Genomic DNA, 57,671 nt, shown 5'->3' with positions numbered 1-57,671 from the left:
GTTCAGTGACTCTGGTCGCAACCCTTTCTGCCTGAAATCCGTTCGCCCCGTCTGCCCGGCTCGAACAGGCCTTTCCTCAGACATCGGGGTCGCGGGCACGGCGCCGCCTGAAGTGGACACGATCCACGTACAGCCAGTCGAGCAGCCCCCAGCCGCTAATCAATACCGCCAGACCGATCACCCATCCCGCCCGCGCTTCGGCTGCGTGGACGGCGACGAGCATGCGGCACCACATGATGATCGAAACAACCAGCGCGACAACATATAGAGCGTCGTGCGCGCCGCAGCGCAGTTCCGCGCGGCAGCCCGGACAATCGGCTGCAGCCACAGATGCTGTCGTCTCGCAGTAGCTGCACTTATGGTGTACGCGATTCATGATTCTTCCGCTATCACGCTTTTGAAAATCCGATCGATACTGATGCGGGTGGTTGCTATCGGTCCAGCGGTCAATACGCCCGGCTGCACTTCGTCTGCCCCGCCGGGGACGAGCGTGCTGCGAGTATCGGTCCAGGTGGGGCGTAGTAGGCGCCCCACATAACACCATGTCAGCGCGGCAATGGCTGCGAGCGCATAGGCAATGGTGCGCGCGAAGAACGCGGCCGGTGCGCTGAACTTGTCGTAGCGGTTTTGCGCGTCGGCGAACACGAGAAAGGTCAGGACGGCGCCGAGCAATAACGCCGCCGCTGCCAGCCCGACGGAAATATACGCACCGTTGAGCGTTGCGCCCGGTATCAGACGGTTGCACAGATGACACACGATCAGCACGATCGCCAGCAAGGCGAAGTTCGAGAAGAGATCGAACAGAAAATTGGACATGGTGACGCAATGAAAGCGTAGATGTTTGCAGCATTGCCAGAGCGTCTGCCTACGCAGAGTTGCGGCAAAGCTAATCATGGGTTATCAGTCACGCTGTGATCGGTGACGGGGCGTCGCTGCGCACGAACCGCTCCAGACGATCCCAGGCTTCGAGATAGCGGTATGAAGGGATCGTGCCAAGCTGCTGGTCATGAAAAGCGAGAAGACGTTCAAGCACGCCGTGATCTTCTTCAGTAAGCGTCCATCCCTGAGCCTGCTCCGCTCGCGCCGTGGTGTGCTCCAATACGGCATCAGCATTACGGAAAACATCCAGATCGCGCTGCCCTTGTGCGCCATCGAGCATGAAGTACGCCAGATAAAGGACTCTGATCAGATTCTTCACCACGTCCAGATTGCCGTGCCCACTGTGTATCGCGGCGAGCAATAGATGGTTTGCGAGCGACAACGCGCGAACTTTCACGGCCGGCAGAGGCAGAAGCATTTCCTTCGTCAGCGGCTTGCGGCCGGGTTTGTTTCGGGTCTGGCGAGATGAACGAACCATAAGAGCTATACGATTGTGAATTGGCGATTGACGCGCGGCCCGACAGTCCCGTCGCGAGAGTTTCCCGGCCGGCATCCAGTCTGGTGGAGTCTTTCGCACTCCACAGAAAGAGCGCTGCACTCAGCGTGCCTGACGTTCAGATTGTCTTCCCGCCGGTCCGTGTTGCCAGGCACAGGTCCCGGAAGCGACAGTTACCCGCGTCATACGCCTGCATGGTCTCGCGCAGAGACGCTGACCGACCGCCCTGGCTACTTGGGAGTTCGTCTGCCGCAGGCAACCAGTAGACATCTCGCTTGCCAGCGATCGACTTTTTTACCACCCCTCTCACGATGCATTCTGCCAGCACCCGTTGCATGGTTGGCATCCCTGCGCCGACCAGTCTAGCGAGCTGGTGAAGGCTGTACCGGGTACCGGACGTCATCCGCGCAAGCACGATGCCCTGTGTCAATAATCGCTGGTTCGTTATGGTCATATATTTTTCCCACGGGTAACAAGATGATGGTTACCTGCGAATTTTCAATCCTGCCTGGAGCGAATAGGGTGCGGGTAATCACTGGCAAACCCCGCGATCGGATCGGATAATGCAGGGTGCACCCTGAGGTGCGCAGCGGCTCGATTCTCCGACGATGTATCAGCCCCGCATCTAAGCGCATATTTTCCGCAGGCCTGGGTCGAAGAGCCGTGGAGTGACGCCGCGCCAGCCTGCTCGATCTGACGATTGGTTAGCCACGCCTCCCTGTACGCAGCGAACGCGCCGGCGTCGGGCGCCAGCAGGAGAGCGGCAACAAGAAGCGCCGGGAGCGTACGTCGTGTCAGCATGTCTGTCGTTTGAACGATCGGTGATATGGTTGGACGCGCGGCAGCGGACCCGTGGTTCTTCGTTATCACGGGTTTGAAAACCCGATCCTCTGGCACCGCTGCCGACAGCTGCGACCAGTCCATCAGGCGTTGTCCACCGGGTCGGGAAGCTCCGGCACCGACTGACGCTGCCTGCATGTCACGAGCACCGGTGGGGGGTGGTGTGTGCTTCATACTGCGGGCTGGCGGCGCGCGCGAGCGTTTCGCACCGGTCCTCCGGCTCGGTCACGGTCCGCAGATTGGGACGGTTGCGCCACCTGCTCTGCATGTACGGATGGCCGACGCGTTCGTTCGTGCGGTGCGTACCCGGCTCGGATTTGTGTTCAGGCGGGATCGGCGGTGGCAATTTGGGTTCCATGAGCTGGAGTTGATTTCAACGTTCAGAATCGCGCGGCTCTCGGGGAGTCCACGCTGGCGGGCGCGACAGGCATGGTTTAATCGATCCGCTCAGACATGTGGCTCGTCGTCGCTGTTCGGTCTGCCCGACACTGGCCGGCGGCTGGCCATACACATTTCGCGGAAGCGGCGGTGCTCCGCGTCATAGCCCTGAAGGATTGTTTGGGGAAGGGCATGCCCGAGCATTTGCACACCCGCGCGCAGGATTTCTTCTTCCGTCGGCACGCGGTAGACACTGTGCCTATCGTCGCGGGTCTGCCTGACGATCCCCCGTGCGACGCACCCGGACAGCACCCTTTGCACTTCGGGCAGGCTATAGCCCGTCAGGCGCGCGACCTGCTGCCCGGTATACGGCGTGCCGGGCGTCATGCATTCCATCACCCTGGCCGCTGTGAGGGCTGGTTTCTGTTCTGTGTTCTTCATCTCTGTTGTTCAGTGACGCTGGTCGCAACCCTTTCTGCCTGAAATCCGTTCGCCCCATCTGCCCGGCTCGAACAGGCCGTTCCTCAGGCATCGGGGCCGCGGGCACCGCGCCGTTTGAAGCGGACACGATCCGCATAGAGCCAGTCGAGCAGCCCCCAGCAGCTCATCAATATCGCGAGGCCGATTAGCCATCCCGTCCAGGATTCCGCCGCGTCCAGCGCCGCTGAGCAGGCCGCACTGATCACGATCGCCCCGACCAGCGCCAGGGCATACAGCCTGAACGGTGCGCCGCAGCACAGTTGTGACTGGCAGCCCGGACAGAATCGCGTGGCGCGCACAACGGACGTGCTGCAATGGGGACATTTGAGAGACGTTCGATTCATGGATTTGCGCCTTCTTCAGCGGTTTTCAAGAAAAGCGCCGGGTCTTCTACAGGCGTCAGGCCGCAGCGCCTGCCTGCTCACCGGTTCCATAAGCCGCGTCTTTGGCCGCTCTTCTGACATGGGAGCGCGCGAAGGATACGCATGGCTCGCCGCGTACCGGCTGGTGATGGAACCGCCGCCCCGGCAGCGTGTCGGCGCTGTGGAACGCGTCCGGATTAATCTGACGGATCTGCCAGATCACCTCGTCAAGCGATCCATCACCTCTGGCTACCACATCCCGTAATGCCTGCCGTTCCTTGCGTGTGAGATACATGGGATAGATTCCTTGCAAATGTTCAGGACTGCTCCGGACAGCGCACCGCGACTCCCTAGCGGTGGCAGCCCGAAGAGGCGGACCGCCTTCATCCGACCGTCGACCGCCCTCTGTGCACCGGCCATCTATTCCGTGTCGAGTAGCGAGGTGGCGATCATCAGACCAACCATCGTCCCCGCCACCATGCCACCGATGGCGCCCTCCGTTCCGGCCAGTGCACGACCGACGCCAGCACCCAGCAGCACGCAGACCCAGATCAGGGCGAAATGAAACCGTTCGAATCGCATCGCCCCTTGTTTTTTGTAAGGCCATCTGCAGGTAGTCCCGGAACATGCATTGCACTGCATATTCCGGGGATCGGAAGAGGGGCAATTAGAACTTGTGACGGATACCGACGCGAGCCGTGAACTGGTTCTGGTTCGACGAACCCGTCAGGTTGTTGATCGCGGCGGTTGCGTCGACCGTATCGCCTGCTGCATTCAGCGTTTCGCCCAACGCGTGCTGGTACACGCCCGTCAGGTATACGTCGGTACGCTTGGACAGGAAGTAGTCCACGCCAACCGCGCCCTGGTGGTACTGAGCACGCGATGCGCCGTTGATTTCCGTGCCGCGGGTGTAGTCATAGGCCGCGCCCACCAGCAAAGCCGGAGTCAACTGATACTTGAAGTTGATTTCCGCGTTCTGGAACGTCGCCGACTGACCAGCGTAAGGCGATGCGAACGTCTTGCCCAGATTGCCGAAACGGATGTTCGAATACGTCAAACCGACCGTCGCTGCGCCGAACGTGTACGCGCCACCCAGACCGAACACCTGGTACGTGTTGGCCGACGAGAAGCCAACGTAGACCGGCGACGCCACCGCATAGTTGGCAGCGGCCAACGCTGTAGCCGGCGTGTTCGTGGCGATCGTGCCGCCGTTATTGAACAGGCCACCTGAAGCTGCCGGGGTGCGTGCGTTCAGGTAACCGCCACCGAGAGCAAGGGGACCGTTGTTATAGCCAACGCCCAGCGACCAGATCTGGTTCTCCGTGAAGTTGCCCGCGATGCCGCCGAAGCTATACGTGCCGCCGAACGTCAGGCCGTTGTAGTTCGCGCTCGTGAACTTGACCGTGTTGTTGGTGCGGTACGCATTGTTGAAGTTGTCGATGTCGCCCGGGTGAGCAGCGATGTAGCCGCCCCATTGGTCGCCCGCTTCCAGCGGACCGACGTAGTCGACAACGGAGTCGTACTGACGACCCAGCGTGACCGTCCCGAACTGGCCCGACAGGCCAACGTAAGCCTGACGACCGAACATCAGGCCGCCTTGACCCAGCTTGCCGGTGTTGACGTCGAAACCGTTTTCGAGCACGAACAGCGCTTTCAGACCACCACCGAGGTCTTCCGTACCGCGCAGGCCGAAACGCGAGCCTTGCAACTCGCCGCTCGACAGGTTGTACAGGTGCTTGCCACCCGCGTTGGTATTGATATTGAAACCTTCATCAATAATGCCGTACAGGGTCACGCTGCTCTGCGCATGAGCGACGCCTGCAAACGTGCCCAATGCAGCAAGAGCCAGAAGTGACTTTTTCATAAAAATGATCTCCAGAAACCGTTGATGTAGCTGCCACGCAACGACTGGCAGCTGGTTCGTCGCAGTTTTTCTTCTCCGACGCAGGGCAAACGATATCAAACAATTTCGTTGTACTAACAGCCTTCTTAATTGCGCGGAGCGGCATTGTTACTTTCCTGCAACATATCGTCCCGATCCGTCTGTAATTCATCGTCCCAGTACTGGAGCACATAGCCTTGCCGGTAGAACGATCTCAGGCGAATCCCATTTTCCCTGTCGAGTCTGAGTTTTGTCCTAAGACGCGAGAGTTGTGTGTCAATCGCGCGCGCCGCAATCTTTGCATGCGCACCCCAAACGGTCTCCCGGATGTGCTCACGCGAAATCGGTTTTGACAGATTTCGAAAAAACAGCAGTGCCAGTTGCATTTCCTGCGGCGTCAGGGGAATGACTGATCCATCCAGATGGACCGTCTGCATGCGTGAGTTGAGCGTATACGGTCCCACGCGGTAGCTCTCCGCAGCGTATAGCCGTGCCGGCGAAACACGCCGGATCAACGCTTCGCAACGGGCCATCAATGCCTGAAATTCGATCGGCGCAACGAAATAATCGTCCGCACCGCTCTGCAGCGCCATGGCAACATCGGCAGCACGGCCATTGGTCGAAAGGAACGCCACAGCAACATCGGTAGGGCAGTTTGTTCTGACCCAGCGCAGAATGTCCAGACCGCTCATGCCTCTGGTCGACCACCCGATCAGGACCAGATCCGCGTCCGACTGCCTGATCTGATCCTTCAGGCTATCGATCGTCCCGAAAGCCTCAAAACCGTGACCGAGCGTCGCAAAGGCAATTGAAATGCTTTTTGCGGATTCGGCAGCCTCCAGATATGCCAGTACCTTCATTGATCCCTGCGTGAGCGTAATGAGCGGATGCGTTCAGTCTTCTTCAGCCGGCGTGGCGCGAAGTGAAAACTACTGCTGGATGGATGCGCCCTTCAACTGGTCGCTGACGAACTGGACGCTCGCCTTCTCCACCGCGATGACCTGCAGTTGCTGTCGGATCGTGTCCTTCATCTGGTCGAAGGCCGGGACCTGCGTAGGGCGTTTCGCATCCAGTTTCACGATCACGTAGAGCGTGCTGTTGCCCTGCGTGACCGGAATTGCGGTAAGCGTCACCGCGCCGGCCGGCAGTTGCGTGATGGCCTGCGCCACCGGCAATGGCAATCCCTGCGTGTTACCGTCGGTCACCGGTGTTTTGAAACTCACCCAGGGCATCTCGCCGCCCGTCGCCTTGCTGGCTGCCACGCTGTATGCGCGGGCCAGCGCCTCAAATGGGCTGCCGGCCTTCAACTTCGCAAGCACGGCGCGGGCGGTTGCGTCATCGGCGACCGAAATAATGCGGGGCCTGTATTCTTCCTTGCCCAGCGACGCGACGATCCCGTCGTAGCGGGCCTTCACCTGCGCGTCCGTGACCGCTTCCGGATGAAGGCTATCCTTCACGTACAGCTGCGTCGCCGCATTGACCTTTGCCACGTTTATGGCCGCCTGAACTTCAGGCTTTGTGTCGTACCCGTGCTTTTCCGCGCCCTGCCGCAGCAGCTCGCGCACGATCAGATCTCGTTTGATCTGCTGCCGGACCTGTGGCGTGTCCTGCTGGTGCGAGGCATGCAATGCATCGTCGAACTGGGACAAGGGAATCGGCACGCCGTTGACAATCGCAAGTGTGCCTGCGGGCAATGCGGCACCTTGCGCGGTGCTCGGCGCAGCGGCGTGGGCCTGCATCGTCATGCTCAGGGCGACTGAGGTAAAGGCAGTGACGCACAGCGTGCGGATCATGGTGGTCGTCGTGTTGGACATGAATTTTCCCCGGTTAAAAACTGGTTCAGAAATTGAGGTTGGCTGTGGCCAGTACGAGCGTCGCGCAGGGGCCAAGGCTCGCCGGCTGGGTCAGCGCGCTGCCGACGGTTACTTCGCCCGATAGCATCCGCTGCCGCCACTGCCACTGCGCTTGCAGGCCCGTACCCACGCCTGCAAGCGTCGGGAAACCCGGGACCGCAACGCGACTGACTTTTCCCGCATCGAGAAATACATAGGACACGATACGTCCGTCGTGCCACGCGGGTGCATTGATCCACGCAATCTCGTTGCGTGAATAAAAGCCTCGGTCGCCGACGATCTCGCCGGAACGGAAACCCCGGACGGTATCCATGCCGCCGAGGTAGAGCTGCTCGGAGCCGTACAGCGCAACGTTGGTGAACTGGCCGCCGAGGGTGCCGCGGTACGCGAACGCCGCATGGCCGAATTGCGGCAGCGGCACCGTAAAGTTCGCCGTCGCGTCGAGTTTCGTGAACTGGCTGTGCGCATCGGTGCGTGCGATACCGTCTGCATCGTGGTCTGCTCCGAACGACGGCAAGCCCTGCGACACACCCGCGTCGAGCGTGAAATTGCCCGGTGCGTCATTCAGCACGAACTTGCGCAGCCAGTTGCCGCCCACTCTCAGTACCGCGATGTGCTGCGGATCGAGTTCGATGTCGTTGACGTCGCGATCGGTGCGCCGCCACGACAGCGTTGCGTCGAGATTCGTCAGGCCTGCCTGGGAGCGGTCGAGCGTATAGTTCCAGCCGAAGATGTGGCTGAGCGTGCGGCCGCACTCCAGCGCCGTCGTGCCGATCACTTCCTGGTATTCCGAATCCGACAGCGTGTAGCTGAACGTGTGGCGGCCAAACGGTATTGCAAACGATCCCACAATCGCGTTGCTGTCCTGACTGTCGATGAAGTTCAGGCTGAGTGATTCCTGCAGGCCGATCAGGTTGTCTGCCTCGATGCCGGCGCGATAGCGCGTCACGCCGGTCGCCGTGCTGCCGTAGTTGTCCACGCCGAGCATGGTGTACAGGCGATCGCCTGGCGGGTTGGTGATCGCAACAACCGAATCCCCTGCGCTCTGGCCCGGCAAGATCTGCATGGCGGCCTGATTGCGACGCAGCCGGTTGATCGGCGCGACGCCCTGATCAAGATCGGCGAGATTCAGCGCGTCACCCGGGCCGGCTGGGAACGCGTTTTCATAGCCAGCATCGGTCAGCCATCCGCCGCCCGCCGATGTTTCGCCCGGCTTCAGGCGGTGCACCGGTTGTCCGTTGATCGCGCAGCCGGTGATGTGGCCCACCTGCTCGGTAATCGTGAGCGTGCCGGATTCCAGGTTCTGCGGCCCGAGCAGCGCACGCGTCGTGACATAGCCCGCCGACACGAACGCATCGGTGAGGCGTTTGAGCTGCACGTTCAGGCGGTGCGAGCCGAGTTCGTGACCAGCGAACGGTGCCGTGATTGCGCCGATATTTGCGGGCGGCAGCACGGTGTTGCCAGTTACCTCGATCCGGCTGATCCGGAAGGTCGGGCCGCTCTCCGCGATCTGGTCGACCGGCGTGCCTGGTGGAATGTTGAACGTCTGCGCCTCCGTCGCCGGCACCGTGATGGACGCCGGCGGCTGGGCCAGTTGCCGCTGCCTCACCTGCACACGCTGCTGGTCGATGAGCTGCTGCGCGGGGTCCTGAACCGGACGGACGGCTGGCACCGGTTGCACACCTGCCGGTGGCGTTTGCGCACGCGTCGGCGCACTCGCCATGAAAAGGACCAACCCGAACAGCAGTAACGTGAGCATCGCCAGCAGGGTTTTGAGAAACTCCCGCATCAGCGCCACCACCACGTCGTCAGGCCCAGATGTTCGCCGAGCTGCACCGGTGTGGTCGTGGGCGCGCGCACGGTCGTGATACCGCCCGTCGCGGACACGCCCCGCGCACCGGCGAAATAGCCGCCGTCAATCACGCCGTCGCCGGTCAGCGTCACCAGTCCATCGGCGGTGAAGCCCCCGCCCACGTCGGTCGCAATGATCTCAGCCCAGGTACTACCAAAAAACGCCTTGAAGCCCTGGTCCTGGTTGATCACCGAATAGCCGGTCACGCCCTGCGCGTAGGTAATCGGCGCATTCACGGTGAGATTGCCCCCCGCGTAGACGTTGAGCGTGCCGCCGGCATTCGTGAGGTCGCCCGTCAGGTTGAGATCCAGATTGCCGCTGCCAGCGGGGCTGCTGCTGTTACCAGCAAGCGTGCTGCCATTCGAGTTGTCGTAGCTCGCGCCCGTGATGTTCAGCGTGTTGGTGGCCTCCACGGTCCCGGCGTTCGTGCTCGCACCCGTACCGGTGAGCGTGAACGCGTCGTTCGCTTGCACGGTGGCACCCGCCTGGTTCGCGAGCGCCCCGTCGATCGTCAGATCATTCACAGTGATCGTACCGGCATTCGTGAGGCCCTGGGTGGTTGTCACCGTCACCGCCGTGCCGGGCAGCACCCACGCACCGCTATTGCTGATCGCCTGCGCCGACAGATCGAATGCGCTACCGCCATTGAGTGTGCCGAACGTGGCGGCAGACGGATCGACCGTCTGGTTCGGCAGGTTCACCGTCAGGCTGTTCTGCCCGAGGATCTGGCCATTCGTGTTCGTGAAACTGCCATCGCCACCGTTCACGTTGACCGTGACGTCGCCGACCGGCGCGCCCGGATCGACAATTGGCGCAGCGTGCGCGACTTCATCCGCAAGGAACACCGCTGGCGCGAAATACATCACACCCACCATCACACAGGCCGTCACCCGGCGCCATAGTGCATGACGCGCCGATGCACAGGAACGCGCGACCGTGAAGCACGTCGCTTCACGTGCGGCGATTCGTTGTCCTAACCTGATCAAGCTTACTTCCCGAGATAGACGGCGCATACAGGTCACGTTTTCGTTATTGTTCCGGAACCGCGCTGAGGCGACAATGCCCGCAATCTGATGATCGGGGGAAGAGGGCGCCTGCACTTCATGTCTGAAGCGCACACTACATTACATGGTCATCCCGGCGATGAACAGGTGAAAGCTGGCTAGCGACCAAAAATTAACGATTTTTATCATTTCCGCGCATCGCAAATGAAGGCTATTCGATCAATCAATCCGGATCGTTGCCCGATTTATTTTGCGATAGCAAAACCCTCATTCGCCCTGCTCTGGAACGTATTGCAATATACGGCTTCCGGTTTCTGCCCGATCGCCATCGTGGAAGATCCTTGCACGCGCGTAGGGCAGTTAATGCCAATCTGTTACGTGCGGGCGTCCGCACACTTGAATCCCTTGTTCGGCGCCTTCTCGCAGCGGCCCAGAAAATCGACTTTGTCAACGAGCACGAGAGGTTGGCCAGGGCTGTTAACTTGTCTTCATCCGTGTTAATTTCGGATTCCCGTCATGACACTCATGACACAAGAGAACGATGATTTTTGGTGGCGTATTTTCGGAACTGAGTGACCGTCGCAAGGCACGGGGAAAGCGCTATGGACTCGAACCGCTGCTGTGCGCGGTCGTACTGGCCATGCTGACGGGCGCGAACTCGCTCAGGAAGATCGAGGCGTTTATCGACGAGCGGCTGGGGCAGCTGAATCGCCTGCTCGGTACGAACTGGCGCAAGGCGCCAAGCTGGGTGGGAATCAGACGGTTCCTGCTGGAAATAGACGAGAACGAACTGGAGATCGCGATTCGCGCCCATGCTCACGCAGTGGCATCGCCGCCAGCGGGACGGCAGTTCATCGCAATCGACGGCAAGGCCCTTCGGGCAAGCGCCTCACGTGTGCTGGATATGCCGGCCAGGCAACTGGTGTCGGCCTTCGATCATGATGATCTGATTGTGCTCGGCCACGTTGAGGTGTCGGACAAGTCCAACGAAATCCCGGCCGCACAGGCATTGATTGAATCGATGGGGCTTCCCGGTCTGGACGCGCTGCATTGCCAAAAAAAACGCTGACGCTCGCTTCGGCAAAGGGCGCGGACGTACTCCTGCAGGTCAAGGGAAACCAGCCGGGATTACTGGCCGCATGCGAGGATCTGGCACGTCACCGCGCCCCGATCCAATTCGACGTTCAGCATGACAAGGGCCACGGCCGCATCGAGACACGCACCGTGCACATCTTTGATCTGTTGCCGGGCTGGTTGCCTGACGGCTGGCAGCCGCTTGTGCAGCAGGTAGCCCGTGTCTCGCGCACAGTTGAGCGTCGCAAGGTGGGCGGCTGGCACACAACGGATGAAACGGCATGGTGGATCAGTACGACAGCGCTGGACGCACGGGCGTTCCAGTCAACCATTCGTGGCCACTGGCGTGTCGAAAACCAGAATCACCATGTTCGCGACGTGACGCTGCGAGAAGATCATTGCCGCGCCCGACACAAGCCCGGCGTACTCGCACGCCTGCGTTCCATGACCATGAACTGTCTGCGGACACGCGAGGTTCGTAACGTCGCTGTCGCCCTGCATCGAAACGCACTGAACTTTGAGCGGGCCCGGGGCTTCGCATGTGCAACCCGGAAAACTTAACAGCCCTGGCCCCTACCCTCAGTCGTCCGTGCGCCGATGCCCCTTCTTCTTTGACAGCAACACCGGCCCGAACGAGACGGCGCGGTATGTCACGCTATCCGGCTCGATGTGCCAGAGCCATTTGTAGATACCCACCTTGAGATAGGCTCGCATGTCGTGCTCGTATGCGTTTGGCGACCCGCGCTCGCTGTAGACAGGCACGCCGTCCTTATACAGTTCCGTCACGGCATTTTCGCCTGCCCCGTCCGGAACGTAATGCAGACGCCAGCAGATCGTTCGTCCCCTGTCGCTCGCTGGTGCGCCGAACGCAACACCTCTCGGCACCGACTTCGCATTCGAGCGGATTTCCAGCGCATACTGGTTGCCTTTCAACAGCAGGGCAATCGGCGGAGAACCCACCGGCGTTCCCTGGTGGATCTGCGTGATAATTTCGGGCTGAGCGGTATCGATCTGAAAATCGTTCCGCAGGCGCGTCGACCATTGCAGGATGTAATCCTCACCAATCGCAAAGGTCGCGTCGTTCAACACGACTTCCGCACGCGGGGATCCGTTCGCGATCTGCGCAAAATCATCCGTCCGGCTGAGATGCACATTCAACATCGGCCCACCACCCGACACGACTGGGCCGATCACTACGGACTGCTGCGTCGGCGCCTGGACCGATAGCACGCGAAGACCGTGGCGCCAATCGACCGACATGACTGGCACGTAACCTTCCGGGTGGTCGAATTCGCACGTCGCAGGCGCCGCGCCTGCGACACATGCATACCAAAGCATGAACAGCAGCGGGATACGTCTCATCTTGAGACTATCGAGTTCAGTTTTGCGCGCATCATCATGTATGCAAAATACGCATTCGTCGTCAAATACCGTCGCCACATTCGCCGCGGCTCCTGAATCACCCGAAACAGCCACTCAAGCCCTGCCTGCTGCATCCAGCGTGGTGCGCGGCGCACGTGCCCCGCCACCACGTCGAATGTCCCGCCGACACCCATCACGAATGAAACGCCCAACTGGTCACGCCAACGATCGATGAAGATCTCCTTGTGCGGGGATGTGATCGCGACAAACAGCAGTTTCGCTCCCGACGTGCGGATCTTGTCCACCATCGCCAGCTCGTCGTCCCAGAAATAGCCGTGATGGAAGCCTGCGATGCGGAGACCGGGGTACCGGTTCGCCGCCATGTCCGCCACTTTCGCCACCACGTGTTCGCGCGCACCGAGCAGATAAACCGGAAACCCTCTTCCCGCAGCCATCTCCAGCAACGCGCCGAACAGGTCGACACCAGTCACTCGCTCCGGGATGTCGTACCCGAGCACGCGCGCGCCCCAGACGACACCCATTCCGTCCACATTGACAATATCGCATGCGTTGACCGCATCGGCCAGGCGAACGTCGCGGTGCATGTTGACGATTTTCGCGACGTTGACGACCGAGTGCTGCGTAAACGTATTCGCGTCGATTCGACTCTCGATCAGCGCAACGGTCGCTGCTGCAGTCAACGCGTCGATCCTCGCGGAAAAGAAAGTGATGCTACGAGCGGTCATGAGCCGGACTCCTCTTGTTTTGGAAACGTCTATCTCCTGGATAGCGTTGCCCGATAAAGCGCAAGCACGTTTTCGGCGACCTGTGACGACAGGTATCCGCCCGACGCGAGACGTCGCGGGCCATCGCTCCGTTCGCCGGCCTCGAGCACCCGGAACAGCAATTCGGCAAGCTCTTCCGGATCGCGGCTGCCGGCAATGTGGCACGCGCCTACGCCGGATAACAGCCGCTCGACATCGCCAACGTTGACCGAGACGACCGGTAGGCCGCAGGCCATCGCCTCCTTGACCGACTGCGGCGAACCTTCGCGCTTCGACGTCATCAGCAGCGCATCCGCTTCCTGAAGCAGTCGGCAGACCTCCTGGCGGTCTAGCCCGTCGATATGGCGTTCGAAGACGGGCAACGGATAACGTGCCCTTACGATCGCCAGAACACGCTCAAACAACGGGTAATCCTTCTCCTGCCGCGAAGCGCTTGACGGAAACACGACAATTCGCTCAGGTCTTCCGCCTGGCACCAAGTCGAGTGGCTTGAAGAGCGCATCGTTCACCGCGCACGGAATCGTCACGCAATGCGGATTCACGGTCCGGATCGCGTGACGGATTTCATCGCTGACCGCAATGCACGCATCCGCGAATCGCACCGATACAAGCGTTACAAAGCGCAGTGCCTTGCTACCGAGCACGTCCGAGCCATGCAGTGTGACGACGATCCTTGCTCGCGACAGAACCCGGACGAGCGCAGCGGTCCATGCCGTCAAGCCGAAGTGATAGTGAACAACGTCATAGCGTGTGCCCCAGACGCGCAGCAGAACCTCCGCCGCCGAGCGCAGGTAGGCGAATCGCGAAGCGAACCCTCGGACCGAGATGACGTCGACACGCACATCCGGTAGCAGGCGTAATGCGGCAACCTGCTCGGATACGAAGATGCCCTGACTGGGTTGGGTCGGATTCTCCCCTGCCAGCATGTTCGTGACGACCAGTACTCTCATGCTCTCCTCCGACGCAGGCTGGCCCCCGCCTGCAGACGTTCGTCGACGGACGCGGCGACGCCATCCGGGATGTGTCGTGCCTGTTCGCTTGCCGTCGCCGCAGATACGGATTCGATCCGCTCAAGCCATCTGCATCGCGTACACCAGATGCCGACGATCAACAGGAAAAACGCCGGCGTTTTGGTAATGAGCGAGTTGTTGGTCAACGCGACCGCAAAAAACACCAGCAAGATCACCAGGAACCGTGTGCGCATCGCCGACGCCGCGTCGTAGGTCAGCTTGCGTCCCGTTGCATAGACGAAATACCCAATGGCCACGGTGCAGACGGCACCAAACGCCAGCACATAACCCACCAGAAAATTTTCAATGACGCCGATACCGGCATTGCTCATCATCCGGGTGATATCGATCGTGCTGTTGCCCGCGAGCAAGCGCCACCAGTCGAGCTGTTGAAGCAGATCGACCGATTTGACACGCACGGCCGCGCTATCGTCGTATGCGCCGACCTGCGAGATCCGCGTGCCGACGACGCCTGAAAGCAGGAGCCACGCAACGCCACCCGCGCAGGCCGTCGCCCCGGCCATGAACACCGCGAGGCGCCCGGCCGACGCGAGACCGTAACGCGCGAACGTCACCGCATTGACAAGCAGATAAATCGCAAGTGCGCCGCGAGCGCCGAACGCGATCAGCGCGCCGACCGTCAAGACAAAGATCAGCACCGACGTCAGCCGGCGCACGCATGTCTGCTGGCAGACTGACAATGTCACCAAAATCAGCGCGTTATTCAGCGGATGCCCTTGCAGAGCAGTCGAACGAAAGTACTCGCCGTACCAATCGCCGATTGTGATCAAATTGACATGCGCGACCACTTCCAGCATCGCTAGCACCGATTCGATCACGATGAACAGCGTGATCATCCGCGACAGGCGTCTCGCCACACGCTGTGTCGTGAACGGCAGCACGGCCGCAAGCAGGAACGCCGCAACGATCGTATCGACCGCAAAGCCCAGCGATTGCCCCGCGCTTTGCAGCGACTTCATGACCAGAATCGCGCAGGTCACCCACGCCCCGGCGACTGCGACACGAAACCGCGAACTGTTCACCGCATGCTTGAGCGAATGCGCACCGCAGACGACAACCAGAAACGCGATAACTGTCAACACGGTATACGGATGGACCTTCAGCCCACCTCCGGCCGTCTCCGTCGAATAATTCAGACCGGCCATATTGAACGCCGCGCCGCTTACGAACAATGCGAAAAAGACGGCCAGCACGACGCATTCGCCGGCGATCAGGGACCGTCTCAACCTCATTGCTCGAACCCCGCCACGCGCAGATATTGCGCACCGATCTCGTCGAGCGAGAAATCGCGCGCTCGCATCACCTGACGTGACGGGTCGCACCGGCGCCTCAGCGAATCGACAATCGCGCGCGCCATCGCCGACACGTCGTCGACCGCAACTAGCATACCGAAACGACCGTTTTGCAAAATCTCGGCCGGCCCGTGCATGCATCGCGTCGATACGATCGGAAGACCGAACGACAGCGCTTCGACGATCACGTTGCCGAAACCTTCCACTCGTGACGAACACACGAACAGATCAGCGGTGCGATAGGCATCGAAGACCTGCGCGCTGAATCCCGGCAGCGACACAAAGTCGGCCACGCCTTCGGATTCGGCCAGCGCCTCGAGCCTGGTGCGCTCCCTCCCTTCGCCGAGAATCGTCAGACGGGCGCCGCCAACTTCCCGGTGGACCTGCGCGAATGCGCGAATCAGCGTGTCGAAGCCCTTCTCCCACGCAAGCCGCCCGACCGCGAGGATGTTCGGACACGCCGCAATCTGGCGCGACGCGGTCAACGCTTTGGCCGGCACATAGCAGGGATTGTGGATCACGACGATGTTGCGCCGGCCGATGCACGGCATGCGCGCATCCAGCTCTGCCGCGATTCCGCTCGATACGGCAACGATCGCATCGCTGAACGGATACAGCAGCATCGTGATGGCCCGCGTGACTCGGCCTTTGACGCCGGGCCGACGGAACGCGATCGACGTGTGCTCGCTCACGATGAGTCGCGTCCGCTTTCCACGACTGATTCCGGCGAAAAGCGAAATCAGGTTGGCATACGGCAGCAGCGAAATCAGACTCCGTGCGCGATGACGGGCGAGCAGTCCACGCAGTTCGAACACGCGCCCCAAATGACGCCTGCTGTTCGCGACGATCAATGTCACGCCGGGCGGCAACGCGAAGTCGAGTTTCGGATCGTGAACGAATATCGCCACGCGCAGCCCGCGGCTCGCCATGTATCGCGCCACTTCCACCGCGACCCGCTCGGCGCCGCCTCCGCGCAGCGATGGAATATGGATCAGTACGTCGAGAACCGTATTCATGATCTTCTCGCCATGAGCGAGCGCGTCAGGAGCGACCGGCAGGCGCCTACGTCCAGCAGATACATCCCGGCCGCAAACGCGATGACGGCACCCGCCGCCGCGAGCATCCCCTGCCACGGTTGGGCAATGCCGCCTGGCAGGCCCGCGACGCCGATGACCGACCCGACGACACCGGACGCGAGGCAGACAAGCGCCAGTATGCCGATTCCTCCGGCCAGTTGACCGACATTGACGAACGAACGGGACAACAGCGCACTTAGCAGCAGCGACACGCCATGTGCAATTGCCAGACCGACGAGCATTCCGGCTAGCCCGCCGAGTTTCGCACCGCTGTACAGCGCAACGACTGCCACACAGAGGGTCGCGAAGTTGATCGCCATCAGCATGTGGGTTCTCGAAAACAGGTGATAAGCCTGATCGAAAAAATGCGTTCGGAACGCGCTGATGACGGCGATGGCCAGAAGTGGCAGCACGATCGGCTCCGCCGCCGCGCCCAGCGTCTTGCCCAGCAGCAACGGGAAGGCGACGTCACGAGCACAGAACAGTGCGGTCGACATGGCCAGTACGCCGGCGAGCATGAGGGTTCCCGTTCTGGCATGGAGCCGGCGATAGGCATCGTCGGTGCGCTGTTCCTTCTCGCGCAACAGCCACGGATATGCCGGCGTCACGACGAGCAGGCAGGCGGCAGTAGTGACATTCGTCACGAGGGTCGCTGCCGCCGCGTACGCACCGACTGTCGTCGCCGCTTCGAACTGGGCGAGAATCGGCCGATCGAGACGCGTCAACGCCGTCGTTGCGACGAATACGGGGATCAGCGGCAAACCATAGCGGATCATGTCGATCAGATCGGCTTTGCTGAATCTGCCGCCTATCGATGCTTTGCGCGCATGCCAGGCACCGATGATTGCCGCGGCGACGAACACGACCGCCGATGTCACGAGCACGGTACCGACCGAATGCGTGACCCGGTAGGCAATTGCGCCCGCCAGCGCCGCGCCCGGCGTCAGCAGCACCGCGCCGCACGCATAGCGCAGCCCCGCGCCCGCTGCACGCGCCAGTTCCTGCGCGTAGAGCGCTGCACTCTTGCCGAGTCCCATCGCAATCACAGCGAGCCATTCCGCCTGGATCGGTGCGCCGAACGCGAGCGTTGCCAGTACGACAACGATCACCGCTGTCGCCATACCCGCGCCGGTCAAGTGCGACGTGCTCAGGAAGGCGGCCAAGCCGCTCCGCTCGCGGGATGCCCAGAACTTCACCAGCGCCAGCCGATGCCACTGGAACAGCACACCCTGGAAAGCCTCGACCAGCGCCAGATACACCGCAAGCCGGCCATAGTCGGGCGCATCGAGCGTGTGCGCGTACAGCGCAAGTGACCCGACGCCGCCGATGAGCGAGATCGCATAACCCGCGGCGAGGCCCAATCCCCTCCTAGCCACGAATCAACACCCCTCGCGTATCGACTACGACCTTGGCCTGCATGCGTATCGGATCAATCCGCTTGAACTGCACGTGGTCGACCAGAATGACGATAATGTCGGCGACTGCCAATGCCTGAGCGGCCTCGACGAGTCGCACGTGGCCGTCAAGCGCAGGCGGTAGCGCGTCGATGTTTGGCTCGACGGCGATTACCTGCCCCGGGAATCGATCAGCAAGATGCTGGACAATGCTCACGGCAGGGCTTTCTCGCAAGTCATCGATGTTGGCCTTGAACGCCAGTCCAAAGCATGCGATGACCGGCTCGCGAAAGCGTTGCGCGGCACGAGCCACGCGCTCGATCACGTAACCTGGCTTGCTGTCGTTGACGTTCCGCGCGGTCCGGATCAGTTGCGAGTCGTCCGGCGCGCTGTCGACGATGAACCAAGGATCGACTGCGATGCAATGGCCGCCGACACCCGGCCCCGGTTGCAGGATGTTGACGCGCGGGTGGCGATTCGCAAGGCGGATCAATTCCCACACGTTGATGTCGAGTTTGTCGGAAATGATCGACAGTTCGTTCGCGAACGCGATGTTGACGTCGCGAAACGAGTTTTCGGTCAGTTTGCACATTTCGGCGGTACGGGCGTCCGTCAGAATGCAGTCGCCACGGACGAAAATCCGGTACAGTTCGGCCGCTGCCTCACTGCAGCGAGCCGTCATTCCGCCGATCACGCGATCGTTCTCGACCAGTTCGCGAATCACGTGACCCGGCAATACGCGCTCGGGACAATACGCGATACGGATATCGGAGTTTTCGCCTGCCTGCTGCGGAAATGTCAGATCGGAACGCACCGCTGCCAGCCATTCCGCAACCTTCTCGGTCGTGCCGACGGGCGACGTCGATTCCAGTACGATAAGGTCGCCCGCTTTCAGCATCGGAGCAATCGCGCAGCAGGCCGCCTCGATATACGTGAGATTGGGCTTGTGGCCATCGTGAAACGGCGTGGGCACCGCGATCAGAAATGCATCGGCCTGCTCCGCCTCCGTCGTTGCACGCAGATATCCCTGTGTGACCGCGGCGCGAACCAGCATGTCGAGTTCCGGCTCGACGATATGCACGTCACCGCGATTGATCGTATCGACCGTCGTCCGATTCACCTCGACACCGATCACGGTCTTGCGTCGGGCCGCAAACGCGGCGGCGGTGGGCAGTCCGATGTATCCCAGGCCAACGATGGAAATCACGTCAAATGACATAGTTTCGGTCTCTTTGCTCAATGAATGGTTGCCAGCGCCTGCGTCGGCTGCCCGGTCAACCCGAACGTCGATGCGATGGTGCCGACAATGCGCGTGCACGCGTGCCCGTCGCCATATGGATTGTGCGCATGGGCCAACGCGCGATATTCGTCGTCGTCGCACAGCAGCCGAGCGACGGCCGACCTGATACGTTCGACGTCCGTGCCGACCAGCTTGACGATGCCTGCCGCGACCGCCTCCGGCCGCTCGGTGGTATCACGCATCACCAGCACAGGCTTGCCGAGCGCCGGCGCCTCCTCCTGGATGCCGCCGGAATCTGTCAGGATCAGCCACGCGCTCATCATGAGAAATACGAAGGGCAAATAATCCTGCGGTTCGATCAGTATCACGTTGCCGATCCCACCAAGACGGCTGAACACGGGTTCGCGCACGTCCGGGTTCAAATGGACCGGATAGACGATTTGTACGTCCGGATGCGCGTGTGCAATCTCCCGCAATGCAGTGCAGATGTTTTCGAATCCGCCGCCGAAGTTCTCACGACGATGACCCGTGACGAGAATCATGCGGTTCCGGTTTGACAGGAACGGGAAACGCTCGCGCATCTGCAGCGCGTGACTGCCGTCCGCGCGCAGTTGCTCGCAGACAGTGAGCAGTGCGTCGATGACCGTGTTGCCCGTTACGACGATTTTTTCGTCAGCGACACCCTCGCGCCGCAGGTTCGCGCGCGCGGTATCGGTCGGCGCAAAGTGATAGGCCGCGAGCGCTCCCGTCAGCTTCCGGTTGGCCTCTTCCGGCCACGGGGAGTACAAGCTTCCAGTACGCAATCCGGCTTCAACATGACCGATCGGAATGCGACGGTAGAACGCGGCAAGCGATGCGGCAAACGTGGTCGTGGTATCACCGTGTACCAGAACGAGATCCGGCCGGAAATCGTCGAGTACTGGATCGAGACCCGCCAGGATGTTCCCAGTGAGGTCGCTAAGCGATTGACGCATGCGCATCACATCGAGGTCGTACTCCGGCACGATCTCGAACAGCGCGAGTACCTGATCGAGCATTTGCCGATGCTGCGCGGTCACACACACCCGGCATTCGATTCCGGGCATGTCTTTCAAGGCTCTGACGACCGGCGCCATCTTGATGGCTTCCGGTCGTGTACCGAAGATGACCAGAACCTTTTTTGCGGAAGAACTCAACATTGCACCTGCCTTATTTCAGTGGCTTTCGAGCTGCGTTTCGTGCGCGTCTGCCGCATATGCGTATCCGCCGTAGTTGCCGTAACGCGCCGACCGCAAGCTGGGTTGGAAACCGTTGAAGACTGCGCCGGTCACGCTCGCGCCGACGCGTTCGATGCGTTTCACGCACTCGAGAATTTCTCCGCTGCTGGTCATCCCGGAACGCGTGGCCATCAGGATCGTTCCGGCAAACGGTGCGATCACCGTGGCATCGGAAACCGGCAGCAGCGGCGGCGCGTCGACCAGCACGATGTCGTAGCGTGCCGACGCTTCCTGAACGATCCCCGCGAGGCCGCCCGACGACAGCAATTCGACTGCCTGGCTGATCAACGGCCCGGTTGCAAGGAAATCAACATTCGGTGAAATGCTGCGCGCGAGCGCGTCGTCGAGCGATATCCCGTCGCGCAACATGTTCGACAGGCCGGTTCTCGCGGACACACCGAACTCCTTCGCGAGGTGCCCACGGCGCAAATCGCCGTCGATCAGCAGGACGCGCTTGTTCGACAGGCCGAGCAGTACCGCGACGTTGGCGGAGATGAACGATTTACCGGTGCCCGCCGACGGGCCGGTCATCAGGACCAGATTGTTCTCGGGTCGTTCAAGCAACGTGAACTGAAGTGCCGTGCACAAACTACGCAGCGCCTCGACCGCCGGCTCGTAGGGGCATGTCAGCGCAAGCACTGCAGGACTGCGGTCCTTGCGCCCGCTCGGCTTCGATAGCTGACGCTGTTCCGCGCTCAGCGGAATCGTCGCGATCACGTTGAGCGACGCATCGCGTTCGATGTCCATCGGATCCGTCAGGCCACCGAACAACGCCTCACGCGCAGCCGCGGTGCTCACGCCGGCCAGCACGCCGAATGCCAGCGATATTGCCAACGCCCACACCAGCTTCGGCTGCACAGGTCGATCCGGCACGACCGCACGGTCGATCACGCGAACGTTACCGATCTTACTCGCGGTGGCGAGACGAAGCTGCTGGATGCTGTTCAACAGACCGACGTAGATTTGCGTCTGAACCGAGACGTCCCGCTTGAGCCGAACCAGATCTTGCTGTGCGTCGGGAAGATGCTTTAGAAGACCATTGAACGTGTCGACGTTTGCGCGCGCGGCGGCGATCTGTTGCTCGACGGCAACGACGGCAGGATGCTCCGGTGTATACCCGGTGGACATTTCCCGACGTTTTTGCTCAAGCTGGAACAGGGTAGTCTGGGCATCGACCGACTGCGCGAGCATTGCCTTCGCCTGCTCGTCGAGATCGATGAGATCGTGCTTGCGCTGATAGGCGCTGAGCCGGTCCTCGGCGAGGCTGAGCTGATTCGAGACGTCAGGTAACTGGCCGCTCAGGAATTCGAGCGAACGCTCCGCCGTCGCTGCTTTGCGCCCGGCGTTCTGGCGCACGTAATTTTCCGCGATTTCGTTCAGCACGTTCGACGCGAGATCCGGGTCGTAACTTTCATACGTCACGCCCAGCACGCCGGATTGATCCTTTCCTTTCTCGGAGATCGTCAGATCCTTTTGCAGCTGATCGAGAACCTTGAGCCGCGAATGGCGTTTCAGCAGGAACTCTGCCCCGTTCTTGCTGACGAGCTTCGATACCGTCAGCGAGATGTTGCCCGCGCTCGTCTTGACCTGCAGCGGCTGACCGACAACACCGATAACATCATTGTCGAGATCGTTGCCCGACAGACGGAACCGGCCGTCGCCGAGCGATGTGACGACGAATCTGTCATCCACGAAATCCTTGGGAACGTCGAACGTGTTTACGGTGATTGCCTCACGCCCCCAGGCATAGCCCCCCACCCCGAACAAGCCCGGGGTTGACAGCCCGGCGCTGCGGCGCGCGATCGCGGCGCCAACGATCGGGAAGTAGCGTGGCTTCGCGTCGATGTACATCTTGAGGTTGTCGACCACTGGCTCCGTTACGAGCCGTGAACGGAGAATCTCCATTTCGCCGTCGTCGGTCGATTTAACGTCGAACAGCGAACTCAGTCCGCCGATCAGCCCGCCAGTCGCCGCGCCCATCAGATCGGAGCCGGCGCTTTCCACCTGAACGACGATGTCAACCTTATAGACCGGCTTCGCGACGAATACGTAGAAGACCCCGATCAGTACGCACGCGACCGTCGCGACGCCAATGGTCTTGGCGTTCTTGATCAGAACGTCAAGGATTCCCCGAACGTCGATTTCATCCGCGTCTCGCGGCAATTGTTGATTTGCTTTCAAAACGTTCATGGTCACTGCAGGTTATCGTTGGGGAGCGATCCGGAATCTGAACGACGGTATTTGCTTCCCGTGAGATTCGCGATGCGCATCACCCAGTCCTGGACACCAGGCTCGATGAGCTTCATCGCGTATCCATAACTGTGTTGGGATCTTCGGTACGGATCCGGAATGTCGATGCCGTGGACCTCACCGAGTCGATAGACGCGGCCGCGGGTCATAGGACAAATGCGCTCAATCACGCGTCGCTGCTCCTGCTCCATGACCAGAATGAGGTCCGCCGATCGACACATCTGTTCGTCGAGACGCTTGGCGCGATGGCCGGACATGTTGAGTCCACGTGTCGACAGCATCTCACTCATCACCGGGTCGATCCTCATCCCGCTGACTGCTGCGAGCCCTGCCGAAATGACGACCTTGTCCCTCAATTCTCGGGACAGCAGTCCCTGGGCAGCAGGGCTGCGGCACACATTGCCGGCGCACACGATCAGGATTCGCGCGATCATTTCGTGACGATTGCCGCAGTCAGACCGGCGTTGATCGCGGGCAAGAGGAGATTCAGGACGCGGCTCAACCGAACCAGGCCGTTGCTATCCACGTACACGACATCCTTCGGTTGTAGTTCGAACTGGTTCGCAAGCACCATCGCAACCGGCGACCGCGCGTTGAGATGAAACACACGCGGTGTAGTCGCCTGCGATCCTCGAATCACGTAAAGCTGCGCCGCGTCCGCGCTCATGTTGTTCAGGCTGCCAGCTTGCGACAGCGCTTCGCTCAGCGTCAACCGGCCCGTTTTCATCGGCATGGCTGTCAAGGGCTTATTGACCTCGCCCATTACGTACACGCCGTTTTCATCGCGCGACACGACACGAAGCAAATCCCCGCTCTTGAGCGCGACATCGGTCGGATTCGTCCCGTGCTCGAGCATGTCCGTCAGATCCAGCGGATACGACACGCCGTCCCGCACGAGGACCATCCGGCTCTGGTCCGCCGCCGGCGTAAAGCCGCCTGCGCGATTGATTGCCTCGTACAAGGTCATCGGGATATCGTTGATTGGCACGCCGCCCGGTGACCGGACTTCCCCGTCGATATAAATCTGTTTCGCGCGAAAGGATGCGACACGAACCGTCACCTGCGGTTTTTTGAACACACGGGATAGCGCGCCGGCAATCTGCGCCTGCACCTGCTCCGGCGTGCTTCCGGCGACATGCACGCTACCCGCGTACGGCACGTAAACGTCGCCCGGCGCGTCAATGACGAATCCTTGCGGCGGATCGAACGGTCGCGAATTGGCCTGCTGTTGCGCCCCGAGCGCGGCCGCAAGCTCCGGGTGGTCCCAGACCGTGATCTGCAGCACGTCTCCTGGGCCAAGCGTGTACGGCCCCGCCTTAGCGAAAAGACGCTCGGCCTGGGCGGCACCGCCGGTCGCTGCTACGTCTTGCAACTCACGAATCAATGTCGCGGTGATCTCGTCGATCCGAACCGGCCTAGATGTCGGCTCGGTCGTCGCGTCGCCGCTAGTGACCGGTACCGACGCGGGTGCGGTCATCCTCATTCCTGGCGCAACGGCGCACGCCGACAGATTGATGCAAATCCCGATCGCGAGTGCGCGTAGCCCGGTTCCGCGCCGGCTCAACACGGCAGCATAGGCATGTTGAATCTCCAGATTTCTCATCTTTGTGCTTTGGACAATGTGATACCGGGCAGCCGCTTCGCTGCAACGGTCGATCAGTGGGCTGGCCTCACTCACGATCTCGCTCGATACGGTCAATACGCATTGCTGCCCACAAACCCCTTCACGATCGTCGCGCCGACGATCTTCATATCCAGCCCGAACGACCAGTTCCTCAGGTAATAAAGGTCGTGCTCGACCCGCCCCTGCATCTTCTCAATGCAATCGGTTTCTCCTCGATATCCGTTGACCTGCGCCCATCCCGTGATCCCCGGTTTGATCCGGTATCGCTGGATGTACCCGGCGACGACCTTTCGGTACAGCTCGTCGTGCTCGATCGCGTGCGGGCGCGGGCCAACGACCGACATGTCGCCGAGCAACACGTTGATGAATTGCGGCAGTTCGTCGAGGCTCGTACGACGCAGGAAGCACCCGAGCGGTGTGACGCGCGCATCGTTGCGGGTCGCCTGCATGACGACGCCTGACTGTTCGCCATGCAATCGCATCGTGCGGAACTTGTAGATACGGAACACGCGGCCGTCCGCACCCTTGCGCAGTTGCCGGAAGAACACAGGACCGCGCGACGTTGCCTTGATCGCGAGCGCTATCGCGAGCATCAGCAGCGACAGCGAAATGAGTGCGAGGGCCGCGAAGCAGCGGTCAAAAATCTCTTTGTTTAGCAGCGCATGCGGCGGCAGCGGTGACGCAGTGAGGTTGATCGTCGGCATGCCGATCACGTCCGTCAGCCCGCCGTCGAACAGCGACAGCGCGCTGACGTCGGGCATGAAGCGGATATTCACGAGTTCCTCGCGAAACTCGGACACGAAGCGCAGGATCGTACGCTCATCGGACAACGGCAGCGCGAGCCACAGTTCGCGCATGCCTTGCTGACGGACGTACGCGATGAACGCAGCGTCATCCTCGAATGTCGTGATGCCCGACGCCGACACGCGCGAAGATGCATCCGCGTTGAACACCGCGACGACCCGGAATCCGCTTTCCGGCGATTGCGCGATGTTGCGCAGCATGCGCTGGCAATACAGGCCGCGACCGACCACCACGACCGAGCGGAGGTTCATCCCCGCATGCCGCATCCGGCGTAGGACCACATGCGCGGCAAGCCGCACGCAAATCAGGGCGCCGCCGGCCAGCCCGGTCCAGTATGCAAGCCACAGGCGCGACACGACCCCCGACTTGTGCAAGGTGAACGTCATTACGAGTGCACCGCACTGAACGATCAGCCATGCAAGCGCAAGCTGCCCGGCGAGCCGGAGCATCGAGCGTCCGCGCCACGATTGATACACGCCGAAGACTGGAAACAGCACCAGTGCAAACGCGCAGGAAAACGCAACGAACGACGTGTCGAGACGCACGCTCGCGATGTCGGCGAAGCGGATCTGCGCAGCGGCGATCGCGCCCGCGACGATCAGGCTCAGGTCGGCCGCGCGCGCCGCGGCGCCTTGTGGACTCGGCGCAACGGGTCGATATTCAAAGTGAGGGTTCGTGCTCATCATCTCGCCGCCGTATTCACAATGTCGCCAGAGAAATGTCCGGATGTGTTCTCCCCAGCATCTTCAGCTCCGGGTTGTAACCGGCCAGCACGCTATCAAAATTTAACTTGTTGATTTCGACCTTCTCGCGCTCGGCAAGCGCCCCCGGGGCCTTGTCGGCGACTGAAATCGCCGGCCATGAGCAGCTCCGTGCGTTCTTGGGCTCCGCCTGTGTACAGGTCGATTGTGATCTGGATGCGATTTTTTGGAATTTCTTTCTGATAGCTGTCCGCCATGCACCCCTCTACGGTAGATGAGACCCAAAAGCACGGCGAGCATCAAGTAATACTCCGCGCACACCTATCCCGCGCTCGATCGGCTCGCTAAGTCTCCACTGCGGCAAAGATTCGCTAAGCCCTGTTGTCAGGCGTACTACTCAATATACTTACTGAGGACTGCATTAGACGCGGCAATCCATTCACTCGGCAAATGGAGATTTTTCGAGATAGCTGCTATCAACTGGGAATTATTGTCAACTCAACACACACAGTAGACTCTCACTTGAGAATGTGTCCACATGAAGCAAGCAAAACGTCTTTTTACACGTCAAGACTGAGTTCATCAATCAGACAAATCTTATTTTGTCAAAAATTTTGAAGGAGCATTGTCCAACGGCGGGTGAGCCTGGACGGGCGATTTGCGATGCATTTCCACGGGATGATGAGCCCGGAGTGAAGCGAGACCCGCAAGGGGGGGACTGCCGATTGGCGGCAGGCCATGGGGATGGCTGATCATCCACGGATGATCAGCGACTTGAACGAAACAAGAATCCGCACCATTGAACAGGTACGAGCCATCCTCGACGGAACCGAGACGTTGGAATTTGAGCCTGCAACCAACTGAGGTCGGTCGTCAATAGTGGAGAGCAATGGGTTAAGCCGCAAGTTGCACTTTATAAAATCGCTGCGTGAAGGCAGCGGGCGACAGATAGCCAAGACGCGCCTGCTTGCGTTGCCGGTTGTAAAAGATCTCGATATATTCGGTGATGGCCTGTCGGGCTTCGGCGCGTGTCCTGAACCGATGGTGGTGCACGAGTTCGTTCTTGAGTGAGCCCCAGAAGCTTTCCATCGGGGCGTTGTCGTAGCAATCGCCCTTGCGGCCCATGGACATCGTCATGCCAAACTGCTTTGCCAGATCCCGATAATCGTGGGAGCAGTACTGGGCTGCCACGATCCGAATGAAGAATCAGACCTGCTGGAGGCCGTTTGAGCGCGACGGCGCCGAATAGCGACTGCATCACCAGGGTGCGGGGGTCATCCGTTCGCTCATGGCGTAGCCAACCAGTTCGCCGTTGAACAGATCCTTGATACCGGCAAAGATACAACCAGCCCTCGTCGGTCCACACGTACGTTATATCACTCACCCAGGCCTGGTTCGGCGTGCTCATGTCAAAATTGCGTTCCAGCAAATTCGGTGCGACTGGCAAATCGTGCTTCGAATCTGTCGTATTGCGTATTTCTGAACTTGCGTTTCTGCTTGCAACGAAGTCCCAGTTTGGTACGAATGCGCCTGATGCGATGAATGCCAACGGGCACGCCGTGATCGAGCAGATCTGCCTGCAATCGCTCGCGTCCATACGTCCGCCGGGTTCGTTCGTGAGCCGCTGCAATCTCGACTTCAAGGCGGGCGTTCTCCCTTGCACGCGGCGATTCGGAGCGCCGGCGCCAAGCGTAATAGCCGCTGGCCCCTAGCTCAAACACCCGGCACAGCACGGCGATTGGGTAGTCCTGTCGCATCGCTTCGATCCGGTCGTATTTCACCGCGACTCCTTCGCGAAATAGACCGTCGCGTTCCATCGTGACCGTCGCCAGCTCACGTTTGACACGCGCCAATTCCGCTTCCAGCTCGCTCTGCGGCTTTTGCGTCTCGCCCACCTTCGCCAGAGTCCCTTTGCGCTCCGCAACAACCCAGGCGCCCAGCGTTTTTACCGACAAAGATAATCGGCCCGCCGCTTCCCGCTGCGATAGCCCATCGACAAGAACCAGCTTCACCGCCTGTTCGCGAAACTCCTTCGTGTAGCTGCCCTTCGGTACTCGATTCATCTGATCTCCGTTTCGCTCATTCTACGAAACATTGATCTCCACTTTCTTCAGCCTACCTCACAGTTCGGTCGTGCAGACCGGCGTGAAATCCGCCGGGTGCAAGAACAGGACGCCCCAACAACTGCCCAGCCATTCGTGAAACCTGATGCGGCCGACGCTCGAATCCTGCTCGAAATCGGGGGCGATGTCGCCAAGACGCAGACTCATGGTGTACCCCCGTAAAATGGTGATATAAAAGAACTACCTCGGGTGCCCGATCGCATGCAGGAATTCAGTGCGCACCTGCATGTTCATGGAACTCACCCATACCAAACCGCGTGACGATGTATTCGTTGCGACACCGGCTCTCACGCCTGCGCAGCTTCAGTCGCCTCACCCGAACCAGGCCGTTCCTCAGGCATCGGGGCCGCGAGCACGGCGCCGTTTGAAGCGGACACGATCCGCATAGAGCCAGTCGAGCAGTCCCCAGCTGCCCATCAATATCGCGAGGCCGATTAGCATCGCGGCGAGATAGCCGCCTCGCGTGAGGCCGTCGGGATGCGTGAGTTTGATCAAGATCCGGTACTGCTCGCCCATGCGCTCGACTGCCTTGAACGAAACGACCGACAGGTCCTTCGCGTTGTCGGCGCCCGGCACGTCAAGGAAATCCGCCTGCCGTCCGGTCAGCGTCTTCAGCTCTTTCGCGTATGTCCCGACTCCATCCAGCAATGTGGCCATTGTTGTTGTCCCGTTGTTCTCTCATCGTTAGCGGTCCTGTTGAATCAGCCCGGACAAACTCGGCTCGCCAGGATCCGATCTCGATCACGTGTTTGGGGCAGAAGGTAAACGCTTTCCGCGTCGCCGTGAAGCAGATATGGACCCGATTTTTAATTTTGACAAAATTTAACATCGACTCGGACCCGTCTCATTGCCCAATCTCCGGGGGATGTGATATTTATCCGTCCCTGATTTGTCGTACCTTTGCTGTGTTGATGTCCGGGCGTAACTCAAAACAGTTTTCAGTTTAACTAAACATAGGATCAGGCAATGAGCGAGTTCTTCCAGAACGAGGTGCCCCGTGCAAGAGTGAACATCAAGCTTGACCTGCATACGGACGGCGCCCAGAAGAAGGTCGAGCTGCTGGTGATGGGCGACTACAGCAATGGCCAGGACAACCGCCCGCTCGCCGAACGCGCGAAGGTCGACATCAACAAAAACAATTTCAACGCCGTGCTCGGTGAATACCGGCCAAAGGCCAAGATCGCGGTCGAGAACACGATGGCGAGTGACGGTTCCGAGCTGCCGGTCGATCTCGAATTCACGTCGATGGATGATTTCAGGCCGGAGGTAGTGGCGAGCAAGGTGCCCGAACTGCGCGCGCTGATGGCCGCATGCAACCTGTTGCGTGACCTCAAATCCAACCTGCTCGATAACGCAACGTTTCGCCGCGAGCTCGAAAAGATCCTCCGGGACCCCGCGCCCTCGGAGCGCCTGCGTGCCGATCTGCAGCAGATCGGCCAGTCCACGGCATCAGCCCAATAAGCGCGCAGCCTTCGAGGAGAGACCACCATGGCAAAGAACGAAATGAACCTTCACGAAGTGGCGGCAGCGGACGCGATTGTGCTGGACGCACCGGGCAAGAGTGTCTACGAATCCCTGTGCGAAAAGATCGACCTGACGCCGATAACCACGACGCGCCCGTTCGACGCGCTCCAGAGCGCGGAAGTGCTGTCGGAGTCGTCGCTCGATGAGCGCGTCACGCAGGCGATGAACGTCTTCCTGAAGATGATCAGCGAGTCATCGCAGCAGGTCGACCTTCTGGACAAGAGCCTGCTTGATTCCCATATCGCGGACCTTGACCAGCAGATCAGCGCGCAGCTCGACGCGATAATGCACAACGAGACGTTCCAGAAGATCGAATCGGCCTGGCGCGGCCTGAAGTTCCTGGTCGATCGAACCGACTTCCGCAATAACATCAGGATTGGCGTGCTCGACGTGTCGAAGGAGGCGCTGCGCCAGGACTTCGAGGACACCCCCGAAGTGATCCAGAGCGGCCTGTACCCGCACACGTATATCCAGGAATACGACACGCCGGGGGGGGGGCGAGCCGATCGGCTCCATTTCTCGCACTACGAGTTCGACCGCAGCCCGCGGGACATTGCGCTGCTGCGCAACATCTCGAAGGTATCGGCGGCGGCGCACATGCCGTTCATCGGTTTGGTGTCGCCGAAGTTCTACGGCAAGGAGTCGGCGGAGGAAGTTGCCTCCATCCGCGACATCGGCACAATTACTTCGACCGCGCGGAATACCTCAAATGGAAGAGCTTCCGGGAGTCGGATGACGCCCGCTATATTGGCCTGACGCTGCCGCGCTTTCTCGCGCGTCTGCCGTACGGTCCCGAAACCGTGCCGGGTCCGTGCATTCAACTATACGGAAGGCGTGAAGGGCCCTGACTACGCCTGACGGGCAGACCCGGCTCACGTTGCTTTGGGCTTGGCTCAATCGCGACTGATGGTCCACACCACACGGAAACGGAGAACCGATTATGAAAATGATGGCAGTAAAAGGTAACCGAACCACCACCGGCGGCTATGTGCTCGACGGTGATGAGACGTCGCTGGACAACGGACAGCCGGTCGCCCGTCACATGGATCTCGCCTCCTGCGGACGCTGCGGCAAAAACGGACCGATCCTCGGAACGGCAGGAACCTTCGGCATCGGCAACACGGAAGGCGTGCTCGACGGGGACATCGTCCTGTGCGACTGCCCGAAAGGCACCAACCGCGTGATTGCGCGCTCGACCCTGTATTACGCGCAGTAAGCACTGCCCCGTGTCGTTGCAGCCCTGCGGCACGACCGCATTGGAAAGGACATCAGTACATGAGATCGTATCGGGAACTTCTCGCACAGCGTGCGCAACTGGATGCCGATATCGCGGCAGCCCGCGCATTGGAGCGACGCGCCGCGATTGCACAGATCCGCAGCGCGATGACAGAATATGGCATCACGGTCGCCGCACTCGGGCGCTCTTATGGCCGGCGCAGGACGCGAGTCCCGCTTGCCCCGAAATACCGCAATCCGGCGACTGGCGCGATCTGGTCCGGCCAGGGCAGACCGCCGGGCTGGATTGCCGGCCAGGATCGCGAGCAGTACCGGATTGGGGCGAGCATCGACGCGAGCGGATTCAATGAGCAGAGGTAGCACGACGGGTTACGCCGCGTACGCCAGAAACGTTCCGGCGCGCACGCGTCTCCGTGTGCTGGGCGCGCTATCAGTGCTGCCCGGCGAGGGGTACCGCGCGGCCTGGTTACCGTGCCCTCGTGCTGGCCGCAGTCCACTGCCCCACGCGCGCGTGGGGCGGATGCTGCCTGTCGGGCTCGTATGAGGGCTACAGGGTGCCGGTTGAATTCGCGTGCGCAGCGCAATACCGCTTTGCACTGCCGATCCGGTTGCTGCGCCTGGCGGCGTGGTGTCCCGCCTGTGCACACGGGCGCACACCCCATACGATAGCGTCGATACCGACGGCACCAGAAGCACGCATGGTTCCGACAGCCGCTGGTTCGCGCGAACCTTGGATGGGTTGAGACGGCTACTGCATTGTCGCTGTGTGCGGCGCGATCACGCATGCCTCGATGCTCTCTTCTTCCTGCGCCGGCATCCCGAGGCCGGGCAATACGTCGTCGTAGAGTCCCCGGAAGCGCTCCAGGTCAGACAGCGCGCTCGCCTCGGCGCTCTCGGCAACTTCCCTCAGCGCCCCGATGAGCGTCTCCCGATCCGTCTTTGATTCGTGGCATAGCTCAAGTTTCACGGACGAGCGAGGCGAGCCTCGCAAACACCATCGCGTACTGGTCGCCGATGTGGAGCGTTGCTGGCCATGTTTTCGAGCGGGGCGATGCGAAGCGCGCGCCTGGAGAATCGCGGAGAATCCTGGCTCATGTTCTGGTTCCGATAAACGATAGCTGCGCGTGCGGTTAGCCAATGACGGCTTCGTCATCAGCTCTTGCGGAACGCTTCGAACGGGTTCCAGTCGTGGCGGCCTTTGACTTCCTTCAGGTAGTAGCAGTAGTTTGCACATCGCCCAATGACGTATGCGATTGCACCGTTAACGCCGTAATCGACCCCTCGCGGAATGTCTACTCCGGACATCATCTCAAAAACGGCTTCAAGTACCCCAATCACAACGACCAGGGCCAGCAGTGACAGCCCCGGCTTCCATAGTTTGAGCGCGAGGAAATAGAACGGGCCGAAGAAAAAGGCGAACCAGTTCAGGCCGAGCAGCATTTTCTGGCGAAACGGTAACGCTCCGATCGCGGTCAGGAACTCCTGAGACATGGGTGCCCCGTAGGTGTCGAAAAACTCGAAGCGCTCACGCCACTTCGGTTTGAGACTGGAATAATCCGGCGAAGCGTAAAAATTCAAAACAATACTCCTCAATAAAAAGCCAGCTAGAACCCGCGAATCAGTATAGCTGACAGCTTTTGAGCAAGAGAGGCAGACATGTCCGAAATCATTCCGCTAGTCAGTCCGGTCGATGACCTGACCGAGATCACGCTGCGCGAGCCGACCGTCGATGAAATCGCGAAGGTCAACGACGACGCGACGAAGTTCGACAATGTGCGCGCGATGAAAAACCTGATCGCATCGATGGCGAAGATCGAGGTCGCCACCGTCGGGAAGATGGGCGCGCGCGACTTCAACGCGTGCAACAAATACCTGTCCGGTTTTTTCGTGTAGTCCCCGCCAATCTGCGCGACATCGTGGCCGATGTGACGCACTTCTCTGGCTGGGGACCGCGCGACGCAGGCGCGCTCACGTGGACCGAACTGGCCGAATGGCTTGCGCAGGCGCAGCAGTCGAGGCACGGGTAAGGCGCGGCTGAGGTGCGACGATGGCTAACCCGACGATCCAGTTCACCATCTCGACGGTGGACAAGGCCACCGCGACCATCAACCGGATCAACAGTTCGGTCGCGAAGATGACGCGCCCGTACGCGAACCTCGCGAAAAGTGTTCAACGGTTTTCGAAGGCGTCAGGGCTGACCGAAGTCGGCAAGCGGCTCAATGTCGTCGCGCAGAAGGCCGGCAAGGCCGCATCCAGTCTCACCAAAATGGGCGCACCGCTGCTCGCGCTGGTGGGCGGCGGCACACTCGGGGGACTCACCGAAATGGTGGTCCACTGGGAGCGCATTGGCGCGGAGACCGAACGCACCTCACGGCTGCTCGGCATCACCGCCGCGCAGCTCACGCAGATGCGCAGCACCGCGACGCTGATGGGCGTCTCGGCTGACACGATGACCTCAGGCTTCCAGGGGCTCGCCGACGCCTTGCAGGATGCCCGCTGGGGACGCAACCAGGCGGCGTTGGGCACCCTTCAGGCGCTCGGCATCGTGCTGCACGACACGAAGAGCGGCACCATCGATGTCCAGCGCGTGATGCTCGATCTGGCCGACCGGATGAAGATGTTGCCGCGGCGCGACCTGGCCCGGTCGCTAGGCGTCGATCAGCTTCTGCCGGTCCTGATCCAGGACCGCGCGGGCAGGCAGGCGTATGCGGCCGAAGCGCGCCGGCTGCGCGGGGACTTCACCCCGCAGATGGCCGCTTGTGCGCAGGCGTTCGCGCTCTGGCTTAACAAGATGAGCACCGCAGCGGATGGCCTGAAGGCATCGATCGCTGACGGTCTCACGCCGGTACTTGGCCCGCTCATTGACACCTTTACGGAATGGATCGCAGCGAATTTTGAACTGATATCGCAGCAGGTCGCACAGGTGGTCAAACAGATTGCCGACATGCTCAACGACCTAAATTGGCCCACTTTCAGACAGGGTGTGACTGATGCGGTAACGGGGCTTATCCACTTCGTGGAATGGGTCGGCAAGGTGGTGAATGCGATTGGCGGCTGGAAAGTCGCCGCCGTCGCAATCGCGGCGTAAACGGTCGGCGGCTTCGCGTTGTCGGTGGTCTCAGCCATCGCCAGTATCGGGATGATGATTGCGCGGCTGGTACTGCTGAGAAAATTCTATGTCGATGCCAACATCGCGGCGCGCACGATGAGCGGCGGAGCCGCCCGGCTCGGGTTCCTGGCAAAGGTAGGGGTCGCTGGACTGGCTGCGGAGTCGGGACTCGAAGTGGCGAAGATGCTCGGTCTGCCCGACGTGGACAAGGCAAAGGGTCAGCGGGACCTCGCGAAAGGTAACTGGCTGGCGCGTCCGCCGATCTGTCCGCCGGGGATTTCCTTGGTGCGCTGTGGCACCGGATGCGGGGCACAACGGGACCGCGTGCGCCGAACCCGACAGGGACCGCGCCGCAGGAAACACCGGGCGCGACGACGCCAGCGAACGTGACGGGGTTGAGCGGCCTGAATACGGACCCCGACGGTGGTCTGCCGGTTCACGTGACTAACTTTGCGGATTCGCTGAATCAGGTCGGTGGAGGCATCGGCGGCGCGGGAACAGCTACTGCCAGCGCGGCAGGCGTCGGCGCATCTGTCAGGCAATGGGCAACCCGGCTCGACTTCGCGGGCAAGGAAGCCCGCTACGGCCCGGTAACAGGCCTGCTGTCGGCCCTCGCGCAGCAGAAGTCAGGCGGTTACGCGCAGGCCATCAGCCGGGCCGGTGCACGCGGCCTGTTCCAGTTCATGCCGGCGACCGAGCGCGAGTACGGCATCAATGCGTTCGACCCCGCGCAGGCCGCCGACGCCGCCGCGAAGAAGATGGCCGGGCTGATGGGCCGCTACCACGGCAATCTCACGGCGGCTCTGTCTGCGTACAACTGGGGCGAAGGCAACCTTGAGCGGCGCGGGCTCGCGAACGCACCCGCCGAGACACGCAACTATGCGCCGTCCGTGATGGCGCGCATGACCTCGCTCAATGCGGGCGCAATGGGCACAACGAACGTCGCATCCCTGAATGCGCCGATGCCGCAGAGCGCCGCACAGGCACCGGTCGTGCAGGTGCATACCACGTGCACGTTGCGCGCGATGGCAGCGTCACGGTCAGGACGCAGACACCCAGCGGCCTGAAGATTTCCCGCCCGATGGAAACCGTATGAGCACGGTTCCCACGACTGGTTCGGGCGGGATTAACCGGCCGTTTTTCAGCCAGCTACAGCCCGTGTCGTGGCGCGGTGTGCAGTTCGCCGTGAATGGCGCGACGCTGAGGGCCGGACGCCGTAACGCGGTGCATGAGTATCCGTATCGCGATGACATGTGGGTCGAAGACCTGGGACGCGCGGACCGGCGCATTTCCATAACTGGCTTTCTGGTCCAGGATGCGGCCTATGGTGGCGGTGACGTGATCGCGCAGCGCGCCGCGATGATCGGCGCGTGCGAAACCCCGAACGACTATGACGGCGAACTGGTTCACCCGTCACTCGGCCGCCTGACGGTCTCGCCGATCGACTTCGAGTGCGAGAAACGCTCAGAGCGCGGACGTGTCTTTGAACTGCGCTTTTCGTTTCTCGAAGGCGGCGCGCAGCAGTTCCCGACACTCGTAATCGCTACCTAGGCGCAAACCGGTCTGTCGGCGCTCGCCTCGTTCGCGGCGGCGGCGCAGGACTTTTTTAACGGCATCACGGCACTGACGACCACGCCCGCCATCGTTGGTGAGATTGAACGCACTGCGCAGAACTTCGCGACCGAAGCGCAGGCGATCACGCAGCGGGCGACGAGTCTGGTCGCGATGGTCGCGACGCTGCCCGGTGAGTTTGGGCGCGTTGTCGGCCAGTTCACTGCGGGCGTGATGCAGACTGCGACGACCATCGAGGGGCTGATTGGCGCGGGCGCGCAGGCAAGAGAATCGGTTGCCGCAGGCAGTACCGGCTTACTTGCGGCGGCGTCTGCGTCAAACTGGTCTGGGATGTCAGACGCGGCGTAATCGCTGGTCACCGCCGTGCAATCGCTGCTCGCGTTGCAGAACAGTATCGCCACTCAGGCGCGGGCCACCGCTGCGCTCGCAGCGGCCAACACGCTGACGACACCGCTATACCGGCGCAATGCGGTGATTGCGCTCGCGCGAAGCACGGCAAGCTATGCGCTCACCTCCTATGACGATGCGCAGAACCTGCCCGCCACCGTGTGCGATGCGCTTGATACCGAGATCGTCAATGCGGGCGACGCTGGCGATGATGCGACGTATAACGCGCTGCATGCACTTGAGGTCGCGGTGGTTCAGGACATTACTGCGTGCGGCGCGACGGCAGCGGCGATGCAGACCGTGAATACGCCCGGACCGATGCCGCTTATCGTGCTGGCGCAACGGCTGTATCAGGACGTGAGCCGGTACGACACGCTGCTGCAACAGGCCGCCCCGGTTCACCCGGCATTTGCGCCGGTCAGTTTCAGGGCGTCCGTGGGCTGAGGGTTCAGAATGGGTCAGAACTGACCGGGCAGCAGATGAAAATGCTCGTTGAGCATGTCGGCCAGCCTCCATGCCTGACACGGCCTGCGGCATAAGCCGTCGAAACCGACGCGCCGGAGTTCGCCAGGTGACAGCTCGCGCCAGTTGCTGGTCAGGGCAACAATCAGAACGCTACGGAATGCCGGATTGACCGCTGCGTCCCGGATGAAGCGGAAGTTGCTGCGCCGGCCAAGACGTGTATCCATGAGTAACGCACTGGGCCACCAGTGCCCGAACATCAGTTCCACGGTCTCCATATCCGGTATGGCAATCGCGTGAAACTCATTCAGACGCAGCAGCAGCGCAAGCAATTCGCCGAGGGCGATATCCGCGTGCGCAACGACCACGCTGCGGAATTCGCGCGCGCTCATCATGCGTTTCGAATTCCACAGCGCGAACTGGCATTCGTCGTCGTGAGGCGGCCGATGTGTCATGGCACCACGGGATTTCCTTTAGCCTGTTCGGGCTGAATCGCGCGCCCGGACCCACAGGCCGCGCCGTGGTCATCCCTATGGCCCGGCACAGTTCCGGCAACTGTGTCACATCGATGAACGGGTGCCACGGCTCAATCGTAGTATGTAACGGTCGGTTTTCGTCGATTGAATCCTGGCGCGTTCGGACATAAAACGACTCAGGTGGCGGATGAAAACAGGCCGTGTTGCATTTTGGCAACGCTGTTGCCGGCAACCTAAAAAACCCACGTGGCAACAATCCGGGCATGTAAGATAAGGCTACCGTGGCTGCCCCTCGGCACGGCGTGTGTATTCGGGCCGCAGAGAAATCTGCGGCTTTTTTATGCCTTCGCCAGCGCAGACCCTGCCTCAAGTTGCCCGCCTTAGCTTGGCAGCAAACAGCGGGTTGCCCCTCGGTAAGTAGCCCATCCGCGATATTCAGGATGAGCAGCCGCTACCCCTGTTCATCCAGCACCGACAGACGTGAGCGACGACGTAACACTGACCGCGCATGGTTCGACCATCGGCGGATGGATAAGCGTGCACATCACGCGTGGCACGGAGCGCATTCCGGCTGACTTCGATGTCTCGATGACCGAGCGCTTTCCGAACACCTCCAACGTGATCGTCACCGAGGGCGACCCGTGCACTGTTTCAATCGGTGCGGATGTGGTGATTACCGGCTACGTGGACCGGGTGTCCGAATCGGTCGATGCGACCAATCACACACACGCGATTTCGGGGCGCGGCAAGTGTGAAGACCTGGTGGACTGTTCCGCGCAGTTCGATTCGTTCCAGTTCATGAACACCACCACTGCCGACATTGCTGCGCAGCTCGCGCAACCGTTCGGCATCCACTTGAAGGCGCTCAGCGCCGGCATGCTGCACCCGCAGGTATGCCTGAACGTCGGCGAATCACCGTACGCGGTGATTGACCGGCTCTGCAAGCTCGCGCAGGTGTTGTGCTATGAGGATGCCAACGGCGATCTGGTCATTGGCCCGCTCTCGACGCACGAGGCCGCAGGCGGCTTCCAGATGGGCGTCAATGTCGAGCACGCCAGCTATACCCGCGACCTCTCTCAGCGCTTCAGCGAGTACCGCGTGTTTCTGGTCGGTACCGGCATTTTTACGGATGCTGGGCAGCAGCCATTCGCCGAACACGTCGTCCCTGACTCCACGATGCCACGTTTTCGTCCGAAGGCGTTTATCGCGCAGAACGGCGACGCGGGCGCGGTCGTGTCGAACGCCCACGCACTATGGGAATGCAACCGGCGCATCGGGCGCGGCAATGTGGTCACGGTCACAACAAGTTCATGGCGTGATAGCGACGGCGCGCGCTATGCGCCCAATACACTCGCCGCATTGTCACTGTCGCAACTGAAGGTGAGCGACGGCGCGAAATGGACCATTGGCGAGGTGACGTGGCGGCGCGATATGGGAAGCGGCGCCGCGTGCGAACTTACTCTCATGCCGCCTGAAACCTTCCAGCCTGCACCAATCCTGTATCTCAACTGGCTGCAGGTTTTTTCGACACCTGAAATTGGCTGGCAGCCTTTGTGGGCCTGGCTCTTGCCTCCATGATCAAATTCGCTCGACTCCCGATCCTTTGGGAGTCGAGATGGCGAAAAACCAGCTGCGGCATGGGATTCCAGTGGAACTAACCGACGCGCTGTTCGACGAATTTGTCTTGCCTCTTCTCACACGTGGGCGTCGTGGACCGGTGCCCAGGATTGCCCTTGTGCAAGATATTCAACTACATCTGAAGGTGCTCTATCTGGGCTGCCAATGCAAAGCGCTGCCGATCGACAAGGACCCGGCTGGTCTGCCTGAAATCCACCCCACCAGTCTCTACCGCATCTTCCGGCGCTGAACGGCCGATGGCTGTCTGGACGCCATACTGCCCGGTTCGGTATGCCAACTTCACGAAGATCAACTTCTCGATACGTCTGTCGTTCACCGCGACGGCACGACAACCGCAGCGAAAAAAGGTGGCGACAACCTCGGCTTCCGCGGCCACAAACACATCAAGGGCGACAAGGCTGTGGTTTTCTGCGATCGCAACTGCAACGTGATCGCGCCGTTCGTTTCGGCACCCGGCAACCGCAATGAGTCACCGCTGCTACGCGAGGCGTTGCCCCGGTTCACGCAGACCGCCCGCGCGATTGGCCTGGTGGGCGGCGCCATCGTCAGCCTGGATGGCGTCTACGACTGCCGGGCCAACCGCAAGGCCATCTTCAATCGGGGCATGACGCCCAACATTAACCCCAACCCGCGTGGCCGGAAGACCCCGAAGCGAGGTCGCAAGCCGCTGTTCGATCCAGTCATTTTCGACGAACGCTTCAGCACCATCGAGCGCGTCTTCGCTTGGGAAGACAAGTTCCGGCGCCTGCTGCTCAGGTTCGAGCGCATCAGCGCTGGTGCACTACGCATTCAAGATGCTCGCCTACACGACGATTAACCGGCGGCACTACTGCCGCAACTGACGATATCGTCGATGATCAGGTCTTCCCCCGGCGCTGCGCACCGCGATTGCGCTCGTCCGCACCATGCCGAATTAATTCGGCTACCATCATAAATGATCACGAGTCTCTCCATTTCCGGCCTCGTTCACCCAGTGGCTCCGCCCATCGACTGCACTATTGCCGGACACAATCGAAACCTGCAACCAGTTGCTAGAACAAAGCATGTTATGCCGTCTCATTGTTCAACCAGTATCAGTGCGGCAGCCTCAAACCGGATAAACTGGGGAGCTGATTCCCCCAGCCCGTTGCTCCTGACCTGCGACTCAATGTCCTTGCATTGCTGCGCAAGCAATGTTTGCCCAAATACACCAAGAGCACCATGCAGCGAATGTAGTTGGGCGAGCACGGTCGCCACATCACCACTCTCATACGCAACGTGGATCGCCTTAAGCGAAGCCGTGCATGACTCTGTAAAGATACTACGTAGATGCTGGGGAATTGGCCTGCTCCCAAGCACCGATAGGGGCTCATTCTCGGGTCTGGTCAAACTCGCGCGCGCTGCATCTGCGACATTGGCCAGCACGTCATACAGTTCCCCTAGTGAGAGAGGCTTGAGCAGCACTCGATTCATTCCCGCTTTTGCGCAGCGGGCGTGTTCCTCAATAGTGGCGTAGGCAGTGACCGCCATGATCGGCAGAGACGGCCATCTCGCACGGACCGCTGTCGCCAGTTCAAAGCCGCTCATTTCTGGCATGTTGAGGTCGGTGAGCAGGACATCCCAACGGCCTTCAGTTAGCGCGTCCATTGCATCCTTCCCGCACCCAACGACAAGGGATCTGCAACCAAGCATCGCGAGTTGTTCAGTAAAGAGTTGCTGGTTGACGATGTTGTCCTCGCACACAAGCACACGTAGCTCGTTTGGCACGATCAGTCGTGCACCCTCTGAGTCAGCCGCATGGGCCGCTGCCTGCGGGCTCGCAGTAGTTTCAGGATCTTCGTCCCGTAACACCTTACGTAGTGCCATTTCAAGGCCCTTTAGCGAATAACACGAGACACTCGTGATCCGCCCCGTGCGAACCGGTAGCGCGGGACCGTCGAAATGGCAGTCAATAACGCTTGCAGCGTCTTCGACGAGGTGGTTTTCTTGCGACGGGTCCCATGCGTCATGCTCGCCGCAGATGATAAGCACGCAGGCTGCGCGTAGACTGTCATCCGCGATCCCCGCCGGATGCCTGAAGACGGTAACCTGCAGGCCCCACGCCTCAAGATGCGGGACGGCAAACTCGCGCCATTCGTCCATGGCAGACAGGAAAATCACGGACTCACCGGAAAAAACGGCCGGCTCGCGCGCCGCAATACGCATGGCGCCGGAAGACAACCGTACCGTGAAGCAGCTTCCGGCTCCTGGCTCGCTTGTTACGGAAATCGCCCCCCCCATCGCGGTTGCAAGCCGGTGAGACAGCGCGAGTCCGAGGCCGGATCCGCCGAAGCGCCTGTTAATTGACGCATCGGCCTGAGAGAACGCCCTGAATAGCTTTCGCTGCTGCTCGGGCGACATCCCGATTCCAGTGTCCTCGACCGTGATGAAAACGGTGTCATCTCCGTCCGCGACCGACGCTATCGAGAGCCGTAACGTCACCTTGCCCGCCTGCGTGAACTTGATTGCATTGCTGAGCATGTTGTTTACAATCTGTCCAACGCGAATCGGGTCACCCCACATCGGCGCGGCACTCGCCATGTTGAATACCCCATACAACTGCAAGCCCTTCGTTCGTGCGACCGGTGCGAAGAGCATCAATGCACGCTCGGCGAGGCCAATAACATCGAATTCGATCTGTTCGAAAGACATCTCCCCGGCCTCGATCTTCGAGAAATCCAGAATGTCGCCAATGGTTGCCAGCAACCCATCGGATGATGTGCGGATCGTCTCCAGCCGGCCCATTTGCACGACATTGAGTGGTGAATGGGCAAGCAGTTCCAGATTGCCGAGAATCGCATTGAGCGGCGTACGGATCTCATGGCTCATCGTCGCGAGAAAGGCGGATTTTGCCCGGTTTGCTTCATCGGCAGCTATCCGGGCTTCCTCGCGCTTGCGCTCAATATCCTTGCGCGCGGTGATATCCGAAAAACTGCACAGTAGTGCCTCTGCTTCATGGTATTTTGTTCTGACTGCGTTGATGAGCAGATCGACCTTTCCACTGCCCACGACTTCAAATACCATTTCGCTATCCGCTAGGGTTGCATCGCCAGATGCTTGCTGCCGGTAGGCAGCAAGCATCTGGCGATGCAACGGCGGTGCGGCAACACGAGCCATCGCAGCGTAGCGCTCCATCATCGCGTTTTGCAATAGCACTTCCTCGCTGACCAGCGACACCAGGCTCACGCCAAACGGCGAAGTCATCATAATCGCCCGGTTCAGATTCTCGCTCTCGAATACCCGACGGGATCGCGAGTAGACAGGCACAAACACCTTTCGATTGAACAGCAGCAGCAATATCCAAAGGGTGCCAAGCATGAGCAGCGTGGTGGCGATATAGCGCAAAAGGGTGGGCCACAATGCGATCGCGATGGTGCGCCACGAGTAGGAGTAAACAAGTGCCCAGTCCGTATCCGACACGCGGTCACTGACGGAGAACACCCCGTCCCGGTAGCTGTCGTCGAGCCGAACGAACCCTCGTTGCCATGACTTTGAAGCAAGTGACTCACGCATCAGGGCATCGCCGTCGATCGAAGCTCGCGTCAGGTCCTTGCTCAGGAGAACCCTTCCGGCTCGATCGACGAGCATGATAGTCGCATCGCCTGGCCCCTGCTCAAACCGGGCCATCAGTATGTCTACCGGAAAATCCGCTGCGAAGATGATGAAGGGCTTGTTGTTCTTGAATCCTGGTTCGACCATCTTGAATACCCTTTCGCCGGTCAGAGGATCGACCGCCGCAGGTTGAAGGGCTATATGCCGCGTGGCATCCCATCTGGCAGCAGTGGCGACGTTGGAAAGATCGCCGATGTCAAATGCAAGGTAACGGATGAGACCGGTGACATCATGCGTGCCAGTCGACCTGAATACAGCGTCCCCCCCCCCTTTCGGCGCAGGCACGATTGCGATGAAGCGGTAGTCGGGACTGTACGCATAACCCGTCGCAGGGCGACTGAGCGTGTGTGTGCCCGCGATCGCCGTGTACGCCTGTTGCTCGACCAAGCCGAGGTATTCGGCCGGCGGAGGTGAGGATTGCGGTGCGGACATCTGCCCCATCGCCAGTATTGGGCGGAAATTCGGGTTCGCCTGGACGATCACCCGGCCATTGGCAGCCTCAAACGCTTTCAGCAAAGAACCCGTTGGTGCTGGATGCCCACTCCATAGCAGTTCGGCGTTATTTACGGCGCGGCGAAGTTCCGCCTCTTTGCTATCGATCTCGAGTTGCACCAAGGATTTGTGAACCATGAACACGGAGCGCCGCTCGGCAATGTAATCCTTTACTGTTCCGTACAAGACAAGACTGGTCGCAAACACAATCACGATTGAAAGCGCAATGCCGCCGCCGAACAGCAGTACGCGCTGATAGCGCCCCAGTAGGCTCAGATCACCCGATTCCTGCCCGATCACAGAAACACTCTTGTTGGATTGGGCGGGTGGGCCCGGTACACTTTCTTGCGTCATGTGGGGAATCGCAAAATTTGAAACCATCAATCTACGGAGAGGGGCGATTGGCGTGACCTTTCCTCCTGCGCATACCTCCATGGAACCCAGCTTCCGGTGACTTGCTGCGAGCCCCTGGAGCTAGCGTCATTCTTACGTTTTACGGCACGCTTCACTTATTGAGATGAGGTTCGCGCAGTGCCGGCGTTGCGGTCGCTCCAAGCCTCGATTCGTCAACTAACCCATTCTGCTCGCCCAAAGTTTGGACCCCGGACCAACATTATCGGTTGCACATCCAATGAAGGCCTACTTGACGTGTCCGTATCGCAGTTCAGGGCAACGCGTGTCGGGTCGACAACATCGTTGCCTCTTTTCCCCGGCACTACTATCACTGCGACCAACCGGCCCGCCCGCAGATCGGCGACGTTCCGTCGAGGCGAACTATTGAAATCAGCTCTATCGGCACCTGCGCCGAAAATTTGGCGACCGGTCGAAAAATGGCCCACCACGGTGGAAAGTGGCACGACATGACGCATCGCAGCATTCCATTGAGTGAATCACTCGTTGGCCGACGAACCACCGGTCAGCGAGGTTGCCTGCAAGCGCCCAGATCGAGTGCCAAATTATCAGGTGAATTGCGGCAGCGGGGGAAAAGATCAGACCCAAAAAGGTTACCTGACGCACATATTCAGACCTATCCTAGTATTGTTTTCTTATATTAGGACTGATCTGATTATCGGTTATCCGGAATTGTCATACATTTCTCTCTGTTGCACCGCTACCAGACTGCGGCCTGGCACCCAAGGACTCAAATCCGTAGCCGACATGAAAATCAGACTAATACTAGCAGACGATCACCCTGCGGTGATCGCCGGAATCAGGCACACACTAGCAGGAATCTCTACTGTGGATGTAGTGGGCACCGCACGCAATTCAACCGAGCTCGCCGAGCTTCTATCGCAAGTGCCATGTGATGTCCTCATTACCGACTATGCGATGCCAGGTGGCGAATACGGCGACGGATTGGCGCTCCTGTCGTTTCTGCGGCGCCGATATCCCGAGTTGGAGATCATCGTCTTCACAACGATTGACAATCCGGCCGTGGTGCACGAGATCGCTAAACTCGGAGTTAAGTCGGTACTTAGCAAAGTCGATGACATGAAGCATCTGATTTTTGCCATTCACACCGTCCATTCGGGGGCAGCTTACTTTTCCTCAGGCACAATGACGCAGCACGACCTTCTCCAGATCGGCCGAGCAGACAGCAAACGCGTGCAGGAGTTGTCCAAGCGTGAAGCAGAAGTGGTTCGTCTGTATGCGTCGGGGCAGTCAATCAACGAGATAGCCGGACAATTGCACCGCAGTAAGAAGACCGTTAGCGCACAGAAGATGAGTGCAATGCGCAAGCTCGGTATCCAGCGCGACGCCGATCTGTTTCGCTTCGCCTACGAAGTTGGGCTCACCGTCTCAACTGATGCACGGCCCGATGCATGAGGCTCCTGCCGAAAAAATGGTGTTCCAGGAGGTCGAGGTAAACCTCGACTGAAAAGGAAACATAAGAATGTTGAAGGTACCGAACAAGCGGTACACGCCGGCTCAAATGCTTACGATCCGGCGCCGTCTTGACTATCTAGCAACTGGTTGCAGGTTTCGATTGTGTCCGGCAATAGTGCAGTCGATGGGCGGAGCCACTGGGTGAACGAGGCCGGAAATGGAGAGACTCGTGATCATTTATGATGGTAGCCGAATTAATTCGGCATGGTGCGGACGAGCGCAATCGCGGCGCGCAGCGCCGGGGGAAGACCTGATCATCGACGATATCGTCAGTGGCGGCAGTAGTGCCGCAGGTTGATCATCGTGTAGGCGAGCATCTTGAATGCGTAGTGCACCAGACTGATGCGCTCGAACCTGAGCAGCAGGCGCCGGAACTTGTCTTCCCAAGCGAAGACGCGCTCGATGGTGCTGAAGCGTTCGTCGAAAATGACTGGATCGAACAGCGGCTTGCGACCTCGCTTCGGGGTCTTCCGGCCACGCGGGTTGGGGTTAATGTTGGGCGTCATGCCCCGATTGAAGATGGCCTTGCGGTTGGCCCGGCAGTCGTAGACGCCATCCAGGCTGACGATGGCGCCGCCCACCAGGCCAATCGCGCGGGCGGTCTGCGTGAGCCGGGGCAACGCCTCGCGTAGCAGCGGTGACTCATTGCGGTTGCCGGGTGCCGAAACGAACGGCGCGATCACGTTGCAGTTGCGATCGCAGAAAACCACAGCCTTGTCGCCCTTGATGTGTTTGTGGCCGCGGAAGCCGAGGTTGTCGCCACCTTTTTTCGCTGCGGTTGTCGTGCCGTCGCGGTGAACGACAGACGTATCGAGAAGTTGATCTTCGTGAAGTTGGCATACCGAACCGGGCAGTATGGCGTCCAGACAGCCATCGGCCGTCCAGCGCCGGAAGATGCGGTAGAGAATGGCGGGGTGGATTTCAGGCAGACCAGCCGGGTCCTTGTCGATCGGCAGCGCTTTCCATTGGCAGCCCAGATAGAGCACCTTCAGATGTAGTTGAAGATCTTGCACAAGGGCAATCTGGGCACCGGTCCACGACGCCCACGTGTAAGAAGAGGCAAGACAAATTAGTCGAACAGCGCATCGGTTAGTTCCACTGGAATCCCATGCCGCAGTTGGTTTTTCGCCATCTCGACTCCCAAAGGATCGGGAGTCGAGCGAATTTGATCATGGAGGCAAGAGCCAGGTCCACAAAGGCTGCCAGCCAATTTCAGGTGTCGAAAAAACCTGCAGCCAGTTGCGTGAAATATCAACTTCCGACAGACCATAAGTGCATAGATTATCTGTCGCGACCAGTTACTAGAACTCATAACCGACCTGAGCGCGCACGCCTCCATCGCCACTCAACGCGACAGACACGGCACCGTTAATAAGCCACTTGCCGTTCTGCGAGCGGTATGTTGCTCCCGCAGCCGCAGCACTGCCGCCCTTATAGTTCGCAGCACCCGCTGAGACAATCGTGCGGCCAAGGGTGCCGATGGTGGCAAAGAAAGAGAGCATAAGCGGCGCTTGAAGCGCTGTATCGAAACGCACGTCGATTTTTAAGGTACTGCTTATCGCAAAAACCAGCAGCGCGACAAGCAGGCCGCCGACCACCGGTTCGGGGATGGTGTAAGTTCGCAGTACGCGTACCCGGGCAAGGATCTGCCGCCCGAGCAGAAGAATCAGGGAAGCAGCCATCAGCGTTTCCAGCGTGTCGAGGTTCACGATGCCCTTCTCCGCCTCAGAAGTCGATTAGTTAGCCACGCCCGACGGGGCAGTCCTGGAATGAGCCGACGCAAACCTGAGAAACAGATAACCGGTAACGCCCGATAGCGTTGAGCCCGCGATCACGCCCAACCGGAGGGGCGTGAAATATTCGGGGCCTTCGAAAGCGAGGGAGCCGATGAACAGACTCATGGTGAAGCCGACACCACACAATGCGGCGACGCCAACCAGTTGACGCCAGTTGGAGCCCTCAGGAAGCCTGGCCAGACCGAGCCGAACCAGCACGGCGCTCGCCCCGCAGACGCCGACGAGCTTCCCGACGAAAAGACCTACGGCGATGCCGAGCGGTAGCGGCTCTGCCAGCGCTGTGAGCGTCACGCCAGCGAACGAGACGCCGGCGTTGGCAAAAGCAAAGATCGGCAATACGGCGAAGGCCACCCAGGGGTGGAGGCTATGTTCAAGCTGGTGCAGCGGAGCGTGGCCTTGCGCGTCCGTCGTCTTCAACGGCACCGCGAAAGCGATCGCAACGCCTGCGAGCGTTGCGTGAACGCCGGACTTCAGAACGAATACCCACAGGATCACGCCGACAATAACGTAAGGTGCGATGCGCGTGATTTTCAGAAGGTTCAAGGCAATCAGCACCGCAACCGCCCCGAGCGCGAAAAGAAGCATTGTGATCGAAAGGTCGGCGGTATAAAACAGCGCGATGATGACGATTGCGCCCAGGTCGTCAGCAATCGCCACTGCAGTCAGAAATATTTTCAGCGACACCGGCACGCGGTCGCCGAGCAGCGAAAGAATGCCGAGTGCAAATGCAATGTCAGTGGCCGTGGGAATGGCCCAGCCATTCAGGGCCGCGCCATTTCCACGGTTGATAAGGAAATAGATGAGTGCGGGCACTACCATTCCGCCCACGCCGGCGACGACAGGCAGCACGATCTGTGCGGGAGTCGATAGTTCACCTTCAAGAACCTCACGCTTGACCTCCAGTCCGACCAGGAGGAAAAAAATAGCCATCAAACCGTCGTTGATCCACAGTAGAAGCGGCTTCGCAACGATTAACGATCCAAAGCGCACCTCCACGGGGATCTTCAGCAGATCGTCGTAAGCGTGTCGGAGCGGTGAATTGCTGAAGATCAGCGCGAGTACTGCTGCGGCCATGAGCAGCAATCCGCCCGCCGATTCCATTTTCAGGAAGGTGGAGATTCCGTCGGTCGTCTTGCGAAGCGCGTTGTCGATCACGATGCCCGTCCGTTGTCTGCACATCAACTCTTGAAGGTCTCAGCCGGCGCCAGGGATCGTACCGGCGCAGTCACGAGTATCTGACGCTGGTCGCCGACATGCAGGCGCGGCGGGTCGTGTTCGTCACGCCCGGGCGCGACGCGAAGACGATTAAGGGCTTTGCGGCACATTTGAGCCATTGTTCGCTTTGTCTTGCAGTTTATCTACCCCGCACACGTCAAGGGTCCGTTTCGCCGGGCCCGCGCCCGCCCTTGACGCCTCACGCCACCCACTCGGAATTCGAAAGAGGCAAAATGACATGACGATATGAAAGACATTCCCGCCTCGAATTCTTCCCGGTCCATGTAAATAGTGGAGTTTGCGGCCCGTTAAAACAATTGGACTTTGGTCCAACAGTCGCTTCGCAGCCGCTTCACGCCGCGACCGCGCCATGTTCTGGGCGCCGGACCGATCGCCGTACGCACCTGATTAAAATTTTGATCCTGACCATGTGCTCGCGAGTGAGGGCGCTGGGCATTTCGGGGCCCGACGTCAGCAAGGACGTGATGCTCAAGGAGACCGTCGATGGTGAGTTCACGACGGTACAGGATCGGGCAATGCGCTCTTGCCGGGTTCGACCGGCATTGAGGATGGGTGTCAATGGCCGCGCTCGTGCACTATCATCATGTGAGAGGTTTCGTCAATTGCCACCGTGGTCACGCCCGACAGGTTCAACGACGCGAGCGCGAGTTCCACATACCACGAACAGATGGCAGTCGGCCAACTCGACGGCTTCACGTTGCTGTTCGAAGCGCTGGTGCTGATGCTGGCGCAGCAGATGCCGTTTGCCGCGGGGGCACGCATTGTCAATCTGTCGTGGCGTACCGAGCCGTCCGGCAAGCGCACGTGCGGCACCTGTAGTTGACAGGCAACTGGTGGCTCAGCTTCCGCAATGTTCGGATCAAGACCAATAAGGTGAAGACAATGGTCACGCAACATCACGACGACCCTAAGGCCTCTGTCGAGAATCACGATCCTCTGTCGATCGATCTTGCCTTGCAGGGTGGCGGTGCTCACGGTGCCTTTACGTGGGGCGTGCTTGAGCGGGTGCTCGAAATACCCTGGCTGAAGATTGAAAGCATCACTGGTACCTCTGCCGGAGCGATGAACGCTGTTGTGCTGGTGCATGGATATACGCTGGACGGGACAGAAGGTGCAAAGGCGGCCCTTGAGCAGTTCTGGCGACGGGTGAGCGATGCGGCGCGGTACAGCCCATTCCAGCGGACGCCCGTTGACGTGATGATGGGCAACTGGTCGCTCGATAATTCTCCTGGCTATATCTTCTTCGATCTCGTCAGTCGCCTGTTTTCCCCTTATCAAACCAACCCGACGAACTTCGATCCGCTGCGGACCATTCTGGAGGAGAGCATCGATTTCGAAAGGTTGAAGCAATCGCCGATCAAGCTGTTCGTCACCGCCACCAATGTCCGCACGGGTCTGCCGCGCGTTTTCCGTAATGCGAATATAAGCGTCGAGGCAGTTCTCGCTTCGGCATGCCTGCCATTGGTACATCAGGCAGTCGAGATAGACGGCGACCCCTACTGGGATGGCGGCTTTTCCGGCAATCCGTTGCTAACGCCGATTATTCGCGAAAGCAAGGCGCGCGATATTCTGCTTGTCCAGATCAATCCGATTGAGCGGCCCGGCGTGCCCAAAACGGCGTCGGAGATTCTTAATCGGCTGAACGAGATTTCATTCAATTCAAGCCTCAAGAAGGAGTTGCGTGGCATTGCCATGTTCCAGCGTTTGTTTGTCGACGAAGGTCCGGGGCACGCAGCGTGGGCGGAACAATGGGCTGACGCGCGCGTTCACCGAATCGCAAGCCCACGCATGGTCGAACTCGGCGTGTCATCCAAGCTCAACGCAGAGTGGGAGTTTCTCGGCATGTTGCGAGAAGAAGGGCGCAAATGTATGGATCTCTTCCTAAGGGATCATGCGGCAGATCTTGGCAATCGATCGACTTTTGATCTTGACTCCCTACTCGATACGGTTCTTGAGCAGGTATGAAACGGTCGGATTTGCGGTTGGTCCCCTCGCGTGCGTGGCACCGCTTTGAATCTCGATGAACTGTTTGTGACGCCGTGCAGCGAAACGTGGCGGCTGCCGACCAACGGCCGTCGATCGGGGTACGTAGAGGGGGGCTGACCTGGATGGTAATGGGTTCGCCCTCGGTGCTAGCATGCCTCCCACCATTCAACGTGACAGAGCCCTCGCTGGAGTACGACTATGGGCGCAGTGGCACTCACTCCTCTCGCGCTCGGCCTCGGACTGACCGGCATGCTTGTCAGTCTCGGCCTGCCGATCTGGCTTGCGTATCGCGGCTGGAGCGTGTTGCTGCTCGCGCCGCTTGGCGCGATGCTGGCGGCGGGCATCTCCGGCGAGCCGGTCCTCGCGCATTGGACGCAGACCTTCATGGCTAGCGCGGCGCGTTCTGTCGGGCAGTTCTTTCCGCTGTTCCTGCTTGGCGCACTATTCGGCAAGCTGATGGAGGATAGCGGTTCAGTCCAGGCCATCGCGAGTTTTATGACGCAGCGGCTAGGCGCACGCCGCGCGATGCTGGCAGTAGTGATCGGCGGTGCGCTCGTTACCTACGGTGGCGTCAGTCTATTTGTTGCCTTTTATGTACTGGCGCCGATGGCGCAGGCGCTGTTTCAGGAAGCAAACATTCCGCGCCGGTTGATGCCTCCAGCCATAGCGCTCGGTACGTCGACCTTCACGATGTCGGCGTTGCCGGGTACACCGGCGATCCAGAATGCGATTCCGATACCGTTCTTGGGCACGACGCCGTTCGCCGCACCCGGGCTCGGGGTGATCGCAAGCCTCGTGATGGCCGGATTCGGACTCTGGTGGCTGGACAGACAGGAAGCTCGGGCACGCGCTCTCGGCGAAGGCTTTACAACCCAGGCGGCTGAACACCCCATGCCGGAAATTGGGGCTGCGCACGACGCTGGCCTCGTGGGTGAGCGTGCGACTGTCTCGCAGAGCTTTGATCCGGTGGAGATCGACCATGGCCACGTCTCCCCGATCATACCGTCGTTCGGTATCGCCATTGCTCCGCTGGTGATCGTCGTGGGCGTGAATTTCATCATGAACGTCGTCGTATTGCCGCGGCTCGACGCGTCTTATCTGGCTGAAGTCCGTTGGGGAGCGACGTCGCTCGGAGCTGTCGGTGGGGTGTGGGGCGTTTGCGTTGCACTCGGGGTGGCCATCGTTACACTCGTATTGCTGAAACAGGCGAGGCTCACTGCGCTGCCTGCGTTCGCGCTCGTCCGCGAATGGGTACTTGGCATCGGCAGCGGCCCGCTGGTGTCGCTAGCGGTAGCGACTAACCTGTTGGCTGCACTGACAGGTTCGGCGTCCGGCGGTATGACGATCGCGCTCGATGCGCTCGGCAGCACGTACCTGCAACTGGCTGCCCAGCATCACATTGATCCGGCGTTGCTGCATCGTGTGGCGGTGATTTCTTCCGGTACGCTGGACAGCCTGCCGCACAACGGCGCGGTCGTCACGCTGTTCGCGGTGTGTGGCTCGACACATCGCGAAAGCTATCGCGACATTGTGATGGTGGGTATTGTTGGCGCGCTCCTTGCGCTCGTTATAGTGATCGCAATCGGGTCGGTCGCGGGATCGTTCTAGGTTGAGGTTGTGTGCACCGATATGTGTCAATCTCGATCGGCCGACTTCTCCTCGATCAATTCGCAGGCCGCTTAACTCACCTGATTTCATAAGGGCCATAAAGATCATGCAAGACGCACATGTGCTGTTGCCCGACGCGCTGGTAGTGCTCGCGATCGCGATCGCCTCCCGGGTGGGAGACTTCTGCTCCGAAGCAACGAACCGGCGTCTTGCTTACCTCATCGCGCTCCTGTCGTCGACCGCGGCGGGCGTGTGGTTCGCGATCCAGTCATTCGATTCGCACCAGTACTATTTCTTCTCGCGGATGATCGTGATCGATTCATTCGCCAGCGTGATGAAAGCGGTCGTGTCGCTTGGCTTCGCTGCCTCGCTCGTGTATTCGCGTAGATATCTCGAAGATCGCGACCTGTTTCGCGATCACGTGTTCCTGCTCGGCATGTTCTCGCTGCTCGGCCAGCTGATCATGATCTCGGGCAACCACTTCCTGATGCTGTACCTCGGACTCGAGTTGATGTCGCTGTCGCTGTACGCAATGGTCGCGGTGCGGCGCGACGTCGCGCAATCGAGCGAAGCGGCGATGAAGTACTACGTGCTTGGCGCACTGGCTACGGGTTTCCTGCTGTACGGTATCTCGATGCTCTACGGCGCGACGGGCTCGCTCGAACTCAACGAGGTACTGAAGGCGGTTGCTTCGGGCCGCATCAACGATGCCGTGCTGCTGTTTGGCGTGGTTTTCATCGTCGCAGGCGTTGCATTCAAGATGGGCGCGGCGCCGTTCCATATGTGGGTGCCGGACGTCTATCAGGGTGCGCCGACCGCGATGACGCTCTTCGTCGGCGGCGGTCCGAAGGTCGCGGCGTTCGCGTGGGGCCTGCGCTTCCTCGTGATGGGGCTGCTGCCGCTCGCCGTTGACTGGCAGGAGATGCTCGTGCTTCTCGCGGCGCTATCGATGATCGTCGGCAACATCACGGGTATCGTCCAGCGCAACATCAAGCGGATGCTGGCTTACTCGGCGATTTCGAACATGGGCTTCGTGCTGCTCGGTCTGCTGGCGGGCGTTGTCGACGGCAAGGCCGGTGGCGCGGCCAGCGCGTACGGTTCGGCGATGTTCTACAGCATCGTGTATCTGGTTACGACGACAGGTACATTCGGCGTGATCATGCTGCTCGCACGCCGCGATTTCGAAGCCGAAACGCTCGACGACTTCAAGGGTCTCAACCAGCGCAGCCCGGTCTTCGCGTTCGTGATGATGGCGATGATGTTCTCGCTCGCGGGCATTCCGCCGACGGTCGGCTTCTACGCGAAGCTCGCCGTGCTCGAAGCGACGGTAAACGCAGGTCTGACGTGGCTCGCGGTGCTGGCCGTGATGACGTCGCTGGTCGGCGCGTTCTACTACCTGCGCATCGTCAAGTTGATGTACTTCGACGCGCCGCAGGACACGACGCCGATCTCGGCCGGCGCCTGCAACCGCACGCTGCTTGCGCTGAACGGCGTGGCCGTGCTGGTGCTCGGCATCGTTCCGGGTCCGCTGATGACGGCCTGCCTGCAGGCTATCTCGCACACACTGCCGCTGTAATGTCGGCAGCAGGCTAGTACAACATCCCTCAAATAGGTTTAGTAATTGTCTGGCTGCAAATAAGGCTGCAGGAGCGTGACAACCAGTTGGGCCATTTCGGCGAGCGAACCTGAGCCAGGTAGGGGTTCCCATCGCCCGCTATGGCTTCGAAAGGCCGCACCATAAAGATTGCGGCTGAGTTCACTCAGGCGTGCCACAACGGTCGGCTCCTGATTGTCCAGACGCTTGATCAGCAGATGACGCCCGTAAGCCTGCGTGACGACCTGGTCGTGGCCCAACAATTCGCGCAGCTAACGCTGCAGTTCGCTTGCATGATGTTCGCGGGTAAGGCAGGCATGACAGCTCCGGTTCAGGACGCGCCAGTTTGTAACGGGTAGCCCCGGAAAGTCCATCTGAAGGGACGTGCCGTCTGGTTGCGATCGCGGATGAACTGCTCTGTACGCTCGCGAAGATGCGCCGTGCTGGTGTGGCTGGCGTGACGCAGCACACGGCGCGTATAGAGCCCAAACCACAGTTCGATCTGGTTCACCCAGCTCGCGTGCAAAGGGGTGAAATGGAAATGAAACCGTCCATCGTGCCGCGCATTGAATGCCTGCCACACGGCCTAGGCGCGATGCGTGTTCAGATTATCCCTGATCACATGCACTTGCTTGCCCGGATACGCGGTTGCCACACTGTCCATGAAAGTCACCAGGTCGTCCTGGGTACGCCGGTCGCGGCAGCTTCCCAGTAGCCGTCCGGTATGAACATCCAGCGCGGCAATCAGCGACTGGGTACCGTGACGGATATATTCAAATTCCCGGCGGCACAACCGTCCGGCTGCCGGGGCGCGCCCTGGATGCTTGCGCTCGATGGCCTGGATGCCGGCCTTCTCGTCAATACTCAATACCACCGCATTCTTCGGCGCCTTGCGGTACAGCTTGCAGATCACGTTGACCTTCTCGCGAAAGGCCAGATCCGGACTATGCAGCCACTGTTGCACCCGATGCGGGCGAACGTCGCCAGCCTGCAGGATGCGCTACACATGGCTGCGACTGATCTGTTCGACGATCCCTCGCTCGACTGCACGCGTCACAATCTCATCGAGCGTCGGCGTGGCCCGACCTTGCGCTTCCTGCACTTCACACGCCAGTGCGATCAGCTGCAGCCGCGTCTCCTGCGTGATACGCGACGGACGACCACTGCGCTCTCCCTCCCGAATCCCCTGCGCGCCTTGCCGCGCAATGCGCTGGCGCCACTGGCTGACGGTCTGCACGGACACGCCCAGTTCCTGTGAGATCACCGCACTCGTGTAGCCCTCGTGAGCCATTAACGCGATGCGCGCCCGTGTCACATCGCGCTGTGCGGCCGTCGTGCGTCGGATCAGCGACTGCAGCTCCTGTCTTTCCTTCCTGGCCAGCTTCACTGGCGTTGCGTGGCGTCCTCGACTCATACCGCCAGGATAAACCATGCAATTAATTATTAAAAGTAATTGCGGGATGTTGTACTAGTTTATCGTGCTGTTGGCGCGCGTCGGCGCCAACGTGCCGTTCCTGAATCAGCGGCTCTTCAGTGAAGTGAACCCCGTGCGCTGAGCAGGAAGCCATGCGGGTGGAGTGCTAACGACAATACCGTCCCTAAACAATCATGACCACCACACTCATCAATAAAAATGCGCCGCAAAAAGCGCGTCCGCCCACGCCCCGGACGCGGCATCAAGGTGCGCATTGCCGCTTGGGTGCATGGCCCGACGCTCGCGCGCGACATCACCGTCGTGCTCGCGATCAAGCTGGTGCTCCTGATGGCGCTCAAATACGCTTTCTTCAACCACCCGCAGGCAGAGCACATGTCGATGTCTCCAGCCGCAGTTGCACAGGCGCTGCTCGCCGTGCCGGGGCCCCACCCGTCCCAAGGAGATCAACATGCTCAGCATGTGAAGTCGTCGACCTGTCGCGACTGCAGTTCGCCGTCACGGCGCTAAATCACTTTCTGTTTCTACCGCTGACGCTCGGCCTTTCGTGGCTTCTCGTCATCATGGAAGCGGTCTACGTGATGACTGGCAAGCAGGTCTACAAAGACATGACCCAGTTCTGGGGCAAGCTCTTCGGGATCAACTTCGCGATGGGCGTGGCCACCGGCCTCACGCTCGAATTCCAGTTCGGCACTAACTGGTCGTACTACTCGCACTACGTCGGCGATATCTTCGGCGTGCCGCTCGCCGTCGAAGGGCTGATGGCCTTCTTCCTCGAGTCAACCATCTTCGGCCTGTTCTTCTTCGGGTGGAACCGGCTGTCGAGGGTCCAGCACTTGATCGTCACGTTTCTCGTGGCGCTCGGCTCCAATCTGTCGGCGCTGTGGATTCTCGTCGCCAACGGCTGGATGAACAATCCGGTCGGCACCGAGCTCAACTACGAAGCGATGCGCATGGAGCTCACGAGCTTCTTCCAGGTCGTGTTCAATCCGGTCGCGCAGATGAAGTTCGTGCACACGGTGTCGGCGGGCTATGTGACGGCGTCGATGTTCGTGCTCGGCATCTCGTCGTGGTATTTGCTCAAGAAGCGCGACACCCAGTTCGCGCTGCGCTCGTTCGCGATCGCCGCGGGCTTCGGCCTGGCATCGACGCGGTCCGTGATCGTGCTCGGCGACGAATCCGGCTACAACACCGGTGAAGTGCAGAAGATCCAGGAAGGCGACACGACCGACGCCACGCGCGCGACTTTCGCCAAGTACAAGGACGACCTCGGCTTCGGCCTGATGCTCAAGCAATTCACGGCGAAAGTGACCGACGCGACCCCGGATCAGATCCAAGCGGCGGCGAAGAAGAAGATTGCGCCTGTCGCGCCGGTATTCTTCTCGTTCCGCATCATGGTCGCCTTGGGAATCCTGTTCCTCGCGGCGTTCGTCGCGGCGTTCCGGTTCTGCGCTCGGCGCACGCTCCTGCAGGAAAACAAGCTCTGGTTCCTGCGCTGGGCCGTGTGGGCAATTCCGCTCCCGTGGATCGTCGCCGAATTCGGCTGGGTCGTGGCTGAGCTCGGCCGCCAGCCGTGGGCGATCGCCGGTATCCTGCCGACCCGCCTTTCCGCCGGAGACTTGTATCTGAGCGTCGCCGGCTTCGTGGTGTTCTATAAGGCGCTCTTCATCGTGGAGATCACGCTGATGTTCAAGTACGCGCGCCTCGGCCCGTCGTCGCTGCATACGGGGCGCTATCACCACGAACTCGGCGAGCGGGATCGCGCCGCCCTCTCGGGCCGCAAGACTACCTGACGAGACATGCTCAGACACGCGAACCCGCGACTCTAACCAAGGGAAAGAATCATTATGGATTACGCAACCCTCAAGCTGATCTGGTGGGTGCTGATCGGCGTGCTGCTGATCGGCTTCGCGCTCACCCACGGTTTCGACATGGGCGCCGCGATATTGCTGCCCTTCATCGGCAAGACCGACGAGGAGCGCCGCATCGTCGTGAATACGGTCGGCGCCACCTGGGAAGGCAACCAGGTGTGGCTCGTCACCGCCGGCGGCGCGATGTTCGCCGCCTGGCCGCTCGTCTACGCGGCGTCGTTCTCGGGCTTTTACTTCGCGATGCTGCTCGTGCTGTTTTCGCCGTTCCTCCGGCCAGTCGGCTTCGCCTATCGCAGCAAGCGCGCCGATCCGCGCTGGCGCAGCGCATGGGACTGGGCGGTCTTCGTCGGTGGCTTCGTGCCCGCGCTCGTGTTCGGCAATCTGCTCGAAGGCGTGCCGTTCTCGTTCGATAACGACTTGCGGGTGACGTATCACGGCAGCTTCTTCTCGCTGCTCAATCCGTTCGCGGTGCTGTGCGGGCTCGTGTGCGTCGCGATGCTGGCCGCGCACGGAGCGGCGTTCGTAAAAATGAAGACCGATGGCGTGATCGCGCGGTGTGCGTCGATCGCACTGCGCAGCGCTTAGCTCCCCGCAGTCGTGTTCTTCGTGATCGCCGGCGTGCTGGTGGCGACGCTCATCGGCGGCTATCAGATCACGAATCCGGCGCGGTCGCGAACCCGCTGTTCAAGACCGCCGAAGCTGGTGCTGGCATGTGGCTCGCGAACTACTCGCACTATCCGTGGATGATCGCGGCGCCGGTCGTCGGCATCGTGGGCGGCCTGTTCGCGCTCGTCCTCGCCGGCTCGCGCCCCGAGAAGACCGCGTTCATCTCGACCGGGCCCATGATCGCAGGCGTGATCCTGACCGCGGGCTTCTCGATGTTCCCGTTTATCATGCCGTCGTCGTTCGATCCGAAGAGCAGCCTCACGGTGTGGGATTCGAAGTCGAGCCGTCTGACACTCGGAATCATGCTCGGTGCGCTCATCGTATTCCTGCCGATCGTGCTGCTCTATACCGGCTGGGTGTATCGCGTGATGCGCGGCAAAGTCACGCACAAGGCGATCGAGCAGAACAAGCATACGATGTATTGATGTGGTCCTTCAGAATTGGTCGAGGGTAAGCGTGACAAGGGGTTGCCGGAGGAGCGTATTTTCAGAGCGCCCGGAAACAATATCGATCTGAGTGGCTTTCTGGGTGTTGAGAACCTTGCCAACGAGCACGCCCGCTTTCTTTTGCAGCCGCCTGGACGCCATGACCGACCTACGCCACCCGTTGGCTGTGCTGGCCGACCGCATGCCCTGGGCGCGAGTGGACGACCCAGATGCAACAACTCATTATCGGTCGCAGGCTGACTGGCGTCAGTGCCTTTTAACAGATATACCCAAGAGGGTACTTATATGCGTATTCAGGACAAGGTCATCGTTATTACCGGAGGCGCTTCCTGACTCGGCTTCGCAACCGCGCTACATGCTCGACAAGGGCGCGCGCGTTGCCGTTTTCGATCTGAATGCCGCATACGCAGTCGCGCTGGTCATCGCCATCACCATCGGTGTGGCATGCTCGTCGGCGCTACCTGCTTCTGAATCCTAGATGCTATGTGGGAGGGCAGCGACAGAAAGCCCGACTGGAGTAAAACGGGAGTTGCACACTCGTTTTCTCCGAAGGAGCACGCAAATGGATACGCCTGACACAGCCCT

52 protein-coding genes and 7 pseudogenes are annotated in these 57,671 nt (G+C 60.4%); 23 read left to right on the top strand and 36 right to left on the bottom strand.

Annotated features, from left to right (window positions below):
- Positions 1-76 precede the first annotated feature (76 nt).
- The 12 genes from KHO33_RS35735 to KHO33_RS35680 form a co-directional block, all read right to left on the bottom strand.
- On the bottom strand, positions 77-376 hold the full coding sequence (locus KHO33_RS35735; protein WP_200568424.1) for a hypothetical protein: 300 nt from the start codon (positions 374-376) through the stop codon (positions 77-79).
- Positions 373-816, bottom strand: a complete 444-nt coding sequence (locus KHO33_RS35730) for a hypothetical protein (RefSeq protein ID WP_200568423.1) — start codon at positions 814-816, stop codon at positions 373-375. The genes KHO33_RS35735 and KHO33_RS35730 overlap by 4 nt, the downstream gene beginning before the upstream one ends.
- An 88-nt stretch (positions 817-904) precedes the next feature.
- Positions 905-1,297 (bottom strand): hypothetical protein, encoded by a 393-nt coding sequence (locus KHO33_RS35725; protein WP_200568422.1) that lies wholly within the window; start codon positions 1,295-1,297, stop codon positions 905-907.
- 1,365 nt (positions 1,298-2,662) lie between these two features.
- A complete protein-coding gene (locus KHO33_RS35720) occupies positions 2,663-3,034 on the bottom strand; it encodes a hypothetical protein (protein ID WP_200568421.1) in 372 nt (123 codons plus the stop codon).
- Positions 3,035-3,117: 83 nt separating this feature from the next.
- Positions 3,118-3,417 (bottom strand): hypothetical protein, encoded by a 300-nt coding sequence (locus KHO33_RS35715; RefSeq protein ID WP_200568420.1) that lies wholly within the window; start codon positions 3,415-3,417, stop codon positions 3,118-3,120.
- 55 nt (positions 3,418-3,472) lie between these two features.
- Positions 3,473-3,730 (bottom strand): hypothetical protein, encoded by a 258-nt coding sequence (locus tag KHO33_RS35710; protein ID WP_200568419.1) that lies wholly within the window; start codon positions 3,728-3,730, stop codon positions 3,473-3,475.
- A gap of 125 nt (positions 3,731-3,855) precedes the next feature.
- Complete coding sequence (locus KHO33_RS35705; RefSeq protein WP_200568418.1) at positions 3,856-4,017, bottom strand: hypothetical protein; 162 nt, start codon at positions 4,015-4,017, stop codon at positions 3,856-3,858.
- Positions 4,018-4,102: 85 nt separating this feature from the next.
- Positions 4,103-5,299, bottom strand: coding sequence for a porin (locus KHO33_RS35700; protein WP_211629255.1), 1,197 nt, complete (start codon positions 5,297-5,299; stop codon positions 4,103-4,105).
- Between the two features lie 125 nt (positions 5,300-5,424).
- On the bottom strand, positions 5,425-6,177 hold the full coding sequence (locus KHO33_RS35695) for a response regulator transcription factor (protein WP_200568069.1): 753 nt from the start codon (positions 6,175-6,177) through the stop codon (positions 5,425-5,427).
- A 69-nt stretch (positions 6,178-6,246) separates the two neighbouring features.
- Complete coding sequence (locus KHO33_RS35690) at positions 6,247-7,110, bottom strand: peptidylprolyl isomerase (protein ID WP_200568072.1); 864 nt, start codon at positions 7,108-7,110, stop codon at positions 6,247-6,249.
- A gap of 46 nt (positions 7,111-7,156) precedes the next feature.
- Positions 7,157-8,959: a ShlB/FhaC/HecB family hemolysin secretion/activation protein gene (locus KHO33_RS35685; protein WP_200568068.1), complete on the bottom strand. Its 1,803-nt coding sequence runs from the start codon at positions 8,957-8,959 to the stop codon at positions 7,157-7,159.
- Complete coding sequence (locus tag KHO33_RS35680; RefSeq protein ID WP_200568067.1) at positions 8,959-10,008, bottom strand: hypothetical protein; 1,050 nt, start codon at positions 10,006-10,008, stop codon at positions 8,959-8,961. The genes KHO33_RS35685 and KHO33_RS35680 overlap by 1 nt, the downstream gene beginning before the upstream one ends.
- Positions 10,009-10,567: 559 nt before the next feature.
- On the opposite strand from KHO33_RS35680, the pseudogene KHO33_RS43040 reads away from it, so the two are divergent.
- Positions 10,568-11,661, top strand: a pseudogene (locus KHO33_RS43040) (ISAs1 family transposase).
- Between the two features lie 18 nt (positions 11,662-11,679).
- On the opposite strand, the gene KHO33_RS35665 reads toward KHO33_RS43040, so the two are convergent.
- From KHO33_RS35665 to KHO33_RS35595, 15 genes and pseudogenes are all read right to left on the bottom strand, one after another.
- A complete protein-coding gene (locus KHO33_RS35665) occupies positions 11,680-12,462 on the bottom strand; it encodes a heparin lyase I family protein (protein WP_200568064.1) in 783 nt (260 codons plus the stop codon).
- A complete protein-coding gene (locus tag KHO33_RS35660) occupies positions 12,459-13,208 on the bottom strand; it encodes a WecB/TagA/CpsF family glycosyltransferase (RefSeq protein ID WP_200568063.1) in 750 nt (249 codons plus the stop codon). Before KHO33_RS35660 ends, KHO33_RS35665 begins: the two co-directional genes overlap by 4 nt.
- Positions 13,209-13,237: 29 nt before the next feature.
- Entirely contained in the window at positions 13,238-14,197 is a 960-nt protein-coding gene (locus tag KHO33_RS35655) for a glycosyltransferase family 4 protein (protein ID WP_200568062.1), read from the bottom strand.
- Positions 14,194-15,504, bottom strand: a complete 1,311-nt coding sequence (locus KHO33_RS35650; RefSeq protein ID WP_200568061.1) for a VpsF family polysaccharide biosynthesis protein — start codon at positions 15,502-15,504, stop codon at positions 14,194-14,196. The genes KHO33_RS35655 and KHO33_RS35650 overlap by 4 nt, the downstream gene beginning before the upstream one ends.
- A gap of 2 nt (positions 15,505-15,506) precedes the next feature.
- On the bottom strand, positions 15,507-16,586 hold the full coding sequence (locus KHO33_RS35645; RefSeq protein ID WP_200568060.1) for a glycosyltransferase: 1,080 nt from the start codon (positions 16,584-16,586) through the stop codon (positions 15,507-15,509).
- Complete coding sequence (locus KHO33_RS35640) at positions 16,583-18,022, bottom strand: lipopolysaccharide biosynthesis protein (RefSeq protein WP_200568059.1); 1,440 nt, start codon at positions 18,020-18,022, stop codon at positions 16,583-16,585. The genes KHO33_RS35645 and KHO33_RS35640 overlap by 4 nt, the downstream gene beginning before the upstream one ends.
- A complete protein-coding gene (gene wecC / locus KHO33_RS35635; RefSeq protein WP_200568058.1) occupies positions 18,015-19,259 on the bottom strand; it encodes a UDP-N-acetyl-D-mannosamine dehydrogenase in 1,245 nt (414 codons plus the stop codon). Before wecC ends, KHO33_RS35640 begins: the two co-directional genes overlap by 8 nt.
- Before the next feature lie 17 nt (positions 19,260-19,276).
- Positions 19,277-20,458 carry a non-hydrolyzing UDP-N-acetylglucosamine 2-epimerase gene (wecB, locus tag KHO33_RS35630; RefSeq protein WP_200568057.1) on the bottom strand — a complete coding sequence of 394 codons (1,182 nt, stop codon included), beginning with the start codon at positions 20,456-20,458 and terminating at the stop codon, positions 19,277-19,279.
- A gap of 15 nt (positions 20,459-20,473) precedes the next feature.
- Positions 20,474-22,726 (bottom strand): polysaccharide biosynthesis tyrosine autokinase, encoded by a 2,253-nt coding sequence (locus KHO33_RS35625; protein ID WP_200568056.1) that lies wholly within the window; start codon positions 22,724-22,726, stop codon positions 20,474-20,476.
- A 2-nt stretch (positions 22,727-22,728) separates the two neighbouring features.
- Positions 22,729-23,220, bottom strand: a complete 492-nt coding sequence (locus KHO33_RS35620) for a low molecular weight protein-tyrosine-phosphatase (protein WP_200568055.1) — start codon at positions 23,218-23,220, stop codon at positions 22,729-22,731.
- Positions 23,217-24,389: a polysaccharide biosynthesis/export family protein gene (locus KHO33_RS35615; RefSeq protein ID WP_456291055.1), complete on the bottom strand. Its 1,173-nt coding sequence runs from the start codon at positions 24,387-24,389 to the stop codon at positions 23,217-23,219. Before KHO33_RS35615 ends, KHO33_RS35620 begins: the two co-directional genes overlap by 4 nt.
- Before the next feature lie 92 nt (positions 24,390-24,481).
- Positions 24,482-25,897: an undecaprenyl-phosphate glucose phosphotransferase gene (locus KHO33_RS35610; protein ID WP_200568071.1), complete on the bottom strand. Its 1,416-nt coding sequence runs from the start codon at positions 25,895-25,897 to the stop codon at positions 24,482-24,484.
- Positions 25,898-26,809: 912 nt separating this feature from the next.
- Positions 26,810-27,978: pseudogene (locus KHO33_RS35605) on the bottom strand (IS3 family transposase).
- A gap of 60 nt (positions 27,979-28,038) precedes the next feature.
- Positions 28,039-28,185, bottom strand: a pseudogene (locus tag KHO33_RS35600) (redoxin domain-containing protein); the annotation flags it as partial.
- A gap of 186 nt (positions 28,186-28,371) precedes the next feature.
- The gene (locus KHO33_RS35595) at positions 28,372-28,695 is read right to left on the bottom strand and encodes a hypothetical protein (RefSeq protein WP_200568053.1); all 324 of its coding nucleotides are present in this window, start codon (positions 28,693-28,695) and stop codon (positions 28,372-28,374) included.
- A 309-nt stretch (positions 28,696-29,004) separates the two neighbouring features.
- Between KHO33_RS35595 and tssB the strand changes: the two genes are divergently transcribed.
- The 5 genes from tssB (at position 29,005) to KHO33_RS35575 (ending at position 31,158) form a co-directional block, all read left to right on the top strand.
- On the top strand, positions 29,005-29,499 hold the full coding sequence (gene tssB / locus KHO33_RS35590) for a type VI secretion system contractile sheath small subunit (RefSeq protein ID WP_200568052.1): 495 nt from the start codon (positions 29,005-29,007) through the stop codon (positions 29,497-29,499).
- A 27-nt stretch (positions 29,500-29,526) separates the two neighbouring features.
- Positions 29,527-30,318, top strand: coding sequence for a type VI secretion system contractile sheath domain-containing protein (locus KHO33_RS42695; protein WP_407946212.1), 792 nt, complete (start codon positions 29,527-29,529; stop codon positions 30,316-30,318).
- Positions 30,309-30,410: a hypothetical protein gene (locus KHO33_RS43035; protein WP_407946213.1), complete on the top strand. Its 102-nt coding sequence runs from the start codon at positions 30,309-30,311 to the stop codon at positions 30,408-30,410. The genes KHO33_RS42695 and KHO33_RS43035 overlap by 10 nt, the downstream gene beginning before the upstream one ends.
- Positions 30,411-30,502: 92 nt before the next feature.
- On the top strand, positions 30,503-30,778 hold the full coding sequence (locus tag KHO33_RS35580) for a PAAR domain-containing protein (protein ID WP_234480890.1): 276 nt from the start codon (positions 30,503-30,505) through the stop codon (positions 30,776-30,778).
- Positions 30,779-30,837: 59 nt separating this feature from the next.
- Positions 30,838-31,158 carry an H-NS histone family protein gene (locus KHO33_RS35575; protein ID WP_200568051.1) on the top strand — a complete coding sequence of 107 codons (321 nt, stop codon included), beginning with the start codon at positions 30,838-30,840 and terminating at the stop codon, positions 31,156-31,158.
- Positions 31,159-31,546: 388 nt separating this feature from the next.
- Here the strand turns inward: KHO33_RS35575 and KHO33_RS35570 are convergent, their stop codons facing one another.
- Both KHO33_RS35570 and KHO33_RS35565 read right to left on the bottom strand, forming a co-directional pair.
- Positions 31,547-31,765 carry a hypothetical protein gene (locus KHO33_RS35570; protein WP_200568050.1) on the bottom strand — a complete coding sequence of 73 codons (219 nt, stop codon included), beginning with the start codon at positions 31,763-31,765 and terminating at the stop codon, positions 31,547-31,549.
- Positions 31,766-31,950: 185 nt separating this feature from the next.
- Positions 31,951-32,376 carry a DUF2628 domain-containing protein gene (locus KHO33_RS35565; RefSeq protein WP_200568049.1) on the bottom strand — a complete coding sequence of 142 codons (426 nt, stop codon included), beginning with the start codon at positions 32,374-32,376 and terminating at the stop codon, positions 31,951-31,953.
- A gap of 78 nt (positions 32,377-32,454) precedes the next feature.
- On the opposite strand from KHO33_RS35565, the gene KHO33_RS35560 reads away from it, so the two are divergent.
- From KHO33_RS35560 to KHO33_RS35545, 4 genes are all read left to right on the top strand, one after another.
- Positions 32,455-32,691, top strand: a complete 237-nt coding sequence (locus KHO33_RS35560; protein ID WP_200568048.1) for a phage tail assembly protein — start codon at positions 32,455-32,457, stop codon at positions 32,689-32,691.
- Between the two features lie 154 nt (positions 32,692-32,845).
- Entirely contained in the window at positions 32,846-33,886 is a 1,041-nt protein-coding gene (locus KHO33_RS35555) for a hypothetical protein (protein ID WP_200568047.1), read from the top strand.
- A gap of 323 nt (positions 33,887-34,209) precedes the next feature.
- Positions 34,210-34,974 (top strand): lytic transglycosylase domain-containing protein, encoded by a 765-nt coding sequence (locus tag KHO33_RS35550; protein ID WP_200568046.1) that lies wholly within the window; start codon positions 34,210-34,212, stop codon positions 34,972-34,974.
- 25 nt (positions 34,975-34,999) lie between these two features.
- Entirely contained in the window at positions 35,000-35,458 is a 459-nt protein-coding gene (locus KHO33_RS35545; protein WP_200568045.1) for a DNA circularization N-terminal domain-containing protein, read from the top strand.
- Here the strand turns inward: KHO33_RS35545 and KHO33_RS35540 are convergent.
- Complete coding sequence (locus tag KHO33_RS35540; RefSeq protein ID WP_200568044.1) at positions 35,455-35,838, bottom strand: hypothetical protein; 384 nt, start codon at positions 35,836-35,838, stop codon at positions 35,455-35,457. The genes KHO33_RS35545 and KHO33_RS35540 overlap by 4 nt on opposite strands.
- Before the next feature lie 4 nt (positions 35,839-35,842).
- On the opposite strand from KHO33_RS35540, the gene KHO33_RS35535 reads away from it, so the two are divergent.
- Entirely contained in the window at positions 35,843-36,310 is a 468-nt protein-coding gene (locus KHO33_RS35535) for a hypothetical protein (protein WP_200568043.1), read from the top strand.
- Positions 36,311-36,324: 14 nt separating this feature from the next.
- On the opposite strand, the gene KHO33_RS35530 is transcribed toward KHO33_RS35535, so the two are convergent.
- Positions 36,325-36,783: a response regulator gene (locus KHO33_RS35530; RefSeq protein ID WP_200568042.1), complete on the bottom strand. Its 459-nt coding sequence runs from the start codon at positions 36,781-36,783 to the stop codon at positions 36,325-36,327.
- A gap of 501 nt (positions 36,784-37,284) precedes the next feature.
- Between KHO33_RS35530 and KHO33_RS35525 the strand changes: the two genes are divergently transcribed.
- The 3 genes from KHO33_RS35525 to KHO33_RS42350 all read left to right on the top strand — a co-directional run bounded on the left by KHO33_RS35525 (position 37,285) and on the right by KHO33_RS42350 (position 39,259).
- Entirely contained in the window at positions 37,285-38,382 is a 1,098-nt protein-coding gene (locus KHO33_RS35525; protein WP_200568041.1) for a phage baseplate assembly protein, read from the top strand.
- 37 nt (positions 38,383-38,419) lie between these two features.
- Positions 38,420-38,671, top strand: coding sequence for a hypothetical protein (locus KHO33_RS35520; protein ID WP_200568040.1), 252 nt, complete (start codon positions 38,420-38,422; stop codon positions 38,669-38,671).
- 171 nt (positions 38,672-38,842) lie between these two features.
- Positions 38,843-39,259, top strand: coding sequence for a hypothetical protein (locus KHO33_RS42350; protein WP_236074770.1), 417 nt, complete (start codon positions 38,843-38,845; stop codon positions 39,257-39,259).
- 239 nt (positions 39,260-39,498) lie between these two features.
- Here the strand turns inward: KHO33_RS42350 and KHO33_RS35510 are convergent, their stop codons facing one another.
- A complete protein-coding gene (locus KHO33_RS35510; protein ID WP_200568520.1) occupies positions 39,499-42,945 on the bottom strand; it encodes a hybrid sensor histidine kinase/response regulator in 3,447 nt (1,148 codons plus the stop codon).
- Positions 42,946-43,722: 777 nt separating this feature from the next.
- Here KHO33_RS35510 and KHO33_RS35505 point away from each other — a divergent pair.
- On the top strand, positions 43,723-44,391 hold the full coding sequence (locus KHO33_RS35505) for a response regulator transcription factor (RefSeq protein WP_200568519.1): 669 nt from the start codon (positions 43,723-43,725) through the stop codon (positions 44,389-44,391).
- Between the two features lie 329 nt (positions 44,392-44,720).
- On the opposite strand, the gene KHO33_RS42345 is transcribed toward KHO33_RS35505, so the two are convergent.
- The 3 genes from KHO33_RS42345 to nhaA all read right to left on the bottom strand — a co-directional run bounded on the left by KHO33_RS42345 (position 44,721) and on the right by nhaA (position 47,426).
- Positions 44,721-45,464: a transposase gene (locus tag KHO33_RS42345; protein ID WP_236074769.1), complete on the bottom strand. Its 744-nt coding sequence runs from the start codon at positions 45,462-45,464 to the stop codon at positions 44,721-44,723.
- A gap of 288 nt (positions 45,465-45,752) precedes the next feature.
- Complete coding sequence (locus KHO33_RS42340) at positions 45,753-46,160, bottom strand: YadA C-terminal domain-containing protein (RefSeq protein WP_236074766.1); 408 nt, start codon at positions 46,158-46,160, stop codon at positions 45,753-45,755.
- A 27-nt stretch (positions 46,161-46,187) separates the two neighbouring features.
- On the bottom strand, positions 46,188-47,426 hold the full coding sequence (gene nhaA / locus KHO33_RS35485; RefSeq protein WP_200568436.1) for a Na+/H+ antiporter NhaA: 1,239 nt from the start codon (positions 47,424-47,426) through the stop codon (positions 46,188-46,190).
- Positions 47,427-47,899: 473 nt separating this feature from the next.
- On the opposite strand from nhaA, the pseudogene KHO33_RS42330 reads away from it, so the two are divergent.
- From KHO33_RS42330 to nuoN, 5 genes and pseudogenes are all read left to right on the top strand, one after another.
- Positions 47,900-47,998: pseudogene (locus KHO33_RS42330) on the top strand (3-hydroxybutyrate dehydrogenase); the annotation flags it as partial.
- 161 nt (positions 47,999-48,159) lie between these two features.
- Positions 48,160-48,258 (top strand): annotated as a pseudogene (locus KHO33_RS35475) (transposase family protein); the annotation flags it as partial.
- 107 nt (positions 48,259-48,365) lie between these two features.
- The gene (locus tag KHO33_RS35470; protein ID WP_200568437.1) at positions 48,366-49,448 is read left to right on the top strand and encodes a patatin-like phospholipase family protein; all 1,083 of its coding nucleotides are present in this window, start codon (positions 48,366-48,368) and stop codon (positions 49,446-49,448) included.
- A 219-nt stretch (positions 49,449-49,667) separates the two neighbouring features.
- On the top strand, positions 49,668-51,077 hold the full coding sequence (locus KHO33_RS35465) for a GntP family permease (protein ID WP_200568438.1): 1,410 nt from the start codon (positions 49,668-49,670) through the stop codon (positions 51,075-51,077).
- Between the two features lie 106 nt (positions 51,078-51,183).
- Positions 51,184-52,653 carry an NADH-quinone oxidoreductase subunit NuoN gene (gene nuoN / locus KHO33_RS35460; RefSeq protein WP_200568439.1) on the top strand — a complete coding sequence of 490 codons (1,470 nt, stop codon included), beginning with the start codon at positions 51,184-51,186 and terminating at the stop codon, positions 52,651-52,653.
- Between the two features lie 349 nt (positions 52,654-53,002).
- On the opposite strand, the pseudogene KHO33_RS35455 reads toward nuoN, so the two are convergent.
- Positions 53,003-54,085 (bottom strand): annotated as a pseudogene (locus KHO33_RS35455) (IS630 family transposase).
- A 219-nt stretch (positions 54,086-54,304) separates the two neighbouring features.
- Between KHO33_RS35455 and cydP the strand changes: the two are divergent.
- From cydP to cydB, 3 genes and pseudogenes are all read left to right on the top strand, one after another.
- Positions 54,305-54,613 (top strand): cytochrome oxidase putative small subunit CydP, encoded by a 309-nt coding sequence (gene cydP / locus KHO33_RS35450; protein WP_200568440.1) that lies wholly within the window; start codon positions 54,305-54,307, stop codon positions 54,611-54,613.
- Positions 54,580-55,896, top strand: a complete 1,317-nt coding sequence (locus tag KHO33_RS35445; RefSeq protein ID WP_200568443.1) for a cytochrome ubiquinol oxidase subunit I — start codon at positions 54,580-54,582, stop codon at positions 55,894-55,896. The genes cydP and KHO33_RS35445 overlap by 34 nt, the downstream gene beginning before the upstream one ends.
- Before the next feature lie 54 nt (positions 55,897-55,950).
- Positions 55,951-57,065: pseudogene (gene cydB / locus KHO33_RS35440) on the top strand (cytochrome d ubiquinol oxidase subunit II).
- Positions 57,066-57,671: the final 606 nt, after the last annotated feature.

It is taken from the genome of Paraburkholderia nemoris (assembly GCF_905221015.1).
Taxonomy (GTDB): domain Bacteria; phylum Pseudomonadota; class Gammaproteobacteria; order Burkholderiales; family Burkholderiaceae; genus Paraburkholderia; species Paraburkholderia nemoris.
The sequence above is the reverse complement of the archived record's forward strand: the minus strand, read 5'-3'. Positions and strand labels throughout refer to the sequence as shown.

Excerpts from the sequence above, each read along its gene's own strand:
- KHO33_RS42695 (WP_407946212.1), top strand. The coding sequence starts at position 29,527 with ATGGCAAAGAACGAAATGAACCTTCACGAAGTGGCGGCAGCGGACGCG.
- KHO33_RS35575 (WP_200568051.1), top strand. The coding sequence starts at position 30,838 with ATGAGATCGTATCGGGAACTTCTCGCACAGCGTGCGCAACTGGATGCC.
- KHO33_RS35660 (WP_200568063.1), bottom strand. The coding sequence starts at position 13,208 with ATGACCGCTCGTAGCATCACTTTCTTTTCCGCGAGGATCGACGCGTTG.
- KHO33_RS35735 (WP_200568424.1), bottom strand. The coding sequence starts at position 376 with ATGAATCGCGTACACCATAAGTGCAGCTACTGCGAGACGACAGCATCT.
- KHO33_RS35715 (WP_200568420.1), bottom strand. The coding sequence starts at position 3,417 with ATGAATCGAACGTCTCTCAAATGTCCCCATTGCAGCACGTCCGTTGTG.
- KHO33_RS35725 (WP_200568422.1), bottom strand. The coding sequence starts at position 1,297 with ATGCTTCTGCCTCTGCCGGCCGTGAAAGTTCGCGCGTTGTCGCTCGCA.
- KHO33_RS35625 (WP_200568056.1), bottom strand. The coding sequence starts at position 22,726 with ATGAACGTTTTGAAAGCAAATCAACAATTGCCGCGAGACGCGGATGAA.
- KHO33_RS35465 (WP_200568438.1), top strand. The coding sequence starts at position 49,668 with ATGGGCGCAGTGGCACTCACTCCTCTCGCGCTCGGCCTCGGACTGACC.
- KHO33_RS35545 (WP_200568045.1), top strand. The coding sequence starts at position 35,000 with ATGAGCACGGTTCCCACGACTGGTTCGGGCGGGATTAACCGGCCGTTT.
- wecB (WP_200568057.1), bottom strand. The coding sequence starts at position 20,458 with ATGTTGAGTTCTTCCGCAAAAAAGGTTCTGGTCATCTTCGGTACACGA.
- KHO33_RS35505 (WP_200568519.1), top strand. The coding sequence starts at position 43,723 with ATGAAAATCAGACTAATACTAGCAGACGATCACCCTGCGGTGATCGCC.
- KHO33_RS35610 (WP_200568071.1), bottom strand. The coding sequence starts at position 25,897 with ATGAGCACGAACCCTCACTTTGAATATCGACCCGTTGCGCCGAGTCCA.
- KHO33_RS35665 (WP_200568064.1), bottom strand. The coding sequence starts at position 12,462 with ATGAGACGTATCCCGCTGCTGTTCATGCTTTGGTATGCATGTGTCGCA.
- cydP (WP_200568440.1), top strand. The coding sequence starts at position 54,305 with ATGCGCCGCAAAAAGCGCGTCCGCCCACGCCCCGGACGCGGCATCAAG.
- KHO33_RS35705 (WP_200568418.1), bottom strand. The coding sequence starts at position 4,017 with ATGCGATTCGAACGGTTTCATTTCGCCCTGATCTGGGTCTGCGTGCTG.
- KHO33_RS35710 (WP_200568419.1), bottom strand. The coding sequence starts at position 3,730 with ATGTATCTCACACGCAAGGAACGGCAGGCATTACGGGATGTGGTAGCC.
- KHO33_RS35620 (WP_200568055.1), bottom strand. The coding sequence starts at position 23,220 with ATGATCGCGCGAATCCTGATCGTGTGCGCCGGCAATGTGTGCCGCAGC.
- KHO33_RS35510 (WP_200568520.1), bottom strand. The coding sequence starts at position 42,945 with ATGGTTTCAAATTTTGCGATTCCCCACATGACGCAAGAAAGTGTACCG.
- KHO33_RS35470 (WP_200568437.1), top strand. The coding sequence starts at position 48,366 with ATGGTCACGCAACATCACGACGACCCTAAGGCCTCTGTCGAGAATCAC.
- wecC (WP_200568058.1), bottom strand. The coding sequence starts at position 19,259 with ATGTCATTTGACGTGATTTCCATCGTTGGCCTGGGATACATCGGACTG.
- KHO33_RS35550 (WP_200568046.1), top strand. The coding sequence starts at position 34,210 with ATGCGGGGCACAACGGGACCGCGTGCGCCGAACCCGACAGGGACCGCG.
- tssB (WP_200568052.1), top strand. The coding sequence starts at position 29,005 with ATGAGCGAGTTCTTCCAGAACGAGGTGCCCCGTGCAAGAGTGAACATC.
- KHO33_RS35560 (WP_200568048.1), top strand. The coding sequence starts at position 32,455 with ATGTCCGAAATCATTCCGCTAGTCAGTCCGGTCGATGACCTGACCGAG.
- KHO33_RS35730 (WP_200568423.1), bottom strand. The coding sequence starts at position 816 with ATGTCCAATTTTCTGTTCGATCTCTTCTCGAACTTCGCCTTGCTGGCG.
- nuoN (WP_200568439.1), top strand. The coding sequence starts at position 51,184 with ATGCAAGACGCACATGTGCTGTTGCCCGACGCGCTGGTAGTGCTCGCG.
- KHO33_RS35690 (WP_200568072.1), bottom strand. The coding sequence starts at position 7,110 with ATGATCCGCACGCTGTGCGTCACTGCCTTTACCTCAGTCGCCCTGAGC.
- KHO33_RS35685 (WP_200568068.1), bottom strand. The coding sequence starts at position 8,959 with ATGCGGGAGTTTCTCAAAACCCTGCTGGCGATGCTCACGTTACTGCTG.
- nhaA (WP_200568436.1), bottom strand. The coding sequence starts at position 47,426 with ATGTGCAGACAACGGACGGGCATCGTGATCGACAACGCGCTTCGCAAG.
- KHO33_RS35695 (WP_200568069.1), bottom strand. The coding sequence starts at position 6,177 with ATGAAGGTACTGGCATATCTGGAGGCTGCCGAATCCGCAAAAAGCATT.
- KHO33_RS35720 (WP_200568421.1), bottom strand. The coding sequence starts at position 3,034 with ATGAAGAACACAGAACAGAAACCAGCCCTCACAGCGGCCAGGGTGATG.
- KHO33_RS35655 (WP_200568062.1), bottom strand. The coding sequence starts at position 14,197 with ATGAGAGTACTGGTCGTCACGAACATGCTGGCAGGGGAGAATCCGACC.
- KHO33_RS35700 (WP_211629255.1), bottom strand. The coding sequence starts at position 5,299 with ATGAAAAAGTCACTTCTGGCTCTTGCTGCATTGGGCACGTTTGCAGGC.
- KHO33_RS35615 (WP_456291055.1), bottom strand. The coding sequence starts at position 24,389 with ATGAGAAATCTGGAGATTCAACATGCCTATGCTGCCGTGTTGAGCCGG.
- KHO33_RS35530 (WP_200568042.1), bottom strand. The coding sequence starts at position 36,783 with ATGACACATCGGCCGCCTCACGACGACGAATGCCAGTTCGCGCTGTGG.
- KHO33_RS35645 (WP_200568060.1), bottom strand. The coding sequence starts at position 16,586 with ATGAATACGGTTCTCGACGTACTGATCCATATTCCATCGCTGCGCGGA.
- KHO33_RS35580 (WP_234480890.1), top strand. The coding sequence starts at position 30,503 with ATGAAAATGATGGCAGTAAAAGGTAACCGAACCACCACCGGCGGCTAT.
- KHO33_RS35520 (WP_200568040.1), top strand. The coding sequence starts at position 38,420 with ATGGCGAAAAACCAGCTGCGGCATGGGATTCCAGTGGAACTAACCGAC.
- KHO33_RS35555 (WP_200568047.1), top strand. The coding sequence starts at position 32,846 with ATGGCTAACCCGACGATCCAGTTCACCATCTCGACGGTGGACAAGGCC.
- KHO33_RS35595 (WP_200568053.1), bottom strand. The coding sequence starts at position 28,695 with ATGGCCACATTGCTGGATGGAGTCGGGACATACGCGAAAGAGCTGAAG.